We start from the raw sequence: 44,002 nt of genomic DNA, 5'->3' as shown, positions 1-44,002 counted from the left end.
CTTCCCTCTCGTCCGGCCAGGGCGGAGGCGCCGTAGTGGCCGCCGGCGCCTCCGCCCTGGCCGGACGAGAGGGAAGCGCTGCCGCCTCCTCCACCGCCGCCGCACAGGCCGTGGATCGGTTCGACGATCGCTTCACCCGCACTCCCGGCGGCACCGCCTTGCGCGGGGCGCCGCAGCACATTGCCGCTGCCTCCCGCGACAGCAGCCACCAAGGCATCGGCCGCTGTCAGACTGCCGCCCATGCCGCCGCTTCCTGCGGCTGCCTGCAGACCATCGCCCGCCGTGCCGGACATGCCGCCCTGCCCGCCCCCTGCAGCGAGCAGTTGCACGCCGTCTGACAGGATGCGGGTCATGCCGCCGTCGGCGCTCTCGGCCCCGCCCGTACCGACCGTGAGGTCCAGTGCGCCCGGCAGGCCGTCAACGGACCAGACCGCGTGGCTCTGGCCTCCTCCGCCGCCTCCGCCCCCGCCGACGCGTTCCGTGCCCGCAGGACCCGAGGTACCGGCAGCCCCGCCGCCGCCACCGCCCACGATGGTGGCCTCGACCCACCGGGCCCATTCGGGGGGAGACCACACGGCATCCTCCGTGAAGAGAAGGGCCTCCCGGCGGGTGGCTCCCTGCGGGAAGCGCACCCGGCCATCGGCGGGATCGACCTTCAACGCCTCGCGCCAGGTCGATCCGTCCGCGCTGACCTTCAGTCCGAACTGGTCCTCGCCGATCAGGCCCAGCTCGGCCCGCCCCGACCATGCGCTTTGCAGGATCAGCGACAGCACCTGGCCGGGCCCGGCCTTGTTCAGCACCAGCCGCAGGTCGCCCGTGCCGCCGTCGCCGGACTCTCGCGCCGTCCAGAGGGCGGAGTTCAGTTTCGCCAGAAAGGGATTGGCCGCATCGGCCGTGGCCCCGATGCCCAGCCGGTCGAGGTCCTGCAGCGCGTCAATCAGGGCCGCGAGTGGAGTCCAGCTACCGTCCCGCCGGACCACGATCTCCTCCGCATCCTCGACGACGGCGATCAGGCCCGGAGGGACCGGGACGGCGGTCCAGCCGCCGCCTTCCGCGCGCATCAGGGTTCCGACAGGGTAGAGCGACCACCGCTCGCCCGTCGCGCCCTCGGGCAGGATGTAGAGGCTGCCGTCGTCGACCCCGTCCGGCTGGGTCGTCATTGTGCGGCTGACGACCTGGCATTGCACCAGCCCGTCCAGCCGGGTCAGGGCCTCGTTGAGGGTCACATGTTTCTGCATCTGGCCGGCCGCCAGATAGGGCAGGCCCAGCCGTGCACTGGAATCGCTCATCGCCAATCTCCCGAAAAGTCCGGAGATCAGTCTGGCGACGCCGCCAACCCGGTCGCGCAGATCGCGTCGGGATCAGGCGGGCGGTTTGAACAGGTTCAGGAATTTCCGGCCGGGGCGCATATCCGACGCGGGCGGGTCAGCGGGGAGGTTTTGGCTGGACGGAGGAAGGGCCTCCCCGCTGGATGCGCGCCGGACTGCGGAGGGGTCACCCGACCCGCATCGCTTCAGCTACGACCGATGCGGGTCGTCGGATGCGGTCAGAGGGGCTGGAACTCGCCCTGCGCCACCACCGGGCCGTCCGGATGGTCGGCATGCGGGGTGTGGCCCGGCTGTTCCATCGACACGGCGACGGCAATGGCCTGGGTGGCCTGACCGACCATCACGCCCTGCAGATTGTGGCGCGAGGTGTCATGACCGTCGATGGCTCCGACCAGCTGCACCCCCGCATTGTCGGGCATGACCAGCCACAGGTGCGGAATACGGGTGTCGCCCTCCATCTCGCTGGTCGGCGCCAGGTACAGCTCGCCCGTCGCGCTGTCATAGACGAGCGTCATGGCGGCCGCGCCATTGTCCAGCTTGAGAGTGGCCACGCGGGTCAGGGATGCGGTCGGCGTCGGCGGATTCGTGACCACCGGCTCGGGCTGCGAGACCATCACCACCATGGCCACCAGGCTGGCGGCCAGCAAGCCCGTCGATCCGATGGCCCAGCGCCGCCAGAAGCGCGCGGCATTGTCGTTCGCCGCGCCACCCGTCACCGCGACGATGCGCGGCCACAGACGGGGCGAGGGCTCAACCGGGGCGATCCCGTCGGCCAGCTGGCTCAGCCGGGTATTCCAGCGATCGACCTCGGCGCCAAAGGCCGGATCGCGCGCCGCCTCGGCCCGGGCCGCAACCTCCTCGGCCGGGTCCAGCACCCTCAGGGCATATTCGCCCGCGCGGGCAATGCGGTCGTCGTGATCGGAAGCGGTCATTGTTCCAGACAGCTCCTCAGCTTCAGCAGGCCCCGGCGGATCCAGCTCTTCATGGTGCCGAGCGGCGTCTTCTCGCGCTGGGCCAGAACTTCATAGGTGACGCCCTCGAAAAAGGCCGTGCGGATGACCCGGCTGACCTTTTCGTCCAGTTCGTCGAGGCAGACGCCCAGCCGCCCGGCCTCATCGGCCAGCTGGACCTGCTCGAGAGCAGAGGGACCGTCGTCGGCCAGGTCAAAGGCTGCATCGACGGGCACACTGTTGCGCGCCACGCCGCCCGCGCGCAGGCGGTCGATCGAGCGATTGCGGGCAATGGTCACCAGCCAGGTGATGGGGCTGGCGCGCGCCGGATCGAAGCTGGCGGCCTTGTTCCACACGGTCAGATAGATGTCCTGCATGACGTCCTCGGCCAATTGCCGGTCAGACAAGATACGCAGGCACACGCCCATCAGCTTCGCGGAGGTCGCCTCATAGACCCGGCGAAACGCCGCACGGTCTCCCTGGCCGGTCTGGCCCAGCGCCTCGGACAGGGCGTCACGATCGAATACGGCGGTCATCCTGGCTCCCGAAGACGCAGACCCGCAGTTGGACGGCAGGGCACCCCTCCGTCAATCCCGACGATCAGTCGTGCAGGTAGATCACACGCTTGAGCTTGCGATTGGCGCGCATTTCCTCGCGGTGGGAGTCGTGCACGCCCTGCTCGTGCGCCTCGCGCTCGGACATTTCGACCCAGTGGGTCGATTCGATGTGCTTCTGCAGCGCCTTGGCCGCCATCAGGTGCCCGGGGAAGAGGGCGTCGATCGCGTCACCGGCAATGGGCACCACCCCCGTCGCCGTATCGACCGTCAGATAACCCACCATGCGGGCGAGGGTGGCGGGTCCCGCCTTGACGCGCAGGGCCTGTACGACCAGCCAGCCGCCGGCGCCCAGCGTATAAATGGTGCCCAGCCCGGGAATCCAGGTCAGAAGACCGTCGAGCCCCAGTCCAAAGGGCCCGATCCCGATCACCCGGTCCGAAATCTTCTTGATACGCTCGACACTGAGCCAGACGTTCTCGACGTCGGCGACCGATTTGACCATGCTTCCCTCCTGCCCGCTCCCCTCAACGCACTACGGAGACCGACGTTCATCATGTTGGCAAGACTGAAGGCCGTATTTCTTGTGCTGTGGCCATGGGCAGTCTGCCTGATCCTTTGCGGACCGTGGCTGATTCCGGCGGCGGCCCATATCAGCGGCAACGGGCATCGCTGGGTCGACATCCTCGCCCAGTTCACCGGTCCGGCCCTGGTCGGCTCGGTGATCGCCAGCCTGCTGGTCATGGCGCTGAAGCGGCCGCCGCTGATGATTGTCGCCTTCGGGGCCTTGCTGATCTGCGCCGGAGCCGTGGTCCCGCAGGCCTCCCCGCCGCGCGGCGTGCCCGAGCGCGGAGCACCCGTGCTGACCGTCTATTCCGCCAATCTCAATGCTGAAAATGGGGACGTGGAGGCCGTGGCCGCCAGTATCCGGGCGGCCCAGCCCGACCTCATCCTGCTGATCGAGGTGAGCCCGGCGGTCTTCGCCGCACGCCAGCACATTCTCGCCGACTACCCCCACCAGCACGCATCCGAGATCCTCGTACCCAAGGGCAGTCGGGGCAGTGTGATCCTCGCCTCCCGCTATCCGCTTACCCCTGTCCCGGGGCGGCCCGACCAGCTCTCGGCCTTGCAGGCCGTCGCCGACACCCCGCTCGGCCCCGTGCATCTGGTCGGTGTGCACCTGACCCGACCCTGGCCGTTCCAGTACCAGTGGGGCCAGATCATCCAGTCGATGTCTTTGGCCGAGCGTCTGGAGGATGTGACCGACCCGATCCTCGTGGCCGGCGACTTCAATGCAGTGTCCAGTGCCCGCATCGGGCGCCAGATCAAGGCCGAAACCGGCCTGACCCCTGCCCCGGCCTGGCCCGGCACCTGGCCCACCGAACTGCCGTCATGGCTGGGCATAGGCATCGACCATCAATGGCGTTCGGACGAACTGGTCTTCCTGTCCCGCCGGATCGGCAAGCGCACGGGGTCCGACCACTATCCGGTCGTGACCCGCGTCACCCGGGCTCGGCCTCAGCGCGGTCGCTGATCGATCAGGGTCTGCAGCCGCTCGGCGTGTCCGTCGGCGGGAAAGTCGTCGGCGATCCACCCGGCCTCGAAGGCCGCCAGCAGTGCGCCGGTCTCAGGGCCGGGGGGAATGCCCAGGGCCGCCACCTCGCGTCCACCCACGGGCATGCGGGGGATGGGCCAGGTCTCCGCCAGATCGCTCAGGGCGCGATGCCGCTCGACCTGACCGGGCCGGGCTGCGAGCGCGAGCGTCAACCGGTCCTGCGCCGCCTGGCGGCCGTTGGCATAGACCATGGCCCGCACGGCCGGCTCGCCCAGTTGCTCAAGGTCGGGCACCGGCCCCGCCAGTGCCACCAGCCGCACCCGATCCCGGTTCGACAGCCGCAGGGCCCGCGCTGCCCGGTCCCGCGCCCCGGCATCGGGGGGCATCAGGGCAGACAGGCGCAGCACGGCGTCATCGCTGACCTTCGCCAGGGCCTGAAACGCCTCCAGTCCCGGCACGTCGGGCAGCAGCCGCTGCAGGATGCCTGTCTCGGCCATGATCGCGACCGTGGGCACCGGGTTCGGCGCGGCGAGCAGCTTCAAGAGCTCCTTCGAGACCCGTTCGGCCGACAGCTCGGACAGGCCCTCCGCCTCGCGCACGCATGCGGCCAGCCCGGCGGGGTCCGGGGACCCTCGCCCGTACCAGGCCTGAAAGCGGAAAAAGCGCAGGATGCGCAGGCGGTCCTCGCGGATGCGCCGGTCCGGGTCTCCGACAAAGGCCACGCGCCGGGCGGCGATGTCCGCCAGTCCCTGGCCGGTGGGGTCGAACACCTGCCCCGACGCATCGGCGTAGAGGGCATTGATGTGGAAGTCCCGCCGTCCGGCGTCCTCGGCCCAGTCACGGGTGAAGGCGACCGTCGCGCGCCGCCCATCCGTCGTCACATCGCGGCGCAGGGTGGTGATCTCGAACGGGCGGTGGTCTGACACGGCTGTCACTGTGCCGTGGTCCAGTCCGGTCGGCACGGCCTTCAGTCCGGCCGTCTTCAGGGCCTCCATGACCTCTCGGGGCTCCAGTCGCGTGGCGATATCCACGTCGTCGACCGGGCGATCCAGCAGGCTGTTGCGCACACAGCCCCCCACAAAGCGCGCCGCGTCGGGCCCGCCCCGTGCCGCCAGCGCCCCCATCACCGCCCGGGTGGCCGGATCGGTCAGCCATGCCGCGTCGGACAGGGACGGCACGGTCACGCCAGCACCTCGGCGCCGGACGCCACCAGCCGGTCGTGCAGGGCCCTCAGTATGCCCGCCGTCACGCCCCAGATGTAGCGCTCGCCATAGGGCATGGCCCAGAAATAGCGCCGCGGCTCGCCGTCACGCTCATAGTGGTCCTGCCGGTGGTTGGCGGCATCCATCAGGAAATGCCAGGGCACATCGAACACCTCGGCCACCTCGTCCGGACTGGGCGCGACCGACGGCATCCGGTCGGTCCAGCCCACCACGGGGGTCACCAGAAATCCGGTTCCGGTCTCATAGGGATCGCCCAGCCCCAGCACCTCGACCCCCTGGCCCGACAGGGCCACTTCCTCGCGGGCCTCGCGCAGGGCGGCCTCGACAACCGTCTCGCCGGGGTCGAGGCGCCCGCCGGGAAAGGCGATCTGTCCTGTGTGGCTGGCCAGACTGTCGGACCGCCGCGTCATCAGCACGCGCGGTCCCACCCCCTCGGCGATCACCAGGATCAGCACTGCCGCCGGGCGCAGCAGCCGGACCGGACGGTCGGCTCCGGGGTTGAGGTCAAAGTCGGATCGCGCCGCCGCCGTCGCCGCCGGGCCGTCCGCAGGGTCCAGCGCCGCCATCAGGCTCGCCTTGAGCGCCTCCGCCGGGTTCATTCCAGCCCGGCTCCGACGGGGCCGAGGGCAAAGACCGCTTCGCCCGAGCGCACCGACAGCCGCCCCTCGACCGGTTCGGCCCGCTCGACCAGCTCATAGAACAGCGACCGGCTGACCCGGGCCCACAGATCGGCGCGCACATGGAGCCGCGGCGCCGGTTCCTGCGTCACCGGATCGGTCTCGACGACCAGAGGATGATCGGGCCCGGCGATGACCGTGTCGCCCTGATCCGTTTCGAACACCAGATGGCCCTCGACCGCCTTGAGACGGATTGCGCGGAACGGCAGGTCCTCGACCGTGATCTTCAGCTTCTCGACCGGCGTGACCAGATGATAGCCGTCCGGGTCCTTCCTGAGCACAGTCGAGAACAGCCGCGTCAGCTCGGGCCGCCCGATGGGGGTGCCCTCGTGCATCCAGATGCCGTCGGCCTGGATGACGATGTCGATGTCGCCGCAATGCTCCGGGTGCCACAGATGGACCGGCGGCAGGCCACGCCCGCCCTGCTCCGACGCCAGCCGCGCCAGTCCGTCGAGAGTTTTCGGTTCCTTGTCTGCCATCCTCCAGACTTAGGCGCTGTCCGGCTTGAGGCAAAGTCGCTTCAGGCGCGGGCGACCGGGCCCGCCACGTCCGGGACCGCCAGCGGTAGCCACAGGACCCGGGCCGGATCGACCGGTCCGGGCAGGGCCACCCCGTCGATCCGGGCAAAGCCGAACCGCCCGAAATAGGGCGCATCCCCGACCAGAAGGATGCCTGCGGCCCCGGTGTCGCGCGCCTGGTCGATGCAGGCCTGCACCATGGCGGCGCCCAGGCCCTCGCTGCGCTCCGAGCGTTCGACGGCGATCGGCCCGAGGAACAGGCAGGGCGTCTCGCCCACCCGGATCGACCACAGACGCACACTGCCGACCGGGCGGTCGTCGACGCAGGTGACGAAGCCCGCGGCCACGGTGCCGCCCTCCCTCAGACGCTCGGCCGTCTTGGCGAAACGACCGGGACCGAAGGCCGCCAGCACGATCCGGTCGATCGCGTCCGCATCGCCCGCCTGTTCGGCGCGCAGCACCGCACCCCCGGGATGGGGCAGGTCGGACGGGGTCTGGACAAGTGGCTCGGCCATAGGCGCGCGCTGCTACAGGGCGCGAGGCAGCGACGCAATCGCCGAAATGTCTCAGCCGAAATTCGGCGCCCGCTTTTGCGTGAAGGCCATGAAGGCCTCCATGGCCTCCGGGCTCTTCATCTGGCTGCCGAAGGCCTCGCCCTCGCGTTCCATCAGCGCCCACATGTCGGCGGCGTCGCGCATCAGGGCCTTGGTCTTGCGGATCGAGTTCGGCGCGCGCGTGGCCAGTTGCCGCGCAAGGTCGGCGGCCGTCTCGTCCACGGCGTCTGCGGCCACCGCGCGATTGGCCAGCCCCCAGGCCAGGGCCGTGCGGCCATCGACCGGCTGGCCCAGAGCAAACATCTCGAAGGCCCGCTGGTGACCGATCACCCGGGGCAGCAGCAGGCTGGACGCCGCTTCGGGCGCCAGCGCCAGATTGATGAAGGGCACCGACAGCAGGGCATCCTCGGCGACCACCACCATGTCACAGTGCAGCAGCAGGGTGGTGCCGATGCCGACCGCCCGCCCCTTCACAGCAGCGACCAGCGGCTTGTCCAGATCGGCCAGCGCCTTCAGGAACCGGAACACGGCCATATCGGCGGGCGACGATGCCTGCGAGCCCAGCGCGATGAAGTCGGCGATGTCATTGCCCGCCGAAAAGCTGTCGCCCTCGGCCCGGATCAGCATCACCCGCACGGCGTCATCGGTGCGACAGCGCTCGGTCGCCTCGGCCAGGGCCGCATACATGGCCTGGGTGATGGCGTTCTTCTTCTCCGGCCGGGCCAACGTGACGGTCAGGACGCCGTCGGCCAGTTCGGTGTGGATGGTCTCGGACACGTCGGTCACTCCCCGTTCGAATTCTGCAAGGTTTCGGCCTGGCGCCACCAGTCGACGCCGTCGGCATCGGCTTCGCGCACCACGCGGCCCCGCCGTTCCAGATAGTTGAGATGGGCGACCGCCTCGCCGGTGGCCATGCCGCGCAGCCCGTCGCCGACCGGGCGGGCGAACAGACTGGCAAAGGTGTCAACGGCCCGCATCGGCGTTTCCAGCCGGCGTTCCAGCCGCGCCAGCGCCTGGCCGTGGCCTCGCTTGAGGGCCGCCAGTCGGGTCTGCACGCCCCGGAAGGGCTCGCCATGCGACGGCAGCACCAGCAGGTCTTCGGGCAGCAGGTCTGCCAGTCTGTCCAGCGAGGCCAGCCAGTCGCCCAGCGGGTCGGCCAGCGGCTCGGTCGGCCAGACCGACACGTTGGACGAAATCTTCGGCAGGATCTGGTCCCCGCCCAGGAACACATCGTCCGGGCGCCGCCACAGGCAGACGTGCTCCGGGCTATGGCCCTGACCGACCACGATCTCCCAGTCATCCCCGCCGATCGACAACACATCGCCCTCGGTCAGGCGGTGGTAGGCATCCGGCATCGCGCTGACGACGCGCCCGAACTGACCGTAGTCGCGGGCCCAGCCGTCGAGCTGTTCCGGCGTCCAGCCTGCACGCTGGTAGAAGGCCCGGCCGGATTCCGGCGCCGGTCGCCCGGTGTCGGCCACCAGCATGCGGGCCGTCACATATTCCAGCCGCGACATCAGCAGCGGCGCCTGGAAACGCTCGCACAGCCAACCCGCCATGCCGATGTGGTCCGGGTGCATGTGGGTGCAGATCACGCGCGTGACCGGGCGCCCCTTCAGGACGCCGGCCAGCAGGTCCTCCCACAGCTCGACCGACTGCGGGGTGAACAACCCGGTATCGACGATGGCCCAGCCGTCCCCGTCCTCGACCGCGTAAAGATTGATGTGGTTGAGCGCCATCGGCAGGGGCAGGCGCATCCACCACACCCCGGGCGCTACGCAGATCGCCTCTCCGGCCTCCGGGACGCGCGCGAAGGGCCAGGTCAGGCCACGGGCCGTCTCTTCCTTCTCCTCGTCCTCGCGTACCACGCCGTCGGCCAAGTGCGTCTCCAATCGAAACCCTCGATAGACCATTTCGCCTTTCGGCGTCCACCCGGGGAGATTGCCCTGTTCCTGCCTTGACCCTGTCACATCCGCACGCGAAAGGTTACAAAAGTGAAAGTTGTCAGGAGCCTCCTCCGTGTCCTCATCCATCAAGCTCGCCACCCTCACCGGGTCCGCCCTCGCCCTTGCCCTGCTGAGCGCCAGCCCCGCACTGGCTCAGGACAACCGCGGCAATAATCGTAGTGAGGAGTCGTCCGAAGCCTCTGGCCAGATTCAGGGCGAGGTGGTCCTGCCCGGCCGGATCGGCGGGGGTCGCAGTGATCGCAACCAGCAACGCCAGCGCGGTCGTCAGCCCGCACCCCCGACGGCTGAGGAAGTGATGGCCCAGGCGACCAGTGTTGCCGCCATCGCCGTCCCCTCATGCCAGGTGACCGAGTCGTCGCTGCTGGGCATGCGTGAGGGCGGTGCCAAACTGTACGAAGTCGCCTGTGCCTCCGGCCCCGGCTACATCCTCGAAGCGGTCGAGGGCGCGCCCACGGCCTCCGACTGCGTTCTGCAGTCCAGCCTCGCCTGGCAGCTGCGCCGGGAAAATCCGGAGGCCGAGGTCGGCCTGCAATGCGCCCTGCCGGGCAACCAGAACCGCGTCCAGGTCATCAGCGCCTATGCGCGGGAGGCGGGCGTCTCATGCGACGCGGACGAGGCTGTCGCGCTGAACACCCGCGTGTATGAGCTGGGTTGCGCCAGCTCCGACGGCTATCGCCTCGAAAAGAGCGAGTCCGGCAGCTGGAGCGCCATGCCGTGCTGGCGCTATGCCCTGATCTCGACCGGCACCTGCCAGTTGACCACCGCGGAGGAAACCCGGGGTGAATGGCCGAAGCTGGTCGCCAATACCGAGGTCGCCAACTGCAACGTCGATGATGTGTCCTGGATGGGCGACGGCCCGGCTGATCGTGGCGCCTTCTATGAGGTCAAGTGCTCGACCGGTGAAGGCATGATCGTGCGCTTCCTCAACGGTTCGACCCAGCAGGTCTATTCCTGCGTCGACGCTGTCCAGATCTTCAGCAAGCCCTGCGAGCTGACCGGCGACGCGCTGGGCGCTACCGTTGAGCCGGAGAACGTTCCGGAACAATAAGCTTCGCTTCATGCGAGGGAATGGCCCGGCGTGCTGCGGTACGCCGGGCTTTTTTCATGGCGGGAACGCTCGGGCGCCGCCCCTGCTGTCGCCCCGCAGGCGTGGTCGACTTGGCCTCGCGTCATCTTGGGCTTATCACGCTTGATGCAAATCTCGGTTGAGGGGCTGAAATGACTTTTTCCAGACTGTTCGTTGGCGCTGCCACTGCGCTTGTCGCCACCCTGTCTCTCGGCGCGGGAGCAGAGGCCCAGACGCCCGGCGCCATTCAGCAACAGGCCGATCGCCGTGCGATCATGGAAAGCGATCGCATGGAGAGGGAGCTGACGCCGGGCTCCTTCGAGGCACGGGACCGCCGCGGTCGCCAGCTGACCCCGCCGCAGGTCGCCGAAGCGGCCGGTGCCGCCGTCACTGCGGCAGGCCTGACCTGCGAGGTCACCGAGTCCGCGCTCCTGGGCACCACCCATGACAACAACGACCTGTTCGAAGTCGCGTGCGCACAGGGCACCGGCTACATCCTGACGAGCGCCACGCCGCCCCAGACGTTCGAATGCGTCGTGTTGGCCGCCCAGGCCGATCAGATCCGGGCCCAGGGGGGCGAGCTGGCCCCCAACTCCGTGTGCCGCCTGCCTGGCAACCAGGGCGCTGCGGGCGCCATTGCGACCTTCGCCGCAGAAGCCGGACTGTCTTGCCGCGTCGATGCCGGCAAGGCGCTGGGCTTCACGCCGGAAGGCAATGCCGTCTACGAAGTGGGCTGCGCCGGTGAGGACGGCTATCACATCGAAAGAACCGCCGAGGGCTGGCGCACGATGGATTGCCTCCAGGCCATGGCGATCAATCTGACGTGTGAGTACACCACCGTCGCAGAGCAGGCCGCCGCCTTCAAACCGCTTCTGGCCGGCACCGCCCTGGACATCTGCGACCCCGCCCAACTGCACCTGCTGGGTCAGAACGCCTCGGGACGCTTCATCGAGGTCAAATGCACGTCAGGGGAAGGGTTCGTCGCCCGCGTCAAGGACCGTGCCATCGGACAGCTCTACACCTGCGGCGAGGCCGTACGGATCGGCGGCGGCTGTACCCTGACGCCGGTCACGCCTGCGGAAACGCCGGCCTCCAGCGAGCCATAGGCGCTCGTCAGAGGCCTGACGGATCGGCCCGGCGCATTTCGGTGCGTCGGGCTTTTTCGTGGGCGAAAGGGCCGATGCCCGCCCCCTCGCCTCGCGCGGGAAATCGCACTAGCTTCCGCCCATGCGCATCGCCACCTGGAACGTGAACTCCGTCAACGCCCGCCTCGAGACCGTGCTCGCCTGGCTGGGCGAGCACCAACCGGACGTCGCCTGCTTCCAGGAAATCAAATGCGTGGACGAGAAATTCCCGCGCGAGCCGTTCGAGTCGCTGGGCTATAACGTCGAGACACACGGCCAGAAGAGCTACAACGGCGTTGCCCTGCTGTCGAAGCTGCCGCTCTCGGATGTCCGCAGGGGCCTGCCCGGCGATCCGTCCGACGAACAGGCCCGCTATATCGAGGCCGTGGTCGAGGGACCGCGTCCGGTACGGGTGGGCGGCCTCTACCTGCCCAACGGCAATCCGGTCGGCACCGGGAAATTCAGCTACAAGCTCGGCTGGTTCGACCGCCTGAACCGGCATGCGCGCGAGCTGCTGGCGCTGGAAGAGGCCTTCGTGCTGTGCGGCGACTACAATGTCATTCCGACGCCCGGGGACGCCCGCGATCCGTCCGCCTGGGTCGATGACGCCCTGTTCCAGCCCGAGAGCCGCGCGGCCTTCCGCGCCCTGTGCAACCTCGGCCTGTCGGACAGCCATGCGCTGGGCAATGAGCCGCCGGGCACGTTCACCTTCTGGGACTATCAGGCCGGCGCCTGGCAGCGCGACCACGGCATCCGCATCGACTTCCACCTGCTCTCGCCCCAGGCCGCCGACCGCTTCACCGGCATCCAGACCCATCGCCAGGCACGCGAGATGGACAAGCCCAGCGACCACGTGCCGGTGGTCGTGACGCTGGAGGACTGAAGGTGGGCGAAGCGGTGCGCTTCATGCTGCTGGTTGCGCTGGCGGCCGCGGCCCTGACCACCGTCATGCTGGCCCTGGCCTGGTGGATGGAGAGCGAGCGTCGCCTCCGCCGGACCCTGCTCAAGACGCTCGGCGTGCCCCCCGAGGTCGAGGCCTTTTCGCCCGCCGAGGGCAAGGCGGCAGGTCTCGACTTTGACGAGGGCCAGATCGCCGTCCTCTGGGCGCGCGGGGCCCATGGTCTGGTCTATGGCTTCGAAGAGATCGACGGCGCCGAGATCATCGTCGACGGCCATGTGGTGGCCCGCGTGCGTCGCGGCGAAGCCAGGAAGGCGCTCGACATCCTGGCGCCTGACGCCGAACTGGTCGTCCTGCGCCTGATGTTCATGGACGCCCGCCATCCCGAGTTCGAGCTGAACCTGTGGGATACGGCGGCCCCGTCGCCCGAGGGCTCGCCCTCCGAGGCCCTGCGTCTCGGGCGCCGCTGGCTGTCGCACCTTGAAGCGCTGATCCGGGCCTGAACCCCGCCTTTGCGCTTTGCGTTCCGTTCCTGCGGGTCTAGAAGCCCGCCCATTCCTGTTTCGCCTTTTCTCTGGGAGCGCCCGCCGTGGCCCGCCTGTTTGACGCCTATCTGATCGCCGACTGGACCGCCGCCGAGACTCGCAAGCTGGGCGACCAGTCGCTGTGGGTCGGCGTGGCCAAGCGCGACGTGCGCTTCCGCCTCTATACCGAGACCCACAACGTTGCGACCCGCGCCGAGGGCGAGGCACTGATCGCCTCCCTGCTGGCCGATCACCGCAAGCGCGGCGACCGGGTGCTGGTCGGTTTCGACTTCAACTTCGGCTATCCGGCCGGCACGGCCGCGCGCCTGCAGCTGAAGGACACCAGCTGGCGCGGCATGTGGAATTTCATCGCCTCGAACGTGGTCGACAAGGCGGACAACACCAACAACCGCTATCAGGTCGCGGCCAAGATGAACCGGCTGATGACCGATCAGGCCTGGCCCTTCTGGGGGGCGCCCGCCAAACAGACCCAGCGCTGGCTGACAGCGACCAAGCCGCCCGAGGGCGCAGGCGCCGACATTCCCGAGTTCCGCGCGACCGAACACGCCGCCCGGCAGGGGCGCCTGCAACCCAAGAGTGTCTGGCAGATGCATGGGGCGGGCGCCGTGGGCGGCCAGACCCTGGTCGGCATCGCCGCCGTCAATCGTCTGCTGCAAAAGCTGGATGCCTCCGCCGCCGTCTGGCCGTTCGGCACGGGCTGGCGCGCGCTCGATGCGTCCGACATCGAGCCCCTGTCGGCCCTGGTCGTCGAGGTCTGGCCGTCGCTGTTCGATGCCAAACCGAACGAGGGCGAGTTCAAGGACCAGGCCCAGGTCCGGGTCACCGCCGAGGCCTTTGCCAATATGGATGACCGCGGCGAACTGGCGGCGGCCTTCGCCCCGCCGAAGGGCGCCTCCGACGAGCTGATCCGTCAGGTTGAGACCGAGGAAGGCTGGATCCTGGGCGTCAACCGCCTGCCGCCCGTCTAGCGTTCGGGGTCGCCGACGAAGTCCTGGGCGAACTCGGGCGCGTCCTCGTGGTCCAGCAGGTCCAGTTCGTCGTCGCCGTCCGACGCACGGCCCGGGTCGGGCACCTCGAAGCCGCTGGGCATGGACATGTCCAGCAGGCCCGCCGCCTTCATCTCCTGCACGCCCGGCATGTCGTTCAGGCTGGCCAGGCCGAAATGCTCGAGGAACCGGTCGGCAGTGCCATAGGTGACCGGCCGACCCGGCGTGCGCCGCCGTCCGCGCAGCCGCACGAAGCCCATCTCCAGCAGCTGGTCGAGGGTGCCCTTCGACAGGGACACGCCGCGCACGCTTTCGATCTCCGCCCGGGTGACCGGCTGGTGATAGGCGACGATGGCCAGGGTCTCGAGCGCGGCCTTTGACAGGCGCCGAGGCTCCTCGCGCTCCTCGGTCATCAGGAACGACAGGTCCGGCGCGGTACGGAAGCTCCAGCGATCGGCCACCACCTGCAAGGTCACGCCCCGGTCGCGATATCGCTCGACCAGCCGCGCCAGCGCCCGCCCCACATCGGCATCCTCGGGCAGGCGCCGGGCGATGTCCGCCGCCGACAGCGGCCCGGCCGCCGCAAACAACAGGGCCTCGACCCGGCGCTCGATCTCGGTGTCATCAGGGCGGAAGGCCAGTCCTTTTTTCGCGTCGGTCGCCTCGTCACTCATGGCGTCAGCTCCAGCGGCTGGCCCTGCTCGCGGCGCCGCAGATAGACATCGGCAAAGGCCTCGGCCTGGTTCACGTCCAGCGCCCCCTCCTTGACCAGTTCCAGGCTGGCCGACAGGGTCGAGGCCACGTAGCTGGCCTGGCTGGGCCCCTCCCGCTCACCGCTCTCGTCGGGTGTTTCAGCCTGCGGAGCGATCTCGCCCAGCGCTGTCCAGCCGTCCATGTCCGGAAGCCGGTCGCGCAGCCAGTCCCGTGCGGCCTCAAGCGGAAAGGCCTCGACCCGCAGGCCGGGATTATAGGCCCGCCGCTCGGCCCGCCGCCGCTGGTTCACGTAGGCGCTCATCAGCTCATAGAGGCTGGCATCGATCTGGTCCGAGGGGACAACGACCGTGGCCTCGGGGTCGCCCCGGGTGAACACATCGCGCTTCAGGATCGGCTGGCGCATCAGGGCCTCGCCGGCCGTGCGCATGGCCTCCAGCTTGCGCAGCCGGAAGGCCAGGGCCGCCGCCATCTCCTCCGCCGGAATCTCGGCATCGGGGGTGGCCTCGGTGCGCGGCAGCAGCAGGCGCGACTTCAGATAGGCCAGCCAGGACGCCATCACCAGATAGTCCGCCGCCAGGGCGAAGTTCCGTCGCCGCGCCTCGTGCACAAAGGCCAGATACTGTTCGGCCAGCTTCGTGATCGACAGGGTCAGCAGATCGACCTTCTGGTTCCGCGCCAGCGCCAGCAGCACATGCAGCGGCCCTTCATAGCCGTCCAGATCGACGACGAAGGCCTCCTCCGGCTCGACCGCCTCGACCGCGGCAAAGTTCAGATTGGGCTGGAACGGCCGGGTCACCCCTGCGCCTCCCCGACGTCGGGACCGGCTTTCGCCTCAAGATACGGAGCCATCATGCGGTCGAAGCGCGCCCGCGCCTCGGTGACGTCCAGCGGTTCGGGCGTCCGCACGCGACGCGCCAGCGCCGCCTCGGCCCGGCGCAGGCTCTTGCCCTTCAGCCGCTTCGAGCCCGCCAGCACGGCCTGCATCTCGTCCATGTCGCCGTTGCAGTGCAGGGCCACGTCACAGCCGGCCTTCAGGGCGCGCTTGGTCCGGTGCTCCAGATCACCCTTCAGCGCCTGCATCGACAGGTCGTCCGACACGATCAGCCCCTGGTAGCCCATCTCCTCGCGGATCATGTCGAGGACCACGGGCGAGGTCGTGGCCGGCCTGTCGGGGTCCAGCGCCGTGTAGACCACATGGGCCGTCATCGCGATCGGCATGTCGGACATGGCCTTGAACGGCAGGAAGTCCCACGCCTCCAGGTGATCGCGGTCGGCATTCACGACCGGCAGCTCCAGATGGCTGTCCGACAGGGCGCGGCCGTGGCCGGGGATGTGCTTGATAACCGGCAGCACCCCGCCCGCCATCAGCCCCTCGGCGGCGGCCCGGCCCAGCACGGCCACCCGCTCCGGATCGTGGGCATAGGCCCGGTCGCCGATGATGTCGTGCGCGCCCGGCACCGGCACATCCAGCACCGGCAGGCAGTCGACGTCGATGCCCATGGCGTGCAGGTCATGCGCCATCAGACGCGCGCCCAGCCGGGCGGTCTCGCGCGCCTCGCCCAGATCCCGAGCGGCCTTGAGATAGGCGTCACCCGGCGGATAGCGCGTCCAGTGGGGCGGGATCATGCGTTGCACCCGCCCACCCTCCTGATCGATCAGGATCGGCGCCTCCGGGGTGTCGACCGTCGCGCGAAGCGCGCTGACCAGCCCGGCCAGTTGCTCCGGGTCCTCGATATTCCGCCGGAACAGGATGAAGCCGAACGGCTGGGCCTCGGCGAAGAAGTCGGCCTCCGCCTCGGTCAGTCGGGGGCCCGAACAGCCCAGGATGATCGCCCGCGTCACCTCGGATCAGCGCACGATGCAGTCGCCGCCCGAGGCCTTGATGGCATCGCACAGCCCCTGCGCCTGTTCGCGGCTCAGGCCCGAGATCATCGTCCGGTACAGGGTCGATCCGCTGGAGGAGGTCACTTCCTGCACCCGCTTCACCGCGCCCTCGGTGTACTGGCTGTAGCGGCCGACCACCCGGCCGTATTCACGATCGGCCAGTCCGGGCGTCGAGAAGGCGCCGATCTGCACGGCCGAATTGCCGCCGACGGCCACCGGGGCCGACGGCGCCGGAGCGGGCGTCGGCTCGGCCCGCGCCGGGGCCGGGGTCTCGGCCGGACGGGCGTTGGGCTGGACCGCTTCGGGCGGCGGGACATAGGTCGGGGCGGTGACGATCGGCTCCGCCTCATCATAGACATCGATGCCTTCGGCCGGATCGACCGGCTGGGCATCCTCTGCGGCCTCGACCTTCAGCTCACCGACCGGCGTGCCGATGGCCGGCGGCGCATCCTCGGACCCGCGCGGCCCCGCCCGGTAATAGACCACCACGACGATGATCAGCAGCAGCAGGACCGCCGCGCTGATGATCAGGGTGACCGGCGGCCCACCCGCTCCGCTCCGGCGAGCGTCATAGCCGCCCCCGCCCCGGCGGAACGGCAGGTCCTCGTCGGTCGGGGGGGTATAGGCGCCGCGTTCGCGACCGGCGCCCGGATCCTGGCGATAGGGGTCTTCGTGCGACATGGGGGCCCTCGAGGTGGTGAATACGCGAATCGCGCGTCCGGGCGCCTATCCTAGCGCCCCGGACCTCCGCATTCGAATCACAGATCGAGCGCCAGATCGAGGGTGAACAGCTTGCGATGCTCCTCGATCGCATAGCGGTCGGTCATGCCCGCGATATAGTCGCAGACCGCCCGCGCCCGACGGCCCGCGTCGCTGCTGGTGGCGCGCGCCGCCCATTCGGGGGGCAGGATGTCCGGCTCGGCCACGAACAGCTGGAACATTTCGGACAGGATCCGCCGCGCCTGGCTGCGCGTGCGATTGACCCGGTAGTGCCGATACATGCGCGTGAACAGGAACCGGCGCAGCGCCCCCAGATCGGCCAGCATGTCCGGCGAAAAGGCGACCAGCATCCGCTTGGCCCTCCGCACATCCTCGACCGTCTGGATGCCGTCGGCCTTCAGCCGTCGCGTCGTCTCGGCCAGCACATCCTCTATCATCGCCCCGATCATGCGCCGCACGGCCTCCAGCCGGATCATCCGCGCATCCAGATCGGGCCAGTCGTCGCGCGTGCCCTTCAGGATCGGCCCGATCAGCGGCACCTCCATCAGATCGTCGAGGGTGAACAGGCCCGCCTGCACCCCGTCGTCCACATCGTGGTTGTTGTAGGCGATGTCGTCGGCAATGGCCGCGACCTGGGCCTCCAGCGAGGCAAAGCTGTCCAGCCTCAGGTCCCAGTCCTTCGAGAATTCCGCCACCGGCTTCCACGCCGGGCGATCCAGCATCCCGTCGACCGGGCCGTTATGCTTGATGATGGCCTCCAGCGTCTCCCAGCTCAGATTCAGGCCGAGAAAATCCGGATAGCGCTCTTCCAGCCGGGTCACGACGCGGAAGGTCTGTACATTGTGATCGAACCCGCCCCACGGCTCCATACAGGCCTGCAGCTCATCCTCGCCCGCATGGCCGAACGGCGGGTGGCCAAGGTCATGCGCCAGCGCCACGGCCTCGGCCAGATCGGTGTCGAGACCCAGAGCGTGGGCCAGCGAGCGGGCGATCTGGGCCACCTCCAGACTGTGGGTCAGGCGGGTGCGATAGTGGTCGCCCTCATGCGCCACGAACACCTGCGTCTTTTCCTTCAGGCGTCGAAAAGCGGTCGAATGGATAATGCGGTCGCGATCGCGGGCAAAGGCCGTGCGCGTCCGGCTGGCCGGTTCGGGCACGCGCCGTCCCAGCGTGTTTGCGGCATCCAGGGCATAGGGGGCGAGGCGACGATCGGTCAGCGGACTTGATCCCGATGGGGTGACAGGCATTGCGGTAGCCCGTGGCGGCCTCATATAGGGCGGTATGACCGAACGATCCACAGACTTCCGGGTCGAGACCACCGGCGACGCCACGGCCCGCGCGGCCTCTCATGGCCTGAGCCTGTCGTCGGCTGCCGCCGCCCGGCTGGCGCGCCTGTCGGAGGCGCGGGGCACCCCCCTCATGCTGCGCGTCGCGGTCGACGGCGGCGGTTGCTCGGGCTTCCAGTACCGGTTCGATCTGGTCGAGACCGCCGAAGAGGATGACATCGCCATCCGCGCCGACGGGCGAACCGCCGTCGTGGACCCGGTGTCCCTGCCCTTCCTCGCCGGGTCGGTGATCGATTTCGTCGATGATCTCGCGGGTGCCCAGTTCGTCGTCCGCAACCCCAATGCCGCCTCCAGTTGCGGCTGCGGCGTCAGCTTCTCGATCTGACAGTCCGCGTCATCCTCGGGCTTGACCCGAGGATCGGTGCACCTCTCTGCCCTGTCCGGCGAGGCCGCTCAGTCTGTGCATCGCAGCAAAACGACTGCCCGGTCCGATCCTCGGATCAAGTCCGAGGATGACGATGTCATGCTCCCACCTCTTGCATTTAGGGCTTTTCCTAATTAGGAAGATGCCATGAACACCCTGTTCAAGGCCCTGTCGCATCCCGTGCGGCGCCGGATTATCGAGATGCTGCGGCGAGGCCCGATGGCGTCGGGCGACATCGCGGGGGCCTTTGACATGACCTGGCCCACGGTGACCGGCCACCTCAATGCGTTGAAGGAGGCCGGCCTGGTCAGCCCCGAGCGCGACGGCACCACCATTCGCTATCGCCTCGACATTTCCGCCGTGGAGGAGGCCCTCGCCTTCCTCCTGTCGATCACCGGGGCCCGCGCGCCCGCTGATGGAGACAAGGACCGTGACTGACATCCGCAGACCCGCCTCGGCCCTCGACCTCGCCGGCCTGGGCATTTCCGCCATCATCCTCGGGATCGGCCTCTGGGTCTTCTTCGCAGGGCCCACCGGATTGATGCCCGTGCACTTCAACATCCGGGGCGAGGCGGATGACTGGGCGGGCCGCGAGACGGTCGGCGCCCTCATCTTCGGTCTGGGCGCGCTGCTTCTGATCCTCAGCGGCGGCATGGGGCGGTTCGCCCGCCACGCAGGCGACGCCGCCCGCGCCCGGTCGCTGCGCTTTGCCCAGCTGGTGATCCTGCTGTCGATGACCGGAGTCTCCCTGTTCGTGGCCTCGCTCAGCCTGTCCGGCGCCACCTCGATCGGCACCGTCCTGCCGATGGCGGGTCTGGGCGCCATCCTGATGCTGACCGGCGCCTTCCTCGGCCGGGTCGGCCCCAACCCCGTCGTCGGCGTCCGCACGCCATGGGCCTTCAAGAGCAAGCTGGCGTGGGAGCGCTCCAATCGCCTCGCCGGTCGCCTGCTGTTCCTGATCGGCCTGTTCGGTCTGGCTTGCGCGCCCTTCGTGCCCCAGCCGTTCGGGATCATCGCCGTCATCGTCGCCGTGCTCGTCGCGGCCATCCTGTCCGCAGTCGAGAGCTGGCGGGTCTGGCGCGCCGATCCCGACCGCCAGCCTTTCTGACCCTACACCTGCCCGGGAGACTCTCATGCTGTCCGCCCTGCTCGCCGCCGCCGCCCTGTCCCTGACCGCTCAGGATCCCGGCACCGCCGTCACCCTCCAGACCGACGCCGGCCCGCTGCACGGCACCTGGCTGGCCCCGGCCGAAGCCCCCCGCGCCGTCGGCGTCATCATCGCGGGCTCAGGTCCGACCGACCGCAACGGAAACAGCCCCCAGGGCATCCGGTCGTCCACCTATCGGCTGCTGGCCGAGGGCCTCGCCGAAGAGGGCATCGCCACCATCCGCTATGACAAGCGCGGCGTGGGCGAGAGCCTGTTCACCGGCATGGCCGAGCAGGATCTGCGCTTTTCCCATCTGGTCGATGACGCCATCGGCTGGGCCGAACAGGCCGCTGAACAGGCTGGCCTGCCCTGCGCCTGGCTGATCGGCCACAGCGAGGGGGCGCTGGTCGCCCTCGCCGCCACCGAACGCGACACCTCGACCATCTGTGGTCTGGTGCTGGTGTCCGGTGCCGGTCGCCCGGCCCGCATTGTTCTGGAGGAACAGTTGGGCCCGCAGCTGCCCGAGCCGATGCGGACCCGGGCCTTCACCGCCCTTGCCGAGCTTGAGGCCGGGCGCGAGGTCGAACCCATCCCCGGGCTGGAGGCGCTGTTCCGGCCCTCGGTCCAGCCGTATCTGATGTCCTGGCTGGCGCTCGACCCCCGCGAACTGATCGCCGCCTGGGACGGCCCCGTCCTGATCGCCCAGGGCACCACCGACATTCAGGTCACCACGGTCGATTCCGACGCCATGAAGGCCGCGCAGCCCGACGCCACCCTCGTCGTCTGGGACGGCGTCAATCACGTGCTCAAGGAGGCGCCCGCCGAGCGCGCCGCCAACATACGCACCTATGGCGATCCGGACCTGCCTCTGGCCGCCCCGGTGGTGCGTGACATCGCCGCCTTCATCCTCAGCCCGCGCTAGGCGTCAGCGTTTCCTGGAAGCGCACCGGGCGGCCGTGGGCGCTGCCCTGCAGCTCGCCGTCGCGCATCACCACCCGGCCGCGCACGATCGTGGCCATCGGCAGGCCCTGCACCTCCATGCCGTCGAACGGGGTCCAGCCCGAGCGCGTGGCCATGTCCTCGTGCCTGAGCACCGCCTTCGCCTTCAGATCGACCAGTGTCAGGTCGGCGTCATAGCCTTCCGCCATCCGGCCCTTGCCGGCGATGTTGAAGATGCGCTGCGCCCCGGCCGAGGTCAGGTCGATGAACCGCTCCAGCGTCATCCGCCCCTTCGCCACATGGTCCAGCATGACCGGCACCAGCGTCTGCACCCCCGGCATGCCCGACGGCGAGGCGGGATAGGGCCGGGCCTTTTCTTCCAGCGTATGCGGGGCGTGGTCCGAGCCCAGCACATCCACGACCCCCTGGGCGATGCCGTGCCACAGGCCCTCGATATGTGGCCGGTTGCGGATCGGCGGGTTCATCTGGGCCAGCGCCTTGAGCCGCTCATAGGCCTCGTCGCCGTCCAGCGTCAGATGCTGGGGCGTGACTTCGACCGTCGCCACATCCCTGGCGCCCGCCAGGAACTCGATCTCCTCGGCGGTGGTCACGTGCAGCACATGGATACGCGCCCCGACCTCGCGGGCAAGACCCACCAGACGCCGGGTACTGCGGATCGCGCTTTCGACGTCGCGCACCTCCGGGTGGCTGGTCCAGTCGCCGGTCCGCGCCAGACTGCGCCGCTCGGCCAGCCGGTATTCGTCCTCGGAGTGGAAGGTGGCCCGGCGGTTCACCCGCTTCAGGATGTCGCGCACCCCGTCGTCGTCGGCGACCAGCAGGGTCCCGGTCGAGGCGCCCATGAACACCTTGACCCCGCAGCAGCCCGGCAGCCGCTCCAGCTCATCCAGCCAGGCCGCATTCTCATGCGTGCCCCCGACGTAGAAGGCATGATCCGTCCACATCCGGTCGCGCGCCCGGGCCAGCTTGTCGGCCAGCGCCTCGGCATCGGTGGTCGTGGGATCGGTGTTCGGCATCTCGAAGACGGCCGTCACCCCGCCCAGCGCCGCGGCCCGGCTGCCGGTCTCGAGGTCTTCCTTCCACTCCAGACCCGGCTCACGGAAATGCACCTGGGTGTCGATCACGCCCGGCAGGACGGTCAGGCCGGCGGCATCCACCTCCTCCCCGGCCGAGGCCCGCGACAGGTCTCCGACGAAGGCGATCCGCCCGTCGCGCACCCCGACATCGGCAGGCCCCCGTCCGGCGTGATTGGCGACCTCGCCGCCCCGCACGATCAGGTCATAGCTGTTGCCCATGGCGAACCTCCTGCCGGTCAGATCAGGCGGCGTCCGTCGTCAGGCGCCGCACGCAGGCTTTCAACACCCTCTCGGCCGGAAGGTCCATCATATGCTGCAGGGCCTGGTTGAACCGCGGGTCCAGGGTGCGGAATTCCTCAAAGCTGCGCGGCCCCCTCAGCGTCTGGCCGCCCCAGGGCCCGCGCAGGGAGTCATCGGACGGCCCGAACACGGCCGTCACCGGCACACCGGCGGCCACGGCCAGCTGGGTCCACAGCGAATCCCCGCCCAGATAAAAGTCCGCCCGCCGCAGCGCTGCGACCGTGGCCAGCGGCGAGAGCTTCCCTTGCGCCTCGATCACCCGTTCACGCCGCACCGCCAGCCGGATGGTGTGGGCCGCGTCGCGATCCCCCGCCCCGCCGACGATCAGCAAACGCCCGCCCTCAAGCGGCCCGCCCTCGCCCAACAAAGCCAGCGCCACCTTGGCATAGCGCTCCGCCGGCCACAGCCGCCCGATCCAGTCGGCTCCCGGCCCGATAGCCAGTAGCGGCCCCTCGACGGTGCCCAACAGGGCTTCGGCTTCGACCACATCGCCCTGCGACGGATGCAGGCAGGGGGCGGGCACCTCGTCCAGCTGCAGCACCCGCGCTGCGGCCTCGACGGCGTGCAGCCCGTCCGGCATCTCGCCGCGCACCGCCCGCTTCTTGCGCCGCAGCCAGCCCGACAGCTTGGTGCCGCGCATGTCGACGACCAGACCCCAGTGCGTGCCCCGCACCTGATTCCACAGACCGGTCAGCTCGGCCACGCCCTCGCCCTTCAGGACCAGCGTCCGGTCCAGCCGCGGCAGGCCGGCGAACAGCGGCGCGCTGGCCGGCGATCCCACCACGGTGAAGCGTGCCTGCGGCAGGGCTTCGACGAGATGGTTCAGCACGCCCGAACCCATCACCGCCATCTCGGGGTCGGCTTCAGCGATGTAGAGGACGGGAAAGGCGGCGGGCATGGTCGCACCGTATACGGATTCTTGACCAACGGCAGCGGTCCTCGCGGGCGGAGGGCCCCTCGCCAAGGCCCCTTTGGCCCCCTATCTGTGGACCATGTCGCCCCGCATCGCCTCCCTCCCTGATCGCGCCCTCGTCCGGGTCAGCGGTCCGGACGCCCGCACCTTCCTGAACGGCCTGCTGACGCAGGAGGTCTTGAGCCTCCAGCCCGGCGATCTGCGCTTCGGCGCTCTGCTCTCCCCGCCCGGCCGCCTGCTGTTCGACCTGTTCCTGTTCGGCGAGGAGGACGGGGTGCTCCTCGACGTGGCCTCGGACCGTCGCGACGCCCTGATCCAGCGGCTCAGTCTCTACCGCCTGCGCGCCAACGTTTCGATCACGCCTGACGACGGCACGGTCCAGGTGCTGTGGCCCGCCGCGTCCGACACGCCCGGCACCCCCGACCCGCGCCTTCCCGCGCTCGGCCACCGGCACTATGGCGAACGCCTGCCCGTCACCGACACGCCCGAGGCCTGGCACGATCACCGCCTGTCGCTCGGTATTCCCGACCCGGCTCGCGACGGTGGCCAGGACACCACCTATCCGATCGAGGCCAACTTTGACCTGCTGAACGGCATCGACTTTTCCAAGGGCTGTTTCATCGGGCAGGAGACGACCTCACGCATGAAGCGCCGGGGTGCCGTCCGCAATCGCATGCTGCCCCTCGACGTCGATGGCCCCCTGCCCCCCTTTGGCACCGAGGTCCTGAACGGCGACCGCCGCGCGGGCCAGACCCTGTCCGGACAGGGCCGACGCGTCATGGCTCTGCTGCGTCTCGACCGGCTTGACGGCGACCTGACGGTCGAGGGGAAGCCGGCAACGGTCCAACGGCCGGACTGGACCGGGCTCTGAAACAAAAAACGCGCCCGAAGCGAACTCCGGGCGCGTCTCCCTGTCGATCGGGGATCGATTACTCGGCGGGCGTCTCGACGGCGGCGTCGACGTCCTCGGCCGCTTCGTTCGTGGCAGCGGCGGTGTTGTCGGCCACGGCGTCCGCATTCTCGGCGGTGTCTTCGGCGGCCGAGGCCATGGTGTCGCCGGCAGCGTCAGCGGTTTCGGCAGCGTTGTCACCGGTCTCCTGCGAGCAGGCGGCAAGGGCCAGAGCGGCAGCGGCGGCGGCAAACAGGGCGATACGCATGGTGATGTCCTCCGATTGTGGAAGCTCTTGTTGTTTCGTTTCGGCGGGGACTTGTCCACCCCCTTGACGGCGGTCGGTGGCTGGAAACAGCCCGGATGCATCGACTGTCGCCCCTCCCCGATCAAGGGCGAAGGCGTACGTCGGGTGCCCTCACCAGCTCCATCCGGAGCGCCGTTCGCCGCGCTTCGCCTGTGTCCCAGCCGATCTCCCGGATCCGCAGCGCGGACTCCAGCCACCGCACCCGTATCTCCGGATCCTGCGTCAGTTGCGCCACCCGCACCATGGGCTCGGCCATCGATACGTGCCCCTGTCCCCGGAACTGCAGGATCGACAGCAGGGCCTCTTCATAGGTCCGGATCGCCTGATCGATCAGACCCTTGCGCTCGTAGGCCTCGGCCATCCACAGTTGCGAGGCAATCAGGGCATCCGGACTGGTCTGGCCCAGCTCGCCGACCACGCCGGGGGCTTGCGGCATCATCTTGCTGTCCTGTGCCCGGCTTTCCCCGGCCCCGAGCAGGACCAGGCCGACGACGAACAGCGCAGACAGAAGGACAGGGCGGCTCACCCTTTCCCCTTGCCACAGCGGCCGGCTCGCCGGACCTGACGGGACGTGACGCTTGCGTCGGCGACCCGGCCCGGCGACTCTGGGGGCATGACCGACTCGCCCGTGCCCGACGCGACCGGCCGCTGTGGCTGGTGCGGCACCGATCCTCTCTATGTCGCCTATCACGACCAGGAATGGGGCGTGCCGGAACGCGACTCCCGTGCCCTCTGGGAGAAGCTGGTGCTGGACGGCTTCCAGGCGGGCCTGTCGTGGATCACCATCCTGAAGAAGCGCGAGGCCTTCCGCGCGGCCTTCGACAATTTCGATCCGGAGAAGGTCGCCCGCTATGGCGAGGCCGACCGCCAGCGGCTGCTGAACGATGCCGGCATCGTGCGATCAGCGGCCAAGATCGACGCCACCATTTCCGGCGCGCGGCGCTGGCTGGAGTTGCAGGATCAGGGGCGCGACATGTCCGAATGGCTCTGGTCCTTCGTCGACGGCGAACCGGTCCAGAATGCCTGGCCCTCGATGAAACACGTCCCGGCCCAGACCGCGCAGTCCGTGGCCATGGCCAAGGCTCTCAAGGCCGAGGGCTTCAAATTCTGTGGTCCGGTGATCGTCTATGCGTTCATGCAGGCCACCGGCATGGTCAACGACCACGTGACCGCCTGCCACCGCCATGCGCCACTGGCCGGGGGCATCGCCGCGTGACCACCCTTCCTGATTTTTCGCTCGAGCATGAATGGGCTGCCCATGGTCGGGTCTGCGGCGTGGACGAGGCCGGGCGCGGCCCGTGGGCGGGGCCCGTCAGCGCGGCCGCTGTCATCCTCGATCCGGCGTGCCTGCCCCCGGGCCTCAACGACTCCAAGGCCCTGTCGGAAGCGGCCCGCGAGGAGGCCGAGGCCGCGATCAAGGCACAGGCCGTGTGCTGGTCTGTGGCCTTCGCCACGGTCGAGGAAATCGACCGCCTGAACATCCTGCGCGCCACCGAACTGGCCATGCGCCGCGCGGTACAGGGGCTGGGCCATTGCGCCGCCCTCGCCCTGATCGACGGCAATCATGCGCTGGATGTCGGATGCCGGTCGGTCGCGGTGATCAAGGGCGACGCGCGCTCGGCCTCGATCGCCGCCGCCTCGATCCTCGCCAAGACGGCCCGCGACCGGCTGATGCATGAGCTTGAGAGAGAGCACCCCGGCTACGGCTTTGCCCGGCATAAGGGCTATGGTGTGCCCCTGCACCGGCAGGCGCTGGACCGCCTGGGTCCCTGCGCCCAGCACCGGCGGTCCTTTGCGCCGATCCGGCTGTTGATCGAGGAAAGGATGAGCGCCTAGAGCGCCATCGCGCCGCCCAGCAGGGCGCCCATCAGCGCCGCCAGCAGCCCGCCGCCGACCAGGATCATCCAGTGCGGGATTTCCTCGTCCTCGGCATAGGGGTCGTGCGCGACATTGGCGGGGGTATAGCGATCCCGACGCGCCTCGGGCGCGCGCCAGGCCACGGTCTGAAAGGCGTCGGCGGCACGAGCGCTCCGCACGGGGGCGCGTCGGGGAATACGGACTTCGTGGCCCAGGCTGTCGGTGCGGCTGTCGGTGATCGTCTGCATGGTCACCAAACGGGGGGCATCCCCCCGGGGTTCCCGCTCTCAGGCCGCGTGCGGCAGGGCCACCGGCTCGGGCGTGACCACAAACAGCAGCTCGACATTCCGCAGGCGGCCCACCGTCCCGACCTTCTCCCCCTTGGGATTATGGATGCCGATGCGCGCCCCGACATAGCGGGGATGGGCGATCTCGATCACCTGCACATGGCCCCGCGCCGACAGCATGCCGACCAGGGTCTCGCGGTCCAGATAGCCTTCGTCATTGAAGGATACGACCAGATTGGGCGCCCTCAGCCCCTCGATCACCGCTGCCAGCGCCGGCCCGATGCGCGGCCGGCTGTTGAAGGCGCTCTTGCGCGTCTTCACATCGACCCGCTTGTTGGCCACGCCATAGGTCTCGGGCTTGTCCCACAGCACCAGGCTCTCCCAGCAGTGATAGTTCCCCAGATAGGAATGCTGGTTGTAGGGCGGGTCCAGATAGACCAGATCGGCCGCTATCTCCGGCGCGATCTCGACCGCATCCGCCTTCGTCGCCCGGCAGGGTGCCCCCACTGACGGCAGGACATCGGGCATCCGCAGTTCGAGGGGCTTCAGCGCCCGCGGCGCCCATTGCTTCATATAGGCCATCTGCACCCCCGCCGTGGAATCGACCCGGTCGGCCGCCTCCATCAGGCTGACCAGGGCGATGGCCTTCAACTCCGGATCCAGACCCAGCGTCTCGATCCGCTCGCGCATGGCATCGATCCGGGCCCCATTATCGGGATGGAAATAGCGGGCGTCCTCGCAGAAGGCCCGGGTGAACCAGCCGGCCTCGGGCTTCAGCGCGCGCAGTTCGGCCAGCACCGCCTCGGCCCGGTCCAGCCACCGCTCGCGGTTCGCCTGCACATAGGCGGTGGCCAGGGTGTGCGCATAGGCGTTGTGGTCGTTCGACCAGACCGAATAGCCCGCCCGCTTCAGCGCATGCCCGACCCGCGCTGACCCGCTGAAAAGATCACAGACGGTCGCCCCCGGCCCCGCCAGCGCGCCGATCGCCGAGGTCACCTGCCCCAGCAACGCCCGCTTCGAGCCTATATATTTGATCATGCCGTCATCTCCTCCCCCGCCCGCGGGGGGAGGGGGACCACGGAGTGGTGGAGGGGGCGACAACAAGCGCCGGTGTTGGGGGTCGCCCCCTCCACCCCGCTGCGCGCGGTCCCCCTCCCCCGTTTCGCTACGCTCAGCAGGGGAGGATCACTTCCGCCGTTTAACCTTCGACGGAGCATGCGCCAGCCGCAACAGATTCGCAGCCCCCGGCGCGCCGAACGGCGTCCCGGCCAGGATGAGTATCCTCTGCCCCGGTTGCGCCAGCCCATAGTCCATGGCCCCGGCCACGGCGTCGTCGGTGACCTGTTCCAGCGAGTCGGGCTGGCGCCCCAGGCGCGGCTCCAGCCCCCAGACCAGCGCCAGACGCCGGGCCGTGTCCGGATTGGGCGTCAGGGCCAGAACCGTGTGCAGCGGCCGTTCGCGCGCCATCCGCCGGGCAGTGCCGCCCAGGGTCGTGAACACCACGATACAGGCGGTCGACTGGGCCTCGCCGGCCTTGCGCGCGGCGGCCACCAGGGCATCCGCGTCGATGTCGTCCATGCCGGCATGTTCGGCGTCCATCAGGCTGGGCCACACCGGATCGCGTTCGACGCGCTCCATGATGCGGTTCATCATGGTGACCGCCTCGACCGGATAGTCGCCCGAGGCCGTCTCGGCCGACAGCATCAGGGCGTCGGCGCCCTCATAGACGGCATTGGCCACGTCGGTGGCCTCGGCCCGGGTCGGCGCGGGCGCCCCCGTCATCGACTCCAGCATCTGGGTCGCCACGATCACCGGCACGCCGCGATGGCGGGCAGCGCGGATGATGGCCTTTTGCGCGACCGGCACTTCTTCCGGGTCCAGCTCGACGCCCAGATCGCCGCGCGCCACCATCACCCCGTCCGAATAGTCGAGGATGGCCTCCAGTTCGTTCAGCGCCTGGGGCTTTTCGATCTTGGCCAGACAGGCCGCCTTGCCGTCGACCAGCCGCTTCAGCTCGGCCATGTCCTCGGCCTTCTGGACGAAGCTGAGCGCCACCCAGTCGACGCCGATACGGAGCGCAAAGGCCAGGTCCTCGCGGTCCTTGGGCGTCAGGGCCGAGACGGGAATGACCGCTTCCGGCACGGCGACGCCCTTGCGGTCCGACAATTTCGAGCCGCTCTCGACCGTCACATCGGCCCAGTCGTCGGTCCGCTTGCCGACGCGCAGCCGCACCCGGCCGTCGTCCAGCAACAGCAGCATGCCCTCGCGCAGGGCCTTGAAGATCTCCGGATGCGGCATCTGCACCCGCGCCTCGTCGCCCGGCTCGGGGTCGAGGTCGAACCGCATCTTGTGCCCGGGCTTGATGTCGATCTCGACATCCCGGAACCGGCCCAGTCGCAGCTTGGGCCCCTGCAGGTCGGCCAGCACCCCCAGCGGCCGTTTCAGCGCCATCTCGGCCCCGCGCACCGCCTTCAGCGCGGCCGCATGGTCGTCATGCGAACCGTGGCTGAAGTTCAGACGAAAGACATCGACCCCGGCCTGCGCGAGGGTCTTGACCATGCCGGGCGACCGGCTGGCCGGTCCCAGGGTCGCGACGATACGGGCGTGTCGGGCTCTCTTCATCAAATATCCACAGGGCCGCAGGGGTTTTGTCCCTTGTGCCCACGAAAGCGCGTCGGGTTAAGGGCAGTTCTTTGCGCGAAACACGAAGTTATGCCCGCCGGTCGCGCCCCGGCCCGTTTCGCGCTACGCCCTCGTGCTCAACGGAGACGACCATGGCAGGCCTCAAGGACAAGCGCGGCTTCATCAGCAAGGACCGGCTGGACCTGTCCGAGCGTCAGGCCGTCGAGCACTGGATGAAGCGCTGGGCGTCACCCGCGACCAGCTGACCACCGCCCACCGCAAGGTCGGCCGCAACATCAAGGACATCGCCGAAGAGCTGGGCAATAAGCGATAGATTTGGTGCGAGCGGCAGCTTGACCCGCTAAGGCTATTGCGGGTTGGCGAGAGCTTTCTCGTAGTCGCCCTTATACACCGTCACGCCGTTAGAACCCGCGTCAATGCCAAAGACCAAATCCTGGACCATGTCGCTATCTTCCATGATCGATGAGGCGATTTCGTAGCTGCAGAAGACGTGCACACTGTCAGCAGGCAACTGCTTCATCTCGTCGTTAATGTATGTTTCGATCTTTCCAGCCACGCGATTGGCATTATCGCGTTTCCACTTCTTGCGTGGATCAGCCCCGCGATACGAAACTCTCGGAACGCGGATGGGATAAGAGCGCATCTCTTCTATCCAATCAATTTAGAACCAGTTTTCCTATTGCGCGGAGAATGCGCTGTCCCTCGGCAACGATGCAGAGAATCTCAGTCGGGCATAGGGGCCGACCGTGGGCGATGGTGTTTCTGACAGGCGTCAAACGGCTCAACGAAACGAGCAAACCGTCGCGCACTCCGAAGAAGGGTTCGAAGAGGGGCCAGTTGTTGTTCTGCGTCATGAGCTGCCCGAGGTCGCCCAGGTCGCTATAGTAGATCGGGGCGAAGACCGGGTTGCCGAGGTCGCGGTCCTCCTCCTGTCGGCCCATCCACTTCTGCCGCATCGCGCCTGGCACACGCTGTTTCAGCCATTGCGGGTTCTCTCTTGAGAGGTGAGTCTCAATGAAGTGGCGGAGGTGGTTCTCGATGTCGCGCATGGCGACATAATGGACGTCTGCCATGACCAAGCCGCTCGGCGCATTCTCGATCGGCCGTGGAGTTGGTGCGGTCGGAAACACGAGCTGGAAGCCGGAAGCAATGACGATGTTCGAATAGTTTTCTTCGGGGAAGGCGACTAGGGCAGGGTTCCTACCGGCGAGATCGTATTGCGCCTCACGCTGCTCGGCGTCATCTTCCACTTCCTCGACGACTTGGCCGAGCTCGTCGATTACGATCTCGTTCGTCTCTTCTGCGAACGGGGAGTCGTATCGGACGACATCGCTGAACTGCGCGAGGCTGGCGAAGGACATGCCTGAGATCGCGAGACGATCCGCCCGAGCCCAATCCCCATCGATCAGATTCATGCGTCGTTCGAGGTCAGCAGACCAAGACCTGCTTTCGGCGATCCGACGATGAGGTTCCGTGATCCCGGCGATCTGAAGGGCAAGCTCGTGCGAAGCAAACCGAGTCGGTCGGATGATAGCATCTAGGCTTTCACCCAACTTCGTCATTGTTTCGATGGCTTCGATGCTGGCGAGGACCGACGGAGGCATCTGCGGAAGACCTAAGGCTATGGCTTGGTTCACCACGTCCATTCTGTCCTGATGCTCGGCCAGAGCTGAAAACGGCCCCTTCATCGCCTTCCGCGCTTCTTCCATTCGCCGAAACTCGTCGAGCACCGGATTGCGCGTGATCTGATCAATGAGGCGAGTCGCTCGGGTGGCCTCGTCGATCTGGCGCTTGAGGCGGCTGGTACCGGAGGCTTCTTCCAAGATGCGGCTTGCTCTTGTTGCGCCTTCAATCGCGTCGAGGAAACGCTTGTCCATGATGCAACCTCCTAGTGTTGCTCATATAGGGACGGAAGGCCGTTCGCCTACCACAACGTCATTGCTCGATTGCTGAGCCATGGTGCGAGCGGCGGGGATCGAACCCGCATGACCGAAGTCGAGGGATTTTAAGTCCCTTGCGTCTACCAGTTTCGCCACGCTCGCCCGGGGCTATTGCGCCGCCCGCAAGGCCCGGAAATCGATGTCGGAGTTGGCCAGCAGCCACAGGAAGGCGGCCCAGGCGGCGACGTTCTGATCCAGATTCTCGGGATCGATCCGGTCCAGCACATCATCGGCCGTGTGGTGGGTGTCGAAATAGTCCATGCCGTCCTGGTTCAGGCGGAAGGGCGGCACGCCTCCCTGCACCAGCGGCGTGGTGTCGGGCCCGCCACCGGTCGCCGGCGCTCCGTCGAACAGGATGCCGAGCGGCGTCAGCACCCGCATGGCCGCGCGCCGCAGCTCGCTGTCCCCTGCTCCGGCCGGCAGGGCCAGGCTGTAGATCCGGCCGGCGCCGAAATCGCTCTCGCTGGCGGCGACATGCATCTCCAGCTCTCCGGCCCGGCGCTCGGCATAGAAGCGGCCCCCGGCCAGACCCTGGGCGGGCGGCGGCTGGCTGACCTCCTCCGATCCCCACCAGACCACGCGGATCGTGCGGCGCGGCTGGACCGGCAGGTCCTCGATGAGCTTCAGCGCGGCGGTGGTGATGGCGATTCCGGCCCCGTCGTCGATGGCCCCGGTGCCCAGGTCCCAGCTGTCCAGATGGCCGCCGATGACGATCACCTGATCCGGGAATTCCGAGCCGACCACCTCGGCCACCACATTCTGGGAATGGCTGTCGGCGACAAAGCCCGCCCCCGACACCAGCCGCATGCGGATCGGCTCATCGGTCAGGCGCGACGCACGACGCAGCTGATCGGCGTCCGGCGGGCTGATGGCAAAGGCCGGGATCTGGCCCTCGCCCACCCGGGTCGCACCGGTGTGGGCAAAGCGGTGGTCATGGGTGCCCAGCGAGCGCAGCACATAGCCGACCGCGCCGCGTTGGGCCGCCTCGAACGGCCCCTGCCCCCGGATCGGCGAGCTGGTGCCATAGCCGCGGCCGTCCTGGGCCGGCACCGTATCCTGCAACACCACGACGATCTTGCCGGTCAGCGAGCCTTCCGGCTGGTCCAGCAGGTCCTGATAGGTTTCGAAGATCACCGCCTCGGCCTCAATGCCGCCCGGCGGCGTCGAGACGGTTCCGCCCAGCGCGGTCGCCACCAGCGCCTGCGGGAAGGGCGAGACGATCTCGACGCGGGTCTCGCCGCGCTCCCACAGCTTCAGGGGGAAGGATTCGACCTGCACATTGGCAAAGCCCATGCCGGTCAGCAGCTCGACGCCCCACCGCGCGGCCGCCTGTTCCGACGGCGATCCCGCCGGACGCGGCCCGAACCGGGTGGTCAGTTCCTCGACGATCTCCCAGGCCCCGCTGCCCTCAAGGGCCCGGTCGCGCAGCTGTTCTGCGATGCGGATGTCCTCGGCGCTCTGGGCCATGGCGGTCGAACCACCTGCCAGAATCAGGAGGCCTATGGCCCCCGCCAGTGCTGATGCTGCAAGCCGCATGGCCCTCTCCCCTCGATCACAGACCCGCAGTCCTAACGGGTCCGGGCGGGGGCGCAAAGCCTGATCGCGAGGGCGGCCTCAGACGTCCTGGAAATAGGGCTCGACCGGCCCCTGCAGTTTGACGGTCAGGGCCTTGCCGCGACGGTCCACGCGATTGCCGACCGCCAGACGCACCCAGCCTTCCGAGACGCAATATTCCTCGACATTGGTCTTTTCCTCGCCCTTGAAGCGAATGCCGACGCCACGGGCCAGCACGGCCTCATCGTGGAATTTGCTGTCGGGATCGACGCACAGGCGGTCGGGCGGGGTATCGGACATGTCAGGCCCTCGGGCGGAAACGGATCAAGGCCGCCGTCATAGGGCCTTGGTCGTTCAAGGCAAGGGGCCGCCCGTCGGTCGGGCCTATTGGACGGTCTGGCGGGCCGGCGTCCGGCTGGCCGGAGTATCCGCCGGCGTTGCCGCGGGCGGCGTGGCGCGCTCGGCAGCCGGCGGAGGGGTCGCGGGTGTCTGGCGAGCGGGCGGGTTCGCGGCCGGCGTGCGCGCCGGTGTCTGGCGGGCGGGCTGACGGGCCGGCGGGGTGCGCGCAGGCGCCGGCGGGGTCGCAGCGGGCGGGGTGGCGGCCGGAGCGGGAGCCCCCTGGCTGGCGGCAGCGGCACGCGCTTCCAGATCCGGACGGCTGTTGCGATTGGCCAGCTTCTCGGTCAGCTCGCGCGCGGCGGCGGGCGGCATCTGCGCCAGAATGGCCGCCAGGGCCCGGGGGCGCATGGCCGCCGCGACCGGCAGCCGCACATCGTCATCCAGGGTGGTGAACACCGCCGCCGCATCGCGCGGACGCATGGCGGAGTAGACCTGCACCAGACGGTCGACTTCGGCCTGTTCCTTCTCATCCAGCTGGCCGAGCATGGTCTCGACCTCGCCCTTCACCTCATTCAGCTCGGCGATGCGGGCGTCGATCTTCTGTTCGGCCGCGATCAGCAGCGGCAGCATGGTGGCCAGCTCTTCTTCCCGCGCGTCCAGCTCGACCCGGCGTCCGGACAGCGACTGGATCACCCGCAGCTCGGCGGGCGAGATCCCGGCCTGATCGGCCAGCTGCTCGTCGGTCAGGGTACAGACGCCGGTCACCGGTGTCTGGGGCGCGGGGGCGGCGCCCTCGGCGGCGGGCGCTTCCTCGGCCCAGGCGACCGCGCCCTCGAACAGGCCCGGCACGGTACCGGCGGCGCGCACGGCGATCACCCCGCCAATGGCGACGGCAACGAGTGGCAGAATGCGGGGCAGTTTGGACATGGGGGCTTTCAGGATAGGGTCAGGCGGCGAAGAGGTCTTCGTCCAGACTACGGCGGGCGCGGTTCAGGCTTTGTTTCGCAGCGTGGTTAGCGGCCAGCGCCTGCAGCACCGGCGCAAAGCGGTCGACTGCCTCGGGCTTGACCCCGGGGGCCACCGCCAGGCTCTCGACCTTCTCGAACAGATCGGTGGGCGCCGCAGCGCGGGGCGCCTCCCCGGCGACCGGCTCGGGCCGGGCCGCAACCGGCGTGGCCGCGACCGCCGTGCGGACCTCGCGTCCCTCGCGCGCGATCAGCGCTTCCAGTTCCTGTTTGAGGGCCCGCGCCTTGACGATCCGGTCGTGCAGCAGGTCGGTCTCCTGCCCCGCATCGCGCAGGGTCTTGAGTGCCGACTCGGCCCGTCCGGCCGCGGTGTTCAGTTCGGCGATCGCGCCGGCAAAGGCCGCCTGGCCTTCCTTGACCGCCTTCAGGCGCCGGTCCAGCCGCACGCCGTAGGCGATGGCGCTGACCAGCAGCAGCATCAGGACGGCATCGAGAACGGTTCCGATCATGGCTATCCCTTCTGCCTTGCCAGGCGTTCGGCCAGTTCGGCGCGGATGGGCGCCTCCACGCGGACCGCGATCTTCTGGCCCTTGCGGCCCATCCGCCCCGTGGTCAGCGGAATGGACCCGCTGCGGATCGAGATGGCCGAATCCGGCGTGGCATTCAGCATGAGGGTGTCGCCGACTTTCAGATCGAGGACCTTCGACAGGGGCACCTGCTGCTCGTCCAGCACGGCGCGCACCTCGGTGCCCGTGGTCCAGAGTTCGGTGGCAAGGTGGCCTTCCCAGATGTTGTCGCGGCCGAACTTCTCACCCATGAACTGCTGCAGCAGCATCTTCCGGATGGGCTCCAGCGTGCCATAGGGCAGCAACAGCTCGATCCGCCCGCCGCGATCCTCCATGTCGATCCGCAGCTTGACCAGGATGGCGGCGTTGGCCGGGCGGGCGATGGCCGCAAAGCGCGGATTGGTTTCCAGCCGGTCCAGATTGAAATGCACGGGCGTCAGGGGCTCGAACGCCGCGCGGGCATCGTTCAGCACCACCTCGACCATGCGCTGCACCAGCACCCGTTCGATCGTCGTATACGGCCGCCCCTCGATGCGCAGCGCCGCCGTCCCGCGACGGCCGCCCAGCAGCACGTCCACGATCGAATAGATCAGGTTCGAGTCGACCGTCAGCAGGCCGTAGTTGTCCAGTTCCTCGGCCCGGAACACGGCCAGGATCGCGGGCAGGGGAATCGAGTTCAGATAGTCGCCGAACCGGATCGACGAGATGTTGTCGAGGCTGACCTCGACGTTGTCGCTGGTGAAGTTGCGCAGCGAGGTCGTCATCAGTCGCACCAGGCGGTCGAAGACGATCTCAAGCATCGGCAGGCGCTCGTAGGACACCAGGGCCGAGTTGATGATCGCCCGGATGCCCGAGCGCTCATCATCGTCGCCGCTCATGTCAAAGCCGAGCAGGCTGTCGATCTCTTCCTGGTTCAGGACCCGCTCGGGCATCAGGCCCGTGCGCTCCTCGCCCGACGCCGAGGCGCCGAACGGATCGTCTTCGCTGTCTGCGAGGGCGGCCTGGCTCATCCTAGTTCACCAGCATCTCTTCGATCAGCACGGCATTCGCATGCCCGGGCGCCAGGATCAGATTGACCCGCCGCAGGATTTCGGCGCGCAGCTGGAAATTCCCCGCCGAGCCGTTCAGGTCCTCGGTGCGCAGCTCGCGCAGGAAGCCCTGGAACATGTCCTGCAGGCGCGGCATCTCGGCCATCAGCTGATCGGCCAGATGGGCGTCTTCCAGCTCCAGCGTCAGACGCAGCTTCAGATAGGCCGGACGACCGTCGGCGGTCTGAATGTTCACCACCATGTCGGGCAGGGTGTAGAAGGTCACGCCATCCGGGCCTTCGGTGATCTTGCCGAGCGCCGGATCGGGCTCGCCGCCGCCACCGCCGTGCCCGCCGCCCTTGTCGTCTTTCTTCTTGGCGCCGTGGCCGTCATCCTTGGGGGCGTCGTGGCCGTCGCCACCCTCGGCCGCAGCGGGCTTGGGCGACAGCATGAAGAAGGCCCCGGCCCCGCCTCCGCCCAGCACCAGCAAGGCGACAGGGATGATGATGAACAGCAGGGGCAGCTTCTTCTTGGCGGGTGCGCCCTCGCCTTCGCCTTCACCGCCCTCGCCGCCTTCGGCCACGGCGACGTCGGTGGCATCGGCCTTTTTCTTCTTGCCAAATTTCAGCATGCGCTCTGGCCCCACTCTGACCGGCCTACACAACCGGCTTTTGGTTAACGGGGCGTTTAGAACCGGCATTTTCTGCCGGGCAAAGCGTCGCAGCAAAAACCTAGCGTGTTGATTTTACTGCATTAACCTTACTGGCACGGGGCTTGCGACGGTCGGAGCGAAGGAGTTCCGCCTTGGAAAACGTCGCCTACATCGGATTGTCCCGCCAGATGACCCTGCGTCGCGAGCTCGACGTGGTGGCCAACAACATCGCCAACGCCAACACCACCGGCTTCAAGGTCGAGCAGCTGATGGTCGGCACCGAGATCGGCCAAGGCGCCCGCAATGACGCCATTCGCCCGGGGGTCAGCTTCGTGCTCGACCGGGGCGTGGGCCGCGACTATGGCCAGGGCCAGCTGGAACAGACCGGGCGCGTGCTGGACTTCGCCATCGAGGGCGAGGGCGCCTTCTTCACCGTCCAGGACGCCGCGGGCGAGGCCTACACCCGCGACGGCGCCTTCACCATCAGCCCCGAAGGCCTGCTGGTCACGGGTGGCGGCCTGCCGGTGCTGGGCGACGGCGGCGAGATCCGCCTCGACCCGGCAAGGGGTTCCCCCCAGGTCGCCGGCGACGGGACCATCAGCCAGGACGGGCAGGTCGTCGGGCGCCTGTCGGTCGTCCGCTTCGACACCCTGTCGGTGCTGGAAAAGGGCGGCAACGGCCTCTACCGCAACACCTCGAACGCCCAGCCCGTGGACGCCGCCGACGCCCGCATCCACCAGGGCATGCTGGAAGGCTCGAACGTCAATCCCCTCCTCGAAATCACCAATCTGATCGAGATCAGCCGCAGCTATGAGCGAATCTCGAAAATGATCGAACAGAACAATGATCTGAGCCGCCGTTCCGTCGAGCGGCTGGGGCGCGTGACCTGATGGCCCGCCGCCCGCAAACCCCCTTCGCTTCAAGGAGACATCGCTCATGAGCGCGCTTCGGACCGCCGCCTCCGGCATGGCTGCCCAGCAGCTGAACGTCGAGGTCATCTCGAACAACATCGCCAACATGAACACCGTTGGCTTCAAGCGTCAGCGGGCCGAGTTCCAGGATCTGCTGTACCAGAATGTCGAGCGGATGGGCGCCAGCTCCTCGGCCCAGGGCACGGTGGTGCCGACCGGCATCCAGATCGGCGCGGGCGTGAAGGCCGGCAGCGTCTATCGCATCACCCAGCAGGGCACCCCCACCCAGACGGGCAACCGTCTGGACCTGGCCATCGACGGCAAGGGCTACTTCCAGATCACCCTGCCCTCGGGCGAGACCGCCTACACCCGCGCCGGGAACTTCTCGGTCAATGGCGAGGGTCAGGTCGTCACCGACGACGGCTATGCGCTGGAGCCCGCCATCAGCATCCCGCAGGACGCCATCGACGTCTACATTTCCAAGGCGGGTGAGGTTCAGGTGATCCAGTCGGGCCAGACCGAGCCCACCGTGGTCGGCCAGATCGAGATCGCCACCTTCTTCAACGAGGCCGGCCTCGAGGCCATCGGCGACAACCTGCTGCTGGAAACCTCGGCCTCCGGCCCGGCCACGCCGGGCGCCCCCGGCGAGCCTGGCTTCGGCCAGCTGCTGCAGGGCTATACCGAGGCCTCGAACGTCGATGCCGTCTCCGAGATCAGCGCCCTGATCATCGCCCAGCGCGCCTATGAGATGAACTCCAAGGTCATCTCGACCGCCGACGAAATGATGTCGGTCTCGGCCCAGGTGAAGGGATGATGGCCCGGATGATCCGCCGCCTCACCCTGGGTGTCTGCCTCGCCTTCGCCGCTTCGTCGGCAATGGCCACGGCGCCCGTCACCCTGCGCGACAATCCGGTCGACGACGACGGCCAGGTAACCCTTGGCGAGCTGTTCGAGGGCGCCGGCGCCGCCGCCGATATCGTCATCGCCCGCCGCGCAGGTCCGACCGTTGTGCTCGACGCCGCCATGGTTCAGTCCCGCGCCGGCCAGGCCGGTCTGGTCTGGACCAACCCGCGCGGCCTGCGTCGCGTGGTCGTCCGTCAGGGCGGCGCCGGCGCGACCCCCGCGGCCACCGCCTCCACAACGGCCAGCCGTCCGGGCGAGACCGTGGAGGTCCTGACCTTCACGCGCAGCCTCGCCGCCGGCGACATTGTGCGGCCCGAGGATGTGGCCTGGACCCCGGTGCAGGCGCACCGTGCCCCGGCCGGTGGCCCTGCGGACGCCGAGGAGGTCATCGGCCTGACCGCGCGCCGCGCCCTGCGTTCCGGCACCCCGGTGCTGGCCCGCGATCTGACCCAGCCGCAGGTCATCGCCCGCAATGATCTGGTGCAGGTGTCCTACGTCGATCAGGGCCTGACCCTGACCATCACCGGCCGCGCCACCCGCGATGCCGCCGTCGGTGAGCCCGTGCCCATCGTCAATCAGCAGTCCGGCCGCACCATTGAGGCCATCGCCACTGCCCCCGGCCAGGCCATGGTCGGCCCCGCCGCCCAGACCTTCCGTACCGCGTCCCGTCGTTAAGAGGCCCCTGATGCGCAAAGCCCTGCCCCTCGCCGCCCTCTCTGCCCTGTCGCTGGGCGCCTGCTCCACTGCCATCGAGACGGTCCGAGGTCCGGAACTGGCCCCGATCGGCTATCCCGCCGCCCTCGTCCCGGTCCAGCAGCAATACCTGCCCGCGCCCGAGACCCGGCCCGCCAGCGCCAACAGCCTGTGGCGCAGCGGCTCGCGCACCTTCTTCGGCGATCAGCGGGCCCGTCGCGTCGGTGATATCGTCACCGTCCGCATCAACATCGACGACCGCGCCCAGACCCAGAATTCTACCCAGCGCGCCCGCACCAATGACGCCTCCGGCGGCGTGACCAACTTCTTCGGGCTGGAGAACAGCCTCGGGCGCGCCTTCCCGGGCGGCTTCGACCCCGCCAATATGGTCGGCGTCCAGGGCCAGGCCAACGCCTCGGGCTCGGGCAGCGTCAACCGGTCCGAACGGGTCAATCTGACCATCGCCGCGGTCGTCACCGACGTCCTGCCCAACGGCAATCTGATCATTCAGGGCCGTCAGGAGGTCCGCACCAACCGGGAGGTGCGCGAGCTGACCGTGGCCGGCATTGTCCGTCCCGAGGACATTTCCTCGGCCAACAGCATCGACCACACCCAGATCGCCGAGGCGCGTATCTCCTACGGCGGCCGGGGCGACATCAGCCGCATGCAGGCCACCCCGGCGGCCCAGTCGCTGGTCGAGCGCTTCAGCCCCTTCTGATCGCTCCCTTCTGAGCCCCCGGCAGTTTTTGCCGGGGGTCCAAGCTTGGCCGTGAACCGTTAACGGCGGACCGCGTTTCTTCCGGCAACAGAGGTGTTGCCATGCTGAAGATCCTGATCCCCGCCGTCGCCGCCCTGGGCCTGGTTGCCCACGCCGCGCAGAGCTATACCGCCGAAGAGGGCGTCGCCCCGACGCTGCTCGACAGCGTGGCTGCGGCTCCGGTCGAGATCGCCCCGCCCGCCCCCGCGCTGGACTGGCATTTCCACAAGGAAGGCGACACCGCCAAGCTGGCCTATGGCGTTGCCAACTCGGACCAGCTGGTGCTGATGCTGACCTGCACGGCGGGCGACGACACGGTCGCCACTCTGGGCTCGGTCCGCGCTGTCGCCGAGACGGCCTCTGACGAACAATCCTTTGAAGACCCGATGACCGGCGGCGTCCTTCACGAGGCGGCCATCGACAAGGCGGACTCCGCCCTGAATGCGCTGGCCGCCACGGGCACCATGACGGTCGAAACGGCCAATGGCATGACTGCTCTGGGCTCCCCGGCTTCGGACAAGGCGGCGGTGAAGGCCTTCTTCGCCTCTTGCGGAACCCCGCGCGGCTGATCATCTCTTCCGGACCGGGGAGGGAACCATGGTCCTGACGACGCTTGCCGCATTGCTGAGCCTGACCGCCACGCCCTCACAGGCGGACGGCTGGGTATGGTCGCTCTACGAAGACACCCGCGAGACCGTGCTCGCCCGCGAAATCCCCGACACCGATCGTCTGACCACCACACTGGCCTGCGCGCCGGGGTCCGGGCGCGTGGTCGTCAGCTTCTATGACCTGCCGGCCCGGTCGGGCTTCGCCAGCTTCCGCTCGGGTGACGCGAGCGGCACGGCGGAAATGGCGGCCGGGGACGCGTCCGACCCCTTCTCCCTGACCCTGCGCACGGACCATCCGGCCCTGGCCAATTTCGTCGCCACCGGCTCTCTGGAGATCGTGTCCGGCGACCAGACCCGCATGGTCACCTTCTCGCGCCCCCACCTTGCCAAGCTGCGCCGCTTCACGGAAATCTGTGCGGACTGAGCGCGCCCCGGCGCTCGCTGCCCGTGGACCCGTCATGCGCCCCACAGCCTGGCCCCTGATCGTCGCCGTCGGCGGCGCCCTGTCCCTGGGCGCCTGCGCCTCGATGGAGGCCACTCCGGATCAGCTGATGCTCCCGGGCAATCCTGACGGAGCGCCCCGGCCGATCGCCGACCACGACTGGTTCCTCGATAGCGACCCGGACGCCGCCAGCCTGATCTACGGCCGGGTCGAGAGCGACGACGTCTGGCTGACCCTGTCATGCCTGCGTGGTAGCGGTCGGCTGGAACTGATGCGCCCCGCCGACGCCGACCGCCAGCCGGTCATCTATCTGGAGTCGGGCGGCGAGACCGAACGGTTCACCGGCCGGGTCGAGGCCTCCGAGCTGTTCGAGCATGGCGAGGTGATCGCCGAGGCATCGACCACGCCCCCGGTGTTCCAGCGATTTCGGCGTTTGAGCTGGTTGGGGCTCCATGATGCCGAGGGTCGCGCCCTGATGGTCGCCCATCCCTCCTCCACCGACCGGATCGAGCGCTTCTTCGCCTTCTGCGGCTGAGCCTTCGCTTGACGGGACGATCCCCCTCGTCTCGACTGGCCGCTCGACGTCGGGGGAAAGACACATGAACAGACCGGTTCTGGCGACGGCGCTCGCGGCGCTCATGATCGGCGCCTCGGCCTGCGCGACACCGGCCTCGGGCCCGGCGACGCCGACCGCCGCCACGACACTCACCGCCAGCCAGGCCCTGGCCGCCGTCATCGCGGACTATGAGTCCTTCCTCAAACGCCACGATCCGTTCGGCGCCGCGCAGGAAGGCGACGAGGCCTCGAAGTCCCGTCTGCCCGACCTGTCGCGTCAGGGCGAACTGGCCCGCCGCCCCGAATTGGTCGCCCTGTCCGACCGTCTGGCCGCCATCGACGTCACCGCCCTCACCCCGGCCGAGGCCCAGAACCACGCCTTTGCCACCTGGCTGATCACCCGCGCCATCGAGGGCATCGACCTCGACGTCTCGCGCATGGCCTTCAACTCCGAGGGCGGCTTTGGCCAGTCGGCGGCCTATATCGCCGGCTCGGCGCGCCTGACCGACCGCGACGATGTCGAGGCCTGGCTGACCCGGCTGGAGAATATGGGTCCCCTGTTCGACGCCACTCTCGCCAATGCCCGCCGGGGCCTCGACACCGGCCTCCTCCAGTCGCGCTCCGTGGTCGAAAGCGCCCTGCTGCTGGCCGAAACCGATGTGGCCCTGACCCCGGCCACCGATCCACTGCTGCGCCCCACCACCAACCTTCCGGCCTCTGTCCCCGAGGCCGAGCGCCGCGCATATCAGGCCCGGGCCGAAGCCATCGTCCGCGACCACATCCAGCCGCGCCGTCTGGCCTGGCGGGACTTCCTCAAGGACGACTATCTGCCGGTCGCGCCCGACACCCCCGGACTGGTCCACCGCCCCGGCGGCCGCGATATCTATGCCTGGCTGGTGCGCGGCTACACCACCACCGATCTGACGCCCGAGCAGGTCCACCAGATCGGCCTCGATGAGGTCACCCGCATCCGCGCCCGGATGGAGATCGAGATGCGCGCCGCCGGCTGGACCGGGGACTTCCCCGGCTTCCTGACCTTCCTGCGTACCGACCCGCAATTCTACGCCTCCACCCGCGAGGAGCTGCTGGAAAAGGCCTCTGAGATGGCCAAGCGCGCCGATGACGGCCTGCCCGCCCTGTTCGGCACCCTGCCGCGCCTGCCCTATGGCGTCCGCCCCGTGCCCGCCGAGATCGAGGCCAACTACACCACCGGCCGCTACTTCTCCGGCTCCATGCGAAATGGCATCGCCGGCGGCTATATGGTCAACACCTCCAGGCTGGATCAGCGCCCGCTCTACGAGCTTCCCGCCCTGACCCTGCACGAGGCCGTCCCCGGCCACCATCTGCAGATCGCCCTGCAACAGGAAGCCGCCGATCAGCCGTATTTCCGGCGCGACGCCAATGTCACCGCCTTCACCGAGGGCTGGGGTCTCTATGCCGAATTCCTCGGCGAGGAGATGGGTTTCTACCGCACCCCCTACGAACGCTTCGGCCGCCTCAGCTATGAGATGTGGCGCGCCTGCCGCCTGGTCGCCGATACCGGCATGCACTGGATGGGCTGGTCGGTGGAACAGGCGCGCGCCTGCTTTACCGAAAACTCGGCACTGGCCCCGCACAATATCGAGACCGAACTGCAGCGCTATATCGGCTGGCCCGGTCAGGCCACGGCCTACAAGATCGGCGAAATCCGCCTGCGCCAGATCCGCACCCGGGCCGAGGCGGCCCTGGGCGACCGGTTCGATGTCCGCGCCTTCCACGACGCCCTGCTCGTCCCCGGCCCGCTGCCGCTTGGCTTGCTGGACGCCCACATGGACCGCTGGATCGCGGAACAGGCGCAAAAGCCCTGACGCCTTGCAGCGGACGGGAAACCCTGTTCGGTTCGCCAAAGGAGAAACCGCATGTCCCTCATCCTCGCCCTCACAGCCGCCGCAGCGGCTTTCACGTCCCCGGGTCAGGAACCGTCCGACTGGCGGCAGATCGACGACACCGACGGCTATCACACGGCTCTGGACCTGAGCAGTATTGAGGGCCCGCGCTCCGCCCGGACGGCGCGCACCGTTTCCGTCTCGGCCGACCCGACGGAGCTCACCGGCTATGTGATCCTCAGCCTCGTGGTCGATTGCGCGGCGCAGACCCTTGGCGCTTACCACGCGGCCTTCTTCGACGCTGACGGTCAGATGCTGATGGATGGGGAGGCCCCCGTGGAGCCCGAGCCCGTCAGTGAAGAGGGCGGTACACTCACCCTGGCCCGCGCGGTCTGTGACGGCGAGGCCCCGGCAAGCCCCGGCTTCGGCTCCGCCCAGGCCTATGCCCAGTCCATCCGCGCATCCGCCGGCTCCTGAACGCAGCTGATTTCGCCTGTCTCCTCCCCATCCATGATGGGGAGGGGGACCCTGCGAAGCCTTGGCGAAGCAGGGTGGAGGGGGTCTTCACCGCGCGCACGCCGCCCAGAACCCCTCCGTCCCGTCGGCTTCGCCGCCGCGCCACCTCCCCAACTTCGTCAGGGAGGAGACAGAAAACCCGTCATCCTCGGGCTTGACCCGAGGATCGGTGTCACCCGCAACGGGAAACGGTCTGGATGGACCGATCCTCCGATCAAGTCGGAGGATGACGATGGGCTGAACGGCGCAGCTATAAAAACTGCGCCGAAATTCTCCCACCCTTTCAACACCCCCACCGTTTCCCGCCCCGACTTCCCCGCCCCACCCCGGGCCTGTGCGAACCTCCCAGGGTCCCGTCG

At 68.7% G+C, this 44,002-nt stretch carries 52 protein-coding genes, 1 tRNA gene and 1 pseudogene; 23 read left to right on the top strand and 31 right to left on the bottom strand.

Annotated elements, in window-relative coordinates; translation table 11 throughout:
* From J7346_RS12965 to J7346_RS12950, 4 genes are all read right to left on the bottom strand, one after another.
* The coding region (locus J7346_RS12965; RefSeq protein ID WP_209120396.1) for a DUF2793 domain-containing protein at positions 1 to 1,289 on the bottom strand (1,289 nt) is incomplete at its 3' end.
* A 257-nt stretch (positions 1,290 to 1,546) separates the two neighbouring features.
* Entirely contained in the window at positions 1,547 to 2,260 is a 714-nt protein-coding gene (locus tag J7346_RS12960) for an anti-sigma factor (protein WP_209120395.1), read from the bottom strand.
* Positions 2,257 to 2,814 carry a sigma-70 family RNA polymerase sigma factor gene (locus J7346_RS12955; protein ID WP_209120394.1) on the bottom strand — a complete coding sequence of 186 codons (558 nt, stop codon included), beginning with the start codon at positions 2,812 to 2,814 and terminating at the stop codon, positions 2,257 to 2,259. The genes J7346_RS12960 and J7346_RS12955 overlap by 4 nt, the downstream gene beginning before the upstream one ends.
* A gap of 64 nt (positions 2,815 to 2,878) precedes the next feature.
* The gene (locus J7346_RS12950; RefSeq protein WP_209120393.1) at positions 2,879 to 3,337 is read right to left on the bottom strand and encodes a DUF4112 domain-containing protein; all 459 of its coding nucleotides are present in this window, start codon (positions 3,335 to 3,337) and stop codon (positions 2,879 to 2,881) included.
* 51 nt (positions 3,338 to 3,388) lie between these two features.
* Here J7346_RS12950 and J7346_RS12945 point away from each other — a divergent pair, with 51 nt between their 5' ends.
* Positions 3,389 to 4,366 carry an endonuclease/exonuclease/phosphatase family protein gene (locus tag J7346_RS12945; protein WP_209120392.1) on the top strand — a complete coding sequence of 326 codons (978 nt, stop codon included), beginning with the start codon at positions 3,389 to 3,391 and terminating at the stop codon, positions 4,364 to 4,366.
* On the opposite strand, the gene J7346_RS12940 is transcribed toward J7346_RS12945, so the two are convergent.
* From J7346_RS12940 to J7346_RS12915, 6 genes are read right to left on the bottom strand one after another with little or no spacing between them, the layout of a single operon-like run.
* Entirely contained in the window at positions 4,351 to 5,571 is a 1,221-nt protein-coding gene (locus tag J7346_RS12940; protein ID WP_348521510.1) for a CCA tRNA nucleotidyltransferase, read from the bottom strand. The genes J7346_RS12945 and J7346_RS12940 overlap by 16 nt on opposite strands.
* Positions 5,568 to 6,209, bottom strand: a complete 642-nt coding sequence (locus J7346_RS12935) for a CoA pyrophosphatase (RefSeq protein WP_209120391.1) — start codon at positions 6,207 to 6,209, stop codon at positions 5,568 to 5,570. Before J7346_RS12935 ends, J7346_RS12940 begins: the two co-directional genes overlap by 4 nt.
* Positions 6,206 to 6,766 (bottom strand): DUF1285 domain-containing protein, encoded by a 561-nt coding sequence (locus J7346_RS12930; protein ID WP_209120390.1) that lies wholly within the window; start codon positions 6,764 to 6,766, stop codon positions 6,206 to 6,208. The genes J7346_RS12935 and J7346_RS12930 overlap by 4 nt, the downstream gene beginning before the upstream one ends.
* A gap of 41 nt (positions 6,767 to 6,807) precedes the next feature.
* Complete coding sequence (locus J7346_RS12925) at positions 6,808 to 7,320, bottom strand: N-acetyltransferase (RefSeq protein WP_209120389.1); 513 nt, start codon at positions 7,318 to 7,320, stop codon at positions 6,808 to 6,810.
* Positions 7,321 to 7,371: 51 nt separating this feature from the next.
* The gene (locus J7346_RS12920; RefSeq protein WP_209120388.1) at positions 7,372 to 8,136 is read right to left on the bottom strand and encodes an enoyl-CoA hydratase; all 765 of its coding nucleotides are present in this window, start codon (positions 8,134 to 8,136) and stop codon (positions 7,372 to 7,374) included.
* Positions 8,137 to 8,141: 5 nt separating this feature from the next.
* Positions 8,142 to 9,239: an MBL fold metallo-hydrolase gene (locus J7346_RS12915; protein WP_245157858.1), complete on the bottom strand. Its 1,098-nt coding sequence runs from the start codon at positions 9,237 to 9,239 to the stop codon at positions 8,142 to 8,144.
* A gap of 139 nt (positions 9,240 to 9,378) precedes the next feature.
* Between J7346_RS12915 and J7346_RS12910 the strand changes: the two genes are divergently transcribed.
* The 5 genes from J7346_RS12910 to J7346_RS12890 all read left to right on the top strand — a co-directional run bounded on the left by J7346_RS12910 (position 9,379) and on the right by J7346_RS12890 (position 13,927).
* Entirely contained in the window at positions 9,379 to 10,374 is a 996-nt protein-coding gene (locus J7346_RS12910) for a hypothetical protein (RefSeq protein ID WP_209120386.1), read from the top strand.
* Positions 10,375 to 10,544: 170 nt separating this feature from the next.
* Complete coding sequence (locus tag J7346_RS12905) at positions 10,545 to 11,498, top strand: hypothetical protein (RefSeq protein ID WP_209120385.1); 954 nt, start codon at positions 10,545 to 10,547, stop codon at positions 11,496 to 11,498.
* 121 nt (positions 11,499 to 11,619) lie between these two features.
* A complete protein-coding gene (gene xth, locus J7346_RS12900; RefSeq protein ID WP_209120384.1) occupies positions 11,620 to 12,399 on the top strand; it encodes an exodeoxyribonuclease III in 780 nt (259 codons plus the stop codon).
* A 2-nt stretch (positions 12,400 to 12,401) separates the two neighbouring features.
* Positions 12,402 to 12,917, top strand: coding sequence for a hypothetical protein (locus J7346_RS12895; RefSeq protein ID WP_209120383.1), 516 nt, complete (start codon positions 12,402 to 12,404; stop codon positions 12,915 to 12,917).
* A gap of 86 nt (positions 12,918 to 13,003) precedes the next feature.
* The gene (locus J7346_RS12890; protein WP_209120382.1) at positions 13,004 to 13,927 is read left to right on the top strand and encodes a cobalamin biosynthesis protein CbiG; all 924 of its coding nucleotides are present in this window, start codon (positions 13,004 to 13,006) and stop codon (positions 13,925 to 13,927) included.
* On the opposite strand, the gene scpB is transcribed toward J7346_RS12890, so the two are convergent.
* The 5 genes from scpB to J7346_RS12865 form a co-directional block, all read right to left on the bottom strand.
* Positions 13,924 to 14,619 carry an SMC-Scp complex subunit ScpB gene (scpB, locus tag J7346_RS12885; protein ID WP_209120381.1) on the bottom strand — a complete coding sequence of 232 codons (696 nt, stop codon included), beginning with the start codon at positions 14,617 to 14,619 and terminating at the stop codon, positions 13,924 to 13,926. The genes J7346_RS12890 and scpB overlap by 4 nt on opposite strands.
* A complete protein-coding gene (locus J7346_RS12880) occupies positions 14,616 to 15,455 on the bottom strand; it encodes a ScpA family protein (protein ID WP_209120380.1) in 840 nt (279 codons plus the stop codon). The genes scpB and J7346_RS12880 overlap by 4 nt, the downstream gene beginning before the upstream one ends.
* Entirely contained in the window at positions 15,452 to 16,501 is a 1,050-nt protein-coding gene (gene nagZ / locus J7346_RS12875) for a beta-N-acetylhexosaminidase (RefSeq protein WP_209120379.1), read from the bottom strand. The genes J7346_RS12880 and nagZ overlap by 4 nt, the downstream gene beginning before the upstream one ends.
* A gap of 6 nt (positions 16,502 to 16,507) precedes the next feature.
* Positions 16,508 to 17,224 carry an SPOR domain-containing protein gene (locus J7346_RS12870; protein ID WP_209120378.1) on the bottom strand — a complete coding sequence of 239 codons (717 nt, stop codon included), beginning with the start codon at positions 17,222 to 17,224 and terminating at the stop codon, positions 16,508 to 16,510.
* 77 nt (positions 17,225 to 17,301) lie between these two features.
* A complete protein-coding gene (locus tag J7346_RS12865) occupies positions 17,302 to 18,510 on the bottom strand; it encodes a deoxyguanosinetriphosphate triphosphohydrolase (RefSeq protein WP_209120377.1) in 1,209 nt (402 codons plus the stop codon).
* 34 nt (positions 18,511 to 18,544) lie between these two features.
* On the opposite strand from J7346_RS12865, the gene erpA reads away from it, so the two are divergent.
* The 4 genes from erpA to J7346_RS12845 all read left to right on the top strand — a co-directional run bounded on the left by erpA (position 18,545) and on the right by J7346_RS12845 (position 21,042).
* Positions 18,545 to 18,934 (top strand): iron-sulfur cluster insertion protein ErpA, encoded by a 390-nt coding sequence (erpA, locus tag J7346_RS12860; protein ID WP_209120376.1) that lies wholly within the window; start codon positions 18,545 to 18,547, stop codon positions 18,932 to 18,934.
* A 186-nt stretch (positions 18,935 to 19,120) separates the two neighbouring features.
* Entirely contained in the window at positions 19,121 to 19,411 is a 291-nt protein-coding gene (locus J7346_RS12855) for a metalloregulator ArsR/SmtB family transcription factor (RefSeq protein WP_209120375.1), read from the top strand.
* On the top strand, positions 19,404 to 20,081 hold the full coding sequence (locus tag J7346_RS15225; RefSeq protein WP_209120374.1) for an SdpI family protein: 678 nt from the start codon (positions 19,404 to 19,406) through the stop codon (positions 20,079 to 20,081). Before J7346_RS12855 ends, J7346_RS15225 begins: the two co-directional genes overlap by 8 nt.
* Positions 20,082 to 20,106: 25 nt before the next feature.
* Positions 20,107 to 21,042 carry an alpha/beta fold hydrolase gene (locus J7346_RS12845; RefSeq protein ID WP_209120373.1) on the top strand — a complete coding sequence of 312 codons (936 nt, stop codon included), beginning with the start codon at positions 20,107 to 20,109 and terminating at the stop codon, positions 21,040 to 21,042.
* Here J7346_RS12845 and J7346_RS12840 read toward each other — a convergent pair.
* A complete protein-coding gene (locus tag J7346_RS12840) occupies positions 21,029 to 22,372 on the bottom strand; it encodes a dihydroorotase (protein ID WP_209120372.1) in 1,344 nt (447 codons plus the stop codon). The genes J7346_RS12845 and J7346_RS12840 overlap by 14 nt on opposite strands.
* Before the next feature lie 22 nt (positions 22,373 to 22,394).
* On the bottom strand, positions 22,395 to 23,351 hold the full coding sequence (locus J7346_RS12835) for a glycosyltransferase family 9 protein (protein WP_209120371.1): 957 nt from the start codon (positions 23,349 to 23,351) through the stop codon (positions 22,395 to 22,397).
* A 94-nt stretch (positions 23,352 to 23,445) separates the two neighbouring features.
* On the opposite strand from J7346_RS12835, the gene J7346_RS12830 reads away from it, so the two are divergent.
* Positions 23,446 to 24,237, top strand: coding sequence for a folate-binding protein YgfZ (locus J7346_RS12830; RefSeq protein ID WP_209120397.1), 792 nt, complete (start codon positions 23,446 to 23,448; stop codon positions 24,235 to 24,237).
* A gap of 58 nt (positions 24,238 to 24,295) precedes the next feature.
* On the opposite strand, the gene J7346_RS12825 is transcribed toward J7346_RS12830, so the two are convergent.
* Entirely contained in the window at positions 24,296 to 24,523 is a 228-nt protein-coding gene (locus tag J7346_RS12825; protein WP_209120370.1) for a hypothetical protein, read from the bottom strand.
* A 121-nt stretch (positions 24,524 to 24,644) separates the two neighbouring features.
* Positions 24,645 to 25,088: a tetratricopeptide repeat protein gene (locus tag J7346_RS12820; protein WP_209120369.1), complete on the bottom strand. Its 444-nt coding sequence runs from the start codon at positions 25,086 to 25,088 to the stop codon at positions 24,645 to 24,647.
* Positions 25,089 to 25,175: 87 nt separating this feature from the next.
* Between J7346_RS12820 and J7346_RS12815 the strand changes: the two genes are divergently transcribed.
* A complete protein-coding gene (locus J7346_RS12815) occupies positions 25,176 to 25,778 on the top strand; it encodes a DNA-3-methyladenine glycosylase I (protein WP_209120368.1) in 603 nt (200 codons plus the stop codon).
* Positions 25,775 to 26,398 (top strand): ribonuclease HII, encoded by a 624-nt coding sequence (locus J7346_RS12810; protein ID WP_209120367.1) that lies wholly within the window; start codon positions 25,775 to 25,777, stop codon positions 26,396 to 26,398. Before J7346_RS12815 ends, J7346_RS12810 begins: the two co-directional genes overlap by 4 nt.
* On the opposite strand, the gene J7346_RS12805 is transcribed toward J7346_RS12810, so the two are convergent.
* The 3 genes from J7346_RS12805 to pyk all read right to left on the bottom strand — a co-directional run bounded on the left by J7346_RS12805 (position 26,395) and on the right by pyk (position 29,328).
* Entirely contained in the window at positions 26,395 to 26,673 is a 279-nt protein-coding gene (locus tag J7346_RS12805) for a hypothetical protein (RefSeq protein ID WP_209120366.1), read from the bottom strand. The genes J7346_RS12810 and J7346_RS12805 overlap by 4 nt on opposite strands.
* Positions 26,674 to 26,706: 33 nt before the next feature.
* Positions 26,707 to 27,744 carry a DNA adenine methylase gene (locus tag J7346_RS12800; RefSeq protein WP_209120365.1) on the bottom strand — a complete coding sequence of 346 codons (1,038 nt, stop codon included), beginning with the start codon at positions 27,742 to 27,744 and terminating at the stop codon, positions 26,707 to 26,709.
* A 147-nt stretch (positions 27,745 to 27,891) separates the two neighbouring features.
* Positions 27,892 to 29,328, bottom strand: a complete 1,437-nt coding sequence (gene pyk, locus J7346_RS12795) for a pyruvate kinase (protein ID WP_209120364.1) — start codon at positions 29,326 to 29,328, stop codon at positions 27,892 to 27,894.
* Positions 29,329 to 29,480: 152 nt separating this feature from the next.
* On the opposite strand from pyk, the pseudogene J7346_RS12790 reads away from it, so the two are divergent.
* A pseudogene (locus J7346_RS12790) lies at positions 29,481 to 29,662 on the top strand (DUF3606 domain-containing protein).
* A gap of 33 nt (positions 29,663 to 29,695) precedes the next feature.
* Here J7346_RS12790 and J7346_RS12785 read toward each other — a convergent pair.
* The 9 genes from J7346_RS12785 to J7346_RS12745 all read right to left on the bottom strand — a co-directional run bounded on the left by J7346_RS12785 (position 29,696) and on the right by J7346_RS12745 (position 36,372).
* Positions 29,696 to 29,992 (bottom strand): hypothetical protein, encoded by a 297-nt coding sequence (locus tag J7346_RS12785; protein WP_209120363.1) that lies wholly within the window; start codon positions 29,990 to 29,992, stop codon positions 29,696 to 29,698.
* A 13-nt stretch (positions 29,993 to 30,005) separates the two neighbouring features.
* Entirely contained in the window at positions 30,006 to 31,226 is a 1,221-nt protein-coding gene (locus J7346_RS12780; protein ID WP_209120362.1) for a Swt1 family HEPN domain-containing protein, read from the bottom strand.
* Between the two features lie 80 nt (positions 31,227 to 31,306).
* Positions 31,307 to 31,391: transfer RNA gene (locus tag J7346_RS12775), tRNA-Leu, on the bottom strand.
* A gap of 6 nt (positions 31,392 to 31,397) precedes the next feature.
* Positions 31,398 to 32,825 (bottom strand): M20/M25/M40 family metallo-hydrolase, encoded by a 1,428-nt coding sequence (locus tag J7346_RS12770; protein WP_209120361.1) that lies wholly within the window; start codon positions 32,823 to 32,825, stop codon positions 31,398 to 31,400.
* Between the two features lie 78 nt (positions 32,826 to 32,903).
* The gene (locus J7346_RS12765; protein WP_209120360.1) at positions 32,904 to 33,143 is read right to left on the bottom strand and encodes a DUF3297 family protein; all 240 of its coding nucleotides are present in this window, start codon (positions 33,141 to 33,143) and stop codon (positions 32,904 to 32,906) included.
* 84 nt (positions 33,144 to 33,227) lie between these two features.
* Positions 33,228 to 34,109, bottom strand: a complete 882-nt coding sequence (locus J7346_RS12760; RefSeq protein ID WP_209120359.1) for a MotE family protein — start codon at positions 34,107 to 34,109, stop codon at positions 33,228 to 33,230.
* A gap of 19 nt (positions 34,110 to 34,128) precedes the next feature.
* Positions 34,129 to 34,656 carry a DUF6468 domain-containing protein gene (locus J7346_RS12755; RefSeq protein ID WP_209120358.1) on the bottom strand — a complete coding sequence of 176 codons (528 nt, stop codon included), beginning with the start codon at positions 34,654 to 34,656 and terminating at the stop codon, positions 34,129 to 34,131.
* Between the two features lie 2 nt (positions 34,657 to 34,658).
* Positions 34,659 to 35,723, bottom strand: a complete 1,065-nt coding sequence (fliM, locus tag J7346_RS12750; protein WP_209120357.1) for a flagellar motor switch protein FliM — start codon at positions 35,721 to 35,723, stop codon at positions 34,659 to 34,661.
* 1 nt (position 35,724) lies between these two features.
* Positions 35,725 to 36,372, bottom strand: coding sequence for a flagellar basal body-associated FliL family protein (locus J7346_RS12745; protein ID WP_209120356.1), 648 nt, complete (start codon positions 36,370 to 36,372; stop codon positions 35,725 to 35,727).
* 173 nt (positions 36,373 to 36,545) lie between these two features.
* Here J7346_RS12745 and flgF point away from each other — a divergent pair, with 173 nt between their 5' ends.
* The 9 genes from flgF (at position 36,546) to J7346_RS12700 (ending at position 43,604) form a co-directional block, all read left to right on the top strand.
* Positions 36,546 to 37,283, top strand: a complete 738-nt coding sequence (gene flgF / locus J7346_RS12740; RefSeq protein ID WP_209120355.1) for a flagellar basal-body rod protein FlgF — start codon at positions 36,546 to 36,548, stop codon at positions 37,281 to 37,283.
* 46 nt (positions 37,284 to 37,329) lie between these two features.
* Positions 37,330 to 38,118, top strand: coding sequence for a flagellar basal-body rod protein FlgG (gene flgG, locus J7346_RS12735; protein WP_209120354.1), 789 nt, complete (start codon positions 37,330 to 37,332; stop codon positions 38,116 to 38,118).
* A gap of 8 nt (positions 38,119 to 38,126) precedes the next feature.
* On the top strand, positions 38,127 to 38,882 hold the full coding sequence (gene flgA, locus J7346_RS12730) for a flagellar basal body P-ring formation chaperone FlgA (RefSeq protein WP_209120353.1): 756 nt from the start codon (positions 38,127 to 38,129) through the stop codon (positions 38,880 to 38,882).
* Positions 38,883 to 38,892: 10 nt separating this feature from the next.
* The gene (gene flgH, locus J7346_RS12725; protein ID WP_209120352.1) at positions 38,893 to 39,618 is read left to right on the top strand and encodes a flagellar basal body L-ring protein FlgH; all 726 of its coding nucleotides are present in this window, start codon (positions 38,893 to 38,895) and stop codon (positions 39,616 to 39,618) included.
* A 101-nt stretch (positions 39,619 to 39,719) separates the two neighbouring features.
* Complete coding sequence (locus J7346_RS12720) at positions 39,720 to 40,226, top strand: hypothetical protein (RefSeq protein ID WP_209120351.1); 507 nt, start codon at positions 39,720 to 39,722, stop codon at positions 40,224 to 40,226.
* Between the two features lie 28 nt (positions 40,227 to 40,254).
* On the top strand, positions 40,255 to 40,689 hold the full coding sequence (locus J7346_RS12715; protein WP_209120350.1) for a hypothetical protein: 435 nt from the start codon (positions 40,255 to 40,257) through the stop codon (positions 40,687 to 40,689).
* Positions 40,690 to 40,723: 34 nt separating this feature from the next.
* A complete protein-coding gene (locus J7346_RS12710; protein ID WP_209120349.1) occupies positions 40,724 to 41,242 on the top strand; it encodes a hypothetical protein in 519 nt (172 codons plus the stop codon).
* 64 nt (positions 41,243 to 41,306) lie between these two features.
* Complete coding sequence (locus J7346_RS12705) at positions 41,307 to 43,109, top strand: DUF885 family protein (RefSeq protein ID WP_209120348.1); 1,803 nt, start codon at positions 41,307 to 41,309, stop codon at positions 43,107 to 43,109.
* A gap of 51 nt (positions 43,110 to 43,160) precedes the next feature.
* The gene (locus tag J7346_RS12700) at positions 43,161 to 43,604 is read left to right on the top strand and encodes a hypothetical protein (RefSeq protein ID WP_209120347.1); all 444 of its coding nucleotides are present in this window, start codon (positions 43,161 to 43,163) and stop codon (positions 43,602 to 43,604) included.
* Positions 43,605 to 44,002 lie beyond the last annotated feature (398 nt).

This window comes from Brevundimonas sp. A19_0 (genome assembly GCF_017744255.1).
Taxonomy (GTDB): Bacteria; Pseudomonadota; Alphaproteobacteria; order Caulobacterales; family Caulobacteraceae; genus Brevundimonas.
This window is presented reverse-complemented; position numbering and strand designations above follow the sequence as displayed.

What these genes read in the sequence shown, in the direction of transcription:
- J7346_RS12960 (WP_209120395.1), bottom strand. Translation starts at nt 2,260, where the DNA reads ATGACCGCTTCCGATCACGACGACCGCATTGCCCGCGCGGGCGAATAT.
- J7346_RS12955 (WP_209120394.1), bottom strand. Translation starts at nt 2,814, where the DNA reads ATGACCGCCGTATTCGATCGTGACGCCCTGTCCGAGGCGCTGGGCCAG.
- J7346_RS12950 (WP_209120393.1), bottom strand. Translation starts at nt 3,337, where the DNA reads ATGGTCAAATCGGTCGCCGACGTCGAGAACGTCTGGCTCAGTGTCGAG.
- J7346_RS12945 (WP_209120392.1), top strand. Translation starts at nt 3,389, where the DNA reads ATGTTGGCAAGACTGAAGGCCGTATTTCTTGTGCTGTGGCCATGGGCA.
- J7346_RS12935 (WP_209120391.1), bottom strand. Translation starts at nt 6,209, where the DNA reads ATGAACCCGGCGGAGGCGCTCAAGGCGAGCCTGATGGCGGCGCTGGAC.
- J7346_RS12930 (WP_209120390.1), bottom strand. Translation starts at nt 6,766, where the DNA reads ATGGCAGACAAGGAACCGAAAACTCTCGACGGACTGGCGCGGCTGGCG.
- J7346_RS12925 (WP_209120389.1), bottom strand. Translation starts at nt 7,320, where the DNA reads ATGGCCGAGCCACTTGTCCAGACCCCGTCCGACCTGCCCCATCCCGGG.
- J7346_RS12905 (WP_209120385.1), top strand. Translation starts at nt 10,545, where the DNA reads ATGACTTTTTCCAGACTGTTCGTTGGCGCTGCCACTGCGCTTGTCGCC.
- xth (WP_209120384.1), top strand. Translation starts at nt 11,620, where the DNA reads ATGCGCATCGCCACCTGGAACGTGAACTCCGTCAACGCCCGCCTCGAG.
- scpB (WP_209120381.1), bottom strand. Translation starts at nt 14,619, where the DNA reads ATGAGTGACGAGGCGACCGACGCGAAAAAAGGACTGGCCTTCCGCCCT.
- J7346_RS12870 (WP_209120378.1), bottom strand. Translation starts at nt 17,224, where the DNA reads ATGTCGCACGAAGACCCCTATCGCCAGGATCCGGGCGCCGGTCGCGAA.
- J7346_RS12865 (WP_209120377.1), bottom strand. Translation starts at nt 18,510, where the DNA reads ATGCCTGTCACCCCATCGGGATCAAGTCCGCTGACCGATCGTCGCCTC.
- erpA (WP_209120376.1), top strand. Translation starts at nt 18,545, where the DNA reads ATGACCGAACGATCCACAGACTTCCGGGTCGAGACCACCGGCGACGCC.
- J7346_RS12855 (WP_209120375.1), top strand. Translation starts at nt 19,121, where the DNA reads ATGAACACCCTGTTCAAGGCCCTGTCGCATCCCGTGCGGCGCCGGATT.
- J7346_RS12845 (WP_209120373.1), top strand. Translation starts at nt 20,107, where the DNA reads ATGCTGTCCGCCCTGCTCGCCGCCGCCGCCCTGTCCCTGACCGCTCAG.
- J7346_RS12840 (WP_209120372.1), bottom strand. Translation starts at nt 22,372, where the DNA reads ATGGGCAACAGCTATGACCTGATCGTGCGGGGCGGCGAGGTCGCCAAT.
- J7346_RS12835 (WP_209120371.1), bottom strand. Translation starts at nt 23,351, where the DNA reads ATGCCCGCCGCCTTTCCCGTCCTCTACATCGCTGAAGCCGACCCCGAG.
- J7346_RS12830 (WP_209120397.1), top strand. Translation starts at nt 23,446, where the DNA reads ATGTCGCCCCGCATCGCCTCCCTCCCTGATCGCGCCCTCGTCCGGGTC.
- J7346_RS12825 (WP_209120370.1), bottom strand. Translation starts at nt 24,523, where the DNA reads ATGCGTATCGCCCTGTTTGCCGCCGCCGCTGCCGCTCTGGCCCTTGCC.
- J7346_RS12815 (WP_209120368.1), top strand. Translation starts at nt 25,176, where the DNA reads ATGACCGACTCGCCCGTGCCCGACGCGACCGGCCGCTGTGGCTGGTGC.
- J7346_RS12800 (WP_209120365.1), bottom strand. Translation starts at nt 27,744, where the DNA reads ATGATCAAATATATAGGCTCGAAGCGGGCGTTGCTGGGGCAGGTGACC.
- pyk (WP_209120364.1), bottom strand. Translation starts at nt 29,328, where the DNA reads ATGAAGAGAGCCCGACACGCCCGTATCGTCGCGACCCTGGGACCGGCC.
- J7346_RS12785 (WP_209120363.1), bottom strand. Translation starts at nt 29,992, where the DNA reads ATGCGCTCTTATCCCATCCGCGTTCCGAGAGTTTCGTATCGCGGGGCT.
- J7346_RS12780 (WP_209120362.1), bottom strand. Translation starts at nt 31,226, where the DNA reads ATGGACAAGCGTTTCCTCGACGCGATTGAAGGCGCAACAAGAGCAAGC.
- J7346_RS12770 (WP_209120361.1), bottom strand. Translation starts at nt 32,825, where the DNA reads ATGCGGCTTGCAGCATCAGCACTGGCGGGGGCCATAGGCCTCCTGATT.
- J7346_RS12765 (WP_209120360.1), bottom strand. Translation starts at nt 33,143, where the DNA reads ATGTCCGATACCCCGCCCGACCGCCTGTGCGTCGATCCCGACAGCAAA.
- J7346_RS12760 (WP_209120359.1), bottom strand. Translation starts at nt 34,109, where the DNA reads ATGTCCAAACTGCCCCGCATTCTGCCACTCGTTGCCGTCGCCATTGGC.
- J7346_RS12755 (WP_209120358.1), bottom strand. Translation starts at nt 34,656, where the DNA reads ATGATCGGAACCGTTCTCGATGCCGTCCTGATGCTGCTGCTGGTCAGC.
- fliM (WP_209120357.1), bottom strand. Translation starts at nt 35,723, where the DNA reads ATGAGCCAGGCCGCCCTCGCAGACAGCGAAGACGATCCGTTCGGCGCC.
- J7346_RS12745 (WP_209120356.1), bottom strand. Translation starts at nt 36,372, where the DNA reads ATGCTGAAATTTGGCAAGAAGAAAAAGGCCGATGCCACCGACGTCGCC.
- flgG (WP_209120354.1), top strand. Translation starts at nt 37,330, where the DNA reads ATGAGCGCGCTTCGGACCGCCGCCTCCGGCATGGCTGCCCAGCAGCTG.
- flgA (WP_209120353.1), top strand. Translation starts at nt 38,127, where the DNA reads ATGATCCGCCGCCTCACCCTGGGTGTCTGCCTCGCCTTCGCCGCTTCG.
- flgH (WP_209120352.1), top strand. Translation starts at nt 38,893, where the DNA reads ATGCGCAAAGCCCTGCCCCTCGCCGCCCTCTCTGCCCTGTCGCTGGGC.
- J7346_RS12720 (WP_209120351.1), top strand. Translation starts at nt 39,720, where the DNA reads ATGCTGAAGATCCTGATCCCCGCCGTCGCCGCCCTGGGCCTGGTTGCC.
- J7346_RS12715 (WP_209120350.1), top strand. Translation starts at nt 40,255, where the DNA reads ATGGTCCTGACGACGCTTGCCGCATTGCTGAGCCTGACCGCCACGCCC.
- J7346_RS12710 (WP_209120349.1), top strand. Translation starts at nt 40,724, where the DNA reads ATGCGCCCCACAGCCTGGCCCCTGATCGTCGCCGTCGGCGGCGCCCTG.
- J7346_RS12705 (WP_209120348.1), top strand. Translation starts at nt 41,307, where the DNA reads ATGAACAGACCGGTTCTGGCGACGGCGCTCGCGGCGCTCATGATCGGC.
- J7346_RS12700 (WP_209120347.1), top strand. Translation starts at nt 43,161, where the DNA reads ATGTCCCTCATCCTCGCCCTCACAGCCGCCGCAGCGGCTTTCACGTCC.